This is a genomic window from Bacillus sp. Brlt_9 (assembly GCF_051948935.1).
In the GTDB taxonomy this organism is placed as follows: domain Bacteria; phylum Bacillota; class Bacilli; order Bacillales; family Bacillaceae_G; genus Bacillus_A.
The window spans coordinates 115,344-173,014 of record NZ_JAYJLO010000005.1 but is presented as its reverse complement, the minus strand read 5'-3'; the positions used below and the strand labels follow the sequence as shown (position 1 = coordinate 173,014).

Annotated in this window: 59 protein-coding genes and 5 pseudogenes (2 of these 64 cut by a window edge); 20 read left to right on the top strand and 44 right to left on the bottom strand. The window is 33.3% G+C overall.

Going from position 1 to position 57,671, the window contains the following annotated elements:
* On the top strand, positions 1–280 hold the final stretch of the coding sequence (locus VF726_RS20835) for a CPBP family glutamic-type intramembrane protease (protein ID WP_440171728.1). The gene continues 587 nt to the left of window position 1, outside the view; the window shows 280 of its 867 coding nt (coding positions 588–867); its start codon lies off the left edge, out of view; its stop codon occupies positions 278–280.
* A 20-nt stretch (positions 281–300) separates the two neighbouring features.
* On the opposite strand, the gene VF726_RS20830 is transcribed toward VF726_RS20835, so the two are convergent.
* The 3 genes from VF726_RS20830 to recQ all read right to left on the bottom strand — a co-directional run bounded on the left by VF726_RS20830 (position 301) and on the right by recQ (position 3,755).
* Positions 301–1,044, bottom strand: a complete 744-nt coding sequence (locus VF726_RS20830) for a class I SAM-dependent methyltransferase (protein WP_440171726.1) — start codon at positions 1,042–1,044, stop codon at positions 301–303.
* 184 nt (positions 1,045–1,228) lie between these two features.
* A complete protein-coding gene (locus VF726_RS20825; protein WP_440171724.1) occupies positions 1,229–1,612 on the bottom strand; it encodes a gamma-glutamylcyclotransferase family protein in 384 nt (127 codons plus the stop codon).
* A 25-nt stretch (positions 1,613–1,637) separates the two neighbouring features.
* Positions 1,638–3,755: a DNA helicase RecQ gene (gene recQ / locus VF726_RS20820; protein WP_440171722.1), complete on the bottom strand. Its 2,118-nt coding sequence runs from the start codon at positions 3,753–3,755 to the stop codon at positions 1,638–1,640.
* Positions 3,756–3,984: 229 nt separating this feature from the next.
* On the opposite strand from recQ, the gene VF726_RS20815 reads away from it, so the two are divergent.
* The 4 genes from VF726_RS20815 (at position 3,985) to VF726_RS20800 (ending at position 6,531) form a co-directional block, all read left to right on the top strand.
* Positions 3,985–4,146 carry a hypothetical protein gene (locus VF726_RS20815; protein WP_440171720.1) on the top strand — a complete coding sequence of 54 codons (162 nt, stop codon included), beginning with the start codon at positions 3,985–3,987 and terminating at the stop codon, positions 4,144–4,146.
* A 683-nt stretch (positions 4,147–4,829) separates the two neighbouring features.
* Positions 4,830–5,453 (top strand): acetylglutamate kinase, encoded by a 624-nt coding sequence (locus VF726_RS20810; protein WP_440171718.1) that lies wholly within the window; start codon positions 4,830–4,832, stop codon positions 5,451–5,453.
* A 129-nt stretch (positions 5,454–5,582) separates the two neighbouring features.
* Positions 5,583–5,939, top strand: a complete 357-nt coding sequence (locus VF726_RS20805; protein ID WP_000606238.1) for a hypothetical protein — start codon at positions 5,583–5,585, stop codon at positions 5,937–5,939.
* Between the two features lie 139 nt (positions 5,940–6,078).
* On the top strand, positions 6,079–6,531 hold the full coding sequence (locus VF726_RS20800) for a hypothetical protein (RefSeq protein ID WP_440171716.1): 453 nt from the start codon (positions 6,079–6,081) through the stop codon (positions 6,529–6,531).
* Between the two features lie 2 nt (positions 6,532–6,533).
* Here VF726_RS20800 and VF726_RS20795 read toward each other — a convergent pair whose 3' ends face one another.
* The 3 genes from VF726_RS20795 to VF726_RS20785 form a co-directional block, all read right to left on the bottom strand.
* Positions 6,534–6,740 carry a hypothetical protein gene (locus VF726_RS20795; protein WP_440171714.1) on the bottom strand — a complete coding sequence of 69 codons (207 nt, stop codon included), beginning with the start codon at positions 6,738–6,740 and terminating at the stop codon, positions 6,534–6,536.
* Positions 6,741–6,994: 254 nt separating this feature from the next.
* Positions 6,995–7,444 carry a DUF6884 domain-containing protein gene (locus VF726_RS20790; RefSeq protein ID WP_440171712.1) on the bottom strand — a complete coding sequence of 150 codons (450 nt, stop codon included), beginning with the start codon at positions 7,442–7,444 and terminating at the stop codon, positions 6,995–6,997.
* A gap of 20 nt (positions 7,445–7,464) precedes the next feature.
* Entirely contained in the window at positions 7,465–8,670 is a 1,206-nt protein-coding gene (locus VF726_RS20785; protein ID WP_440171710.1) for a peptide ABC transporter permease, read from the bottom strand.
* A 161-nt stretch (positions 8,671–8,831) separates the two neighbouring features.
* Here VF726_RS20785 and VF726_RS20780 point away from each other — a divergent pair, with 161 nt between their 5' ends.
* On the top strand, positions 8,832–9,029 hold the full coding sequence (locus VF726_RS20780; protein ID WP_440171708.1) for a DUF4017 family protein: 198 nt from the start codon (positions 8,832–8,834) through the stop codon (positions 9,027–9,029).
* Between the two features lie 18 nt (positions 9,030–9,047).
* Here VF726_RS20780 and VF726_RS20775 read toward each other — a convergent pair whose 3' ends face one another.
* The 4 genes from VF726_RS20775 to VF726_RS20760 form a co-directional block, all read right to left on the bottom strand.
* Positions 9,048–10,694, bottom strand: coding sequence for a M3 family oligoendopeptidase (locus VF726_RS20775; RefSeq protein ID WP_440171706.1), 1,647 nt, complete (start codon positions 10,692–10,694; stop codon positions 9,048–9,050).
* A 101-nt stretch (positions 10,695–10,795) separates the two neighbouring features.
* Positions 10,796–11,725: a manganese-dependent inorganic pyrophosphatase gene (ppaC, locus tag VF726_RS20770; protein ID WP_001975669.1), complete on the bottom strand. Its 930-nt coding sequence runs from the start codon at positions 11,723–11,725 to the stop codon at positions 10,796–10,798.
* Positions 11,726–11,886: 161 nt separating this feature from the next.
* Complete coding sequence (locus tag VF726_RS20765) at positions 11,887–12,552, bottom strand: lytic polysaccharide monooxygenase (RefSeq protein WP_440171704.1); 666 nt, start codon at positions 12,550–12,552, stop codon at positions 11,887–11,889.
* 196 nt (positions 12,553–12,748) lie between these two features.
* On the bottom strand, positions 12,749–13,252 hold the full coding sequence (locus tag VF726_RS20760) for an N-acetyltransferase family protein (RefSeq protein ID WP_440171702.1): 504 nt from the start codon (positions 13,250–13,252) through the stop codon (positions 12,749–12,751).
* A gap of 70 nt (positions 13,253–13,322) precedes the next feature.
* Here VF726_RS20760 and VF726_RS20755 point away from each other — a divergent pair.
* Positions 13,323–13,403: pseudogene (locus VF726_RS20755) on the top strand (HD domain-containing protein); the annotation flags it as partial.
* 66 nt (positions 13,404–13,469) lie between these two features.
* Here the strand turns inward: VF726_RS20755 and VF726_RS20750 are convergent.
* From VF726_RS20750 to VF726_RS20720, 7 genes are all read right to left on the bottom strand, one after another.
* Positions 13,470–13,835, bottom strand: a complete 366-nt coding sequence (locus VF726_RS20750; RefSeq protein ID WP_440171700.1) for a carboxymuconolactone decarboxylase family protein — start codon at positions 13,833–13,835, stop codon at positions 13,470–13,472.
* Positions 13,836–13,937: 102 nt separating this feature from the next.
* Positions 13,938–15,428 carry an alanine/glycine:cation symporter family protein gene (locus VF726_RS20745; protein ID WP_248139305.1) on the bottom strand — a complete coding sequence of 497 codons (1,491 nt, stop codon included), beginning with the start codon at positions 15,426–15,428 and terminating at the stop codon, positions 13,938–13,940.
* Between the two features lie 130 nt (positions 15,429–15,558).
* A complete protein-coding gene (locus VF726_RS20740) occupies positions 15,559–17,043 on the bottom strand; it encodes an aldehyde dehydrogenase family protein (RefSeq protein ID WP_440171698.1) in 1,485 nt (494 codons plus the stop codon).
* 18 nt (positions 17,044–17,061) lie between these two features.
* Entirely contained in the window at positions 17,062–17,958 is an 897-nt protein-coding gene (gene dapA / locus VF726_RS20735) for a 4-hydroxy-tetrahydrodipicolinate synthase (RefSeq protein ID WP_440171696.1), read from the bottom strand.
* A 23-nt stretch (positions 17,959–17,981) separates the two neighbouring features.
* The gene (locus VF726_RS20730; RefSeq protein WP_440171694.1) at positions 17,982–18,923 is read right to left on the bottom strand and encodes a proline racemase family protein; all 942 of its coding nucleotides are present in this window, start codon (positions 18,921–18,923) and stop codon (positions 17,982–17,984) included.
* Positions 18,920–19,957, bottom strand: a complete 1,038-nt coding sequence (locus tag VF726_RS20725) for a proline racemase family protein (protein WP_440171692.1) — start codon at positions 19,955–19,957, stop codon at positions 18,920–18,922. Before VF726_RS20725 ends, VF726_RS20730 begins: the two co-directional genes overlap by 4 nt.
* Positions 19,954–21,129, bottom strand: a complete 1,176-nt coding sequence (locus tag VF726_RS20720) for an NAD(P)/FAD-dependent oxidoreductase (RefSeq protein ID WP_440171690.1) — start codon at positions 21,127–21,129, stop codon at positions 19,954–19,956. The genes VF726_RS20725 and VF726_RS20720 overlap by 4 nt, the downstream gene beginning before the upstream one ends.
* Positions 21,130–21,310: 181 nt before the next feature.
* On the opposite strand from VF726_RS20720, the gene VF726_RS20715 reads away from it, so the two are divergent.
* The 4 genes from VF726_RS20715 (at position 21,311) to VF726_RS20700 (ending at position 24,880) form a co-directional block, all read left to right on the top strand.
* Positions 21,311–22,972 (top strand): sigma-54 interaction domain-containing protein, encoded by a 1,662-nt coding sequence (locus VF726_RS20715; RefSeq protein ID WP_440171688.1) that lies wholly within the window; start codon positions 21,311–21,313, stop codon positions 22,970–22,972.
* Between the two features lie 74 nt (positions 22,973–23,046).
* Positions 23,047–23,319 (top strand): (2Fe-2S)-binding protein, encoded by a 273-nt coding sequence (locus VF726_RS20710; protein WP_048525929.1) that lies wholly within the window; start codon positions 23,047–23,049, stop codon positions 23,317–23,319.
* Positions 23,316–23,648 carry a (2Fe-2S)-binding protein gene (locus VF726_RS20705; RefSeq protein ID WP_440171686.1) on the top strand — a complete coding sequence of 111 codons (333 nt, stop codon included), beginning with the start codon at positions 23,316–23,318 and terminating at the stop codon, positions 23,646–23,648. The genes VF726_RS20710 and VF726_RS20705 overlap by 4 nt, the downstream gene beginning before the upstream one ends.
* Complete coding sequence (locus tag VF726_RS20700; protein WP_440171684.1) at positions 23,645–24,880, top strand: NAD(P)/FAD-dependent oxidoreductase; 1,236 nt, start codon at positions 23,645–23,647, stop codon at positions 24,878–24,880. Before VF726_RS20705 ends, VF726_RS20700 begins: the two co-directional genes overlap by 4 nt.
* Before the next feature lie 24 nt (positions 24,881–24,904).
* Here the strand turns inward: VF726_RS20700 and VF726_RS20695 are convergent, their stop codons facing one another.
* Both VF726_RS20695 and VF726_RS20690 read right to left on the bottom strand, forming a co-directional pair.
* On the bottom strand, positions 24,905–25,213 hold the full coding sequence (locus tag VF726_RS20695) for a YxcD family protein (RefSeq protein WP_000447755.1): 309 nt from the start codon (positions 25,211–25,213) through the stop codon (positions 24,905–24,907).
* Positions 25,201–25,650: a hypothetical protein gene (locus VF726_RS20690; protein WP_063259931.1), complete on the bottom strand. Its 450-nt coding sequence runs from the start codon at positions 25,648–25,650 to the stop codon at positions 25,201–25,203. The genes VF726_RS20695 and VF726_RS20690 overlap by 13 nt, the downstream gene beginning before the upstream one ends.
* Before the next feature lie 259 nt (positions 25,651–25,909).
* Between VF726_RS20690 and VF726_RS20685 the strand changes: the two genes are divergently transcribed.
* Positions 25,910–26,674: a DUF1836 domain-containing protein gene (locus VF726_RS20685; RefSeq protein WP_071759364.1), complete on the top strand. Its 765-nt coding sequence runs from the start codon at positions 25,910–25,912 to the stop codon at positions 26,672–26,674.
* 191 nt (positions 26,675–26,865) lie between these two features.
* Here the strand turns inward: VF726_RS20685 and VF726_RS20680 are convergent, their stop codons facing one another.
* Positions 26,866–28,266, bottom strand: a complete 1,401-nt coding sequence (locus VF726_RS20680) for an HD domain-containing protein (RefSeq protein WP_440171681.1) — start codon at positions 28,264–28,266, stop codon at positions 26,866–26,868.
* 441 nt (positions 28,267–28,707) lie between these two features.
* Here VF726_RS20680 and VF726_RS20675 point away from each other — a divergent pair, with 441 nt between their 5' ends.
* A complete protein-coding gene (locus VF726_RS20675) occupies positions 28,708–29,313 on the top strand; it encodes a DedA family protein (protein WP_440171679.1) in 606 nt (201 codons plus the stop codon).
* A gap of 171 nt (positions 29,314–29,484) precedes the next feature.
* Positions 29,485–29,709: a hypothetical protein gene (locus tag VF726_RS20670; RefSeq protein ID WP_440171677.1), complete on the top strand. Its 225-nt coding sequence runs from the start codon at positions 29,485–29,487 to the stop codon at positions 29,707–29,709.
* Positions 29,710–29,747: 38 nt separating this feature from the next.
* Here the strand turns inward: VF726_RS20670 and dltD are convergent, their stop codons facing one another.
* From dltD to VF726_RS20630, 8 genes and pseudogenes are all read right to left on the bottom strand, one after another.
* Entirely contained in the window at positions 29,748–30,929 is a 1,182-nt protein-coding gene (gene dltD / locus VF726_RS20665) for a D-alanyl-lipoteichoic acid biosynthesis protein DltD (protein ID WP_440171675.1), read from the bottom strand.
* A gap of 440 nt (positions 30,930–31,369) precedes the next feature.
* Positions 31,370–32,992, bottom strand: a complete 1,623-nt coding sequence (locus VF726_RS20660; RefSeq protein ID WP_440171673.1) for a peptide ABC transporter substrate-binding protein — start codon at positions 32,990–32,992, stop codon at positions 31,370–31,372.
* Positions 32,993–33,012: 20 nt separating this feature from the next.
* Positions 33,013–34,014, bottom strand: a complete 1,002-nt coding sequence (locus VF726_RS20655; RefSeq protein ID WP_440171671.1) for a C40 family peptidase — start codon at positions 34,012–34,014, stop codon at positions 33,013–33,015.
* 39 nt (positions 34,015–34,053) lie between these two features.
* Entirely contained in the window at positions 34,054–35,115 is a 1,062-nt protein-coding gene (locus VF726_RS20650; protein WP_142305858.1) for a dipeptide epimerase, read from the bottom strand.
* 154 nt (positions 35,116–35,269) lie between these two features.
* The gene (locus tag VF726_RS20645; protein WP_000271329.1) at positions 35,270–35,596 is read right to left on the bottom strand and encodes a DUF3870 domain-containing protein; all 327 of its coding nucleotides are present in this window, start codon (positions 35,594–35,596) and stop codon (positions 35,270–35,272) included.
* 259 nt (positions 35,597–35,855) lie between these two features.
* Complete coding sequence (locus tag VF726_RS20640) at positions 35,856–36,212, bottom strand: FtsB family cell division protein (RefSeq protein ID WP_157409882.1); 357 nt, start codon at positions 36,210–36,212, stop codon at positions 35,856–35,858.
* Positions 36,213–36,601: 389 nt separating this feature from the next.
* On the bottom strand, positions 36,602–37,198 hold the full coding sequence (locus VF726_RS20635) for a DJ-1/PfpI family protein (RefSeq protein WP_429608217.1): 597 nt from the start codon (positions 37,196–37,198) through the stop codon (positions 36,602–36,604).
* Positions 37,195–37,278 (bottom strand): annotated as a pseudogene (locus VF726_RS20630) (ankyrin repeat domain-containing protein); the annotation flags it as partial. The gene VF726_RS20635 and the pseudogene VF726_RS20630, both read right to left, overlap by 4 nt.
* 170 nt (positions 37,279–37,448) lie before the next feature.
* Between VF726_RS20630 and VF726_RS20625 the strand changes: the two are divergent.
* Entirely contained in the window at positions 37,449–37,880 is a 432-nt protein-coding gene (locus tag VF726_RS20625) for a cytidine deaminase (protein ID WP_440171667.1), read from the top strand.
* A gap of 261 nt (positions 37,881–38,141) precedes the next feature.
* Here VF726_RS20625 and VF726_RS20620 read toward each other — a convergent pair whose 3' ends face one another.
* From VF726_RS20620 to VF726_RS20610, 3 genes are all read right to left on the bottom strand, one after another.
* Entirely contained in the window at positions 38,142–38,372 is a 231-nt protein-coding gene (locus VF726_RS20620; protein ID WP_000789031.1) for a hypothetical protein, read from the bottom strand.
* Positions 38,373–38,574: 202 nt separating this feature from the next.
* The gene (locus tag VF726_RS20615) at positions 38,575–38,838 is read right to left on the bottom strand and encodes a hypothetical protein (RefSeq protein WP_440171664.1); all 264 of its coding nucleotides are present in this window, start codon (positions 38,836–38,838) and stop codon (positions 38,575–38,577) included.
* Between the two features lie 201 nt (positions 38,839–39,039).
* A complete protein-coding gene (locus VF726_RS20610; RefSeq protein ID WP_440171662.1) occupies positions 39,040–39,804 on the bottom strand; it encodes a class I SAM-dependent methyltransferase in 765 nt (254 codons plus the stop codon).
* Positions 39,805–40,004: 200 nt separating this feature from the next.
* Between VF726_RS20610 and VF726_RS20605 the strand changes: the two are divergent.
* Positions 40,005–40,285: pseudogene (locus tag VF726_RS20605) on the top strand (hypothetical protein).
* 60 nt (positions 40,286–40,345) lie between these two features.
* On the opposite strand, the gene VF726_RS20600 reads toward VF726_RS20605, so the two are convergent.
* From VF726_RS20600 to VF726_RS20590, 3 genes are all read right to left on the bottom strand, one after another.
* Positions 40,346–42,139: a Xaa-Pro dipeptidyl-peptidase gene (locus VF726_RS20600; RefSeq protein WP_440171660.1), complete on the bottom strand. Its 1,794-nt coding sequence runs from the start codon at positions 42,137–42,139 to the stop codon at positions 40,346–40,348.
* Positions 42,140–42,340: 201 nt separating this feature from the next.
* A complete protein-coding gene (locus tag VF726_RS20595) occupies positions 42,341–43,717 on the bottom strand; it encodes an ATP-binding protein (RefSeq protein WP_440171658.1) in 1,377 nt (458 codons plus the stop codon).
* Positions 43,710–44,357, bottom strand: a complete 648-nt coding sequence (locus tag VF726_RS20590; RefSeq protein ID WP_440171656.1) for a response regulator transcription factor — start codon at positions 44,355–44,357, stop codon at positions 43,710–43,712. The genes VF726_RS20595 and VF726_RS20590 overlap by 8 nt, the downstream gene beginning before the upstream one ends.
* A 121-nt stretch (positions 44,358–44,478) precedes the next feature.
* On the opposite strand from VF726_RS20590, the gene VF726_RS20585 reads away from it, so the two are divergent.
* The gene (locus VF726_RS20585) at positions 44,479–44,898 is read left to right on the top strand and encodes a hypothetical protein (protein WP_440171654.1); all 420 of its coding nucleotides are present in this window, start codon (positions 44,479–44,481) and stop codon (positions 44,896–44,898) included.
* Positions 44,899–44,939: 41 nt separating this feature from the next.
* On the opposite strand, the gene VF726_RS20580 is transcribed toward VF726_RS20585, so the two are convergent.
* From VF726_RS20580 to VF726_RS20560, 5 genes and pseudogenes are all read right to left on the bottom strand, one after another.
* A complete protein-coding gene (locus tag VF726_RS20580; protein WP_440171652.1) occupies positions 44,940–45,392 on the bottom strand; it encodes a GNAT family N-acetyltransferase in 453 nt (150 codons plus the stop codon).
* A gap of 261 nt (positions 45,393–45,653) precedes the next feature.
* Positions 45,654–46,358 (bottom strand): alpha/beta hydrolase, encoded by a 705-nt coding sequence (locus tag VF726_RS20575; protein WP_440171650.1) that lies wholly within the window; start codon positions 46,356–46,358, stop codon positions 45,654–45,656.
* A gap of 245 nt (positions 46,359–46,603) precedes the next feature.
* Positions 46,604–47,984, bottom strand: a pseudogene (locus VF726_RS20570) (5'-methylthioadenosine/adenosylhomocysteine nucleosidase).
* A gap of 20 nt (positions 47,985–48,004) precedes the next feature.
* On the bottom strand, positions 48,005–49,003 hold the full coding sequence (locus VF726_RS20565; RefSeq protein WP_440171648.1) for a phosphotransferase: 999 nt from the start codon (positions 49,001–49,003) through the stop codon (positions 48,005–48,007).
* Between the two features lie 30 nt (positions 49,004–49,033).
* Positions 49,034–50,617 (bottom strand): M3 family metallopeptidase, encoded by a 1,584-nt coding sequence (locus VF726_RS20560; protein ID WP_440171646.1) that lies wholly within the window; start codon positions 50,615–50,617, stop codon positions 49,034–49,036.
* A gap of 176 nt (positions 50,618–50,793) precedes the next feature.
* On the opposite strand from VF726_RS20560, the pseudogene VF726_RS20555 reads away from it, so the two are divergent.
* Positions 50,794–51,084 (top strand): annotated as a pseudogene (locus tag VF726_RS20555) (Lrp/AsnC family transcriptional regulator); the annotation flags it as partial.
* 51 nt (positions 51,085–51,135) lie between these two features.
* On the opposite strand, the gene VF726_RS20550 reads toward VF726_RS20555, so the two are convergent.
* Positions 51,136–51,996, bottom strand: coding sequence for a DegV family protein (locus tag VF726_RS20550; protein ID WP_440171644.1), 861 nt, complete (start codon positions 51,994–51,996; stop codon positions 51,136–51,138).
* Positions 51,997–52,220: 224 nt separating this feature from the next.
* Between VF726_RS20550 and VF726_RS20545 the strand changes: the two genes are divergently transcribed.
* Positions 52,221–52,652: a GNAT family N-acetyltransferase gene (locus VF726_RS20545; protein ID WP_440171642.1), complete on the top strand. Its 432-nt coding sequence runs from the start codon at positions 52,221–52,223 to the stop codon at positions 52,650–52,652.
* 359 nt (positions 52,653–53,011) lie between these two features.
* Here VF726_RS20545 and VF726_RS20540 read toward each other — a convergent pair whose 3' ends face one another.
* From VF726_RS20540 to VF726_RS20525, 4 genes are all read right to left on the bottom strand, one after another.
* Positions 53,012–54,160, bottom strand: coding sequence for a BC_2427 family protein (locus tag VF726_RS20540; RefSeq protein ID WP_440171640.1), 1,149 nt, complete (start codon positions 54,158–54,160; stop codon positions 53,012–53,014).
* Between the two features lie 144 nt (positions 54,161–54,304).
* Positions 54,305–54,997 (bottom strand): CsxC family protein, encoded by a 693-nt coding sequence (locus VF726_RS20535; protein WP_001287946.1) that lies wholly within the window; start codon positions 54,995–54,997, stop codon positions 54,305–54,307.
* A gap of 537 nt (positions 54,998–55,534) precedes the next feature.
* Positions 55,535–56,305: a GNAT family N-acetyltransferase gene (locus VF726_RS20530; RefSeq protein WP_440171638.1), complete on the bottom strand. Its 771-nt coding sequence runs from the start codon at positions 56,303–56,305 to the stop codon at positions 55,535–55,537.
* A 263-nt stretch (positions 56,306–56,568) separates the two neighbouring features.
* A complete protein-coding gene (locus VF726_RS20525) occupies positions 56,569–57,348 on the bottom strand; it encodes a BC_2878 family exosporium-associated protein (protein WP_440171636.1) in 780 nt (259 codons plus the stop codon).
* 223 nt (positions 57,349–57,571) lie between these two features.
* Here VF726_RS20525 and VF726_RS20520 point away from each other — a divergent pair, with 223 nt between their 5' ends.
* A protein-coding gene (locus VF726_RS20520) for a hypothetical protein (protein WP_001062733.1) crosses the window boundary here: on the top strand, positions 57,572–57,671 show its 5' end (the start). It continues 221 nt past the right edge of the window; the window shows 100 of its 321 coding nt (coding positions 1–100); it begins with the start codon at positions 57,572–57,574; its stop codon lies beyond the right edge, outside the window.

Genomic DNA, 57,671 nt, shown 5'->3' with positions numbered 1-57,671 from the left:
TATGGTTTGTTGGTCTATTATGTATGTCGAAATATATAGACTTACAAAATCAGTGTGGCCATGCGTAATCATGCATGCAATTGAAGATGCCGTTCCTACCATTTTAGTTACAATAACAGGTATTATTACACTTACCAACAGCAGTGATTTTTGGTTAAACCCTATTAGCGGAGTTGTTGCTACTATTATATTTCTTGGAATTGGGATCGTACTAAGATCCATAAGAATTAAAAAAGAACGACAATTAAATACGAGAGATAGTCAATTATTCACACTATAAAAGTAAAAAAGAGTAAGGAATTAATCCTTACTCTTTTTTACTTTTATACGATATGATAAACATTCATTTAATGACGCTTGCTCTTTATATTTTCTCTCTTCAAAGTCATACGCCCCTCCTGGGAAAATCCCAACTATACTGAAGCGAGCCTCTGCACATAAATTATTAATCTCATCTATAGTATAGCAACGTAAAGATTGTGTCACAATATCATTTGAAGAATCCGTTTCCCACCAATGGTCCAGCATTCTAGCATTTTCACTATCATATTCATATTTTCGCATTGCAGAATAAATCGGCATTTCTTGTCCATTTGCTTTTTCCCAATATAAAGGTTGATAAATATCAATAAGTGCACACCCATCATCTTTCAACCAACTATGTATGCGTTTTAATAAAAATAATTGTTCTGCATCCGTTCCTACACCAAATCCGTCCAAATAAGTAACGACATCAAACTTTTCTTCAAAATTAATTTTATAAAAGTCAGCACAGTGAATAACAATATCATTAGTAGAATGTTCTTTCGCAAACATAACTAACTCTCGTACTAGCTCAACTGTAGTCATCTTTACATTCAAATTAGACATCGCTCTTGCAAATCCACCATTTCCTGCTCCTAGCTCTAACATCGACTGAAATGTATATCCAACTTGTTCTTGAACTTCTTTAGCAACTTCCTGTAACCAATTTTCATTATTTACATCATAGCTTAGTAGTTCAAATTGTTTTTTATAAAATTCTTTTACATTTACTTCGTTCATTAATATTCTCCTCCTGTATATTATTTTTCTGCTACAGGTGAGAAACTAAATTTCTGATACCCATGAAAAATCCCCCTTTTGATTTCCCTATATTTACATTTTATCTAAAAAATATGAATTTTTAAAGTACTAAAACAAAAAAACAGATAATGGATGTTCCCACTATCTGTTTCTATGGCTGCCTTTATTGTCCTTGTTGATACTTCACCCAATCACCAGAAATGATAACTTTCTTTAGCATTTCTTTATCTTGAGCGACATACACAAATGCACGTATTTCCCTATCGCCTAAATAAATCATTTCGGTAATTCGGTCATATAAGTCACTCTCCGCATTACCTGTGTATTCTTCCAGTTCATCTAATTTTTGCAGAACATCGTCATTTACCTCGTAAACTTCTCCATATACTTTGTCTTCATTTGAACAAATCATTGCCGGATACCCTTCGTTTGTATCAAATAATTTGCCATACGTCCATGCTTCGTCTGCGATGCATATTGCACCTTGCATAAAATGAGCATTCGTTTGCTCTTTTCTTAACGTGCCATACACGAAAACGTGATACATATATCCCTATCCCCTTTATATGTCTCTACTTTCTAATTTGTAAATAAGCACGAATCATAAAGTAACTCACTTCATTTGGAAGTTGTTCCTTAATCGATTTCAATCCACCCTCTGCATTTTGTACGGCAGTTTCAATCAATGATTCATATTCTGAAGGAACAAAACTGTTCCAATTTACTTCCATTCCATCTTCAAAACAACGAATTAAATGATTTTCAATCGTTTGTCTTGATAAGCCACGTTCTTTCGCAATTTCATCTAGATCTATGCCTTGTTTATACATTTCATACGTTTCCAAATGAGAATTTGCTGAAGCTTTCCCTGACTTTTTCCGCTCTGTCACGACTTCTGTCTTAACTGTTTCAGCATAGTTTGGGTTTTCCTCAATAAAGTGCTGAACTGCTTGTAAAAAGTGCGAACCATACTTCACAAGTTTATGTTCGCCAATCCCTTTTACAGTTAAGAGTTCAGAGTCACTTTGCGGCATTTTCGCGCACATATCTTTCAACGTTTGGTCAGAGAAAATAACGAATGGAGGTACACCTTCTCCTTGCGCAATTTCTTTACGTACTTCGCGAAGTACTTCAAATAAAGGATGATCTTGAACAATTTGTCTTGTCTCTACTCGTTCTTTACGTAAAACATTCTCTTTACCAAGTAACACTTCTTTCCCTTTTTCTGTTACTTTTAATGTCGGATACGTACCATGTTCAACTGCAATTAACTCATCTGAAATTAAAAACTCAATAAATTCACTAACTTCTTTTACACTACGATTTGATAGTAAGCCGTATGTTGGTAAAGTATGAAAATTAAATTCAATAACTTTCTTATTTTTCGAACCAGTTAACACTTGTGCAATCATTTGTTTACCAAATCGTTGGTTCGTCCTAATCATACAAGATAGAACCATTTGTGATTCTCTCGTCACATCGATACTTTCACGGTCGTCCGTACAATTACCGCAGCGGCCACAATCTTCTTTCGGCTCTTCTCCAAAGTATTGCAAAATAAATGATTGTAAACATTGTTCTGTATGACAGTAGTCAGTCATATTTTGCAATTTTTCAAGTTCATTTGAAAAACGAGATTCTCCTGTCGATTGGTCAATTAAAAAGCGCTGTACTTGCACATCTTGAGAAGAATATAGCAATATACATGCACTATCTAAACCGTCACGACCAGCACGTCCTGCTTCTTGATAATAACTTTCCATGTTTTTTGGCAGTTGATAATGGATAACGTAACGAATATTCGATTTATCAATCCCCATTCCGAATGCAGATGTCGCTACCATTACACTCACTTCATCACGTAAAAAGAGTTCTTGCTGCTCATTTCGATCGTTATCACTCATACCAGCATGGTATTTTGAAACAGAAACTCCCGCTTTCATTAAATCCTCATATAATTGATCAACTACTTTTCTAGTAGCAGCATATATAATCCCAGATTCTTTTTGATTTTGACGAATATAATCCGCTAAATATGCATTACGATCTTGTCCTTTAATTACAGAAAATGATAAGTTCTCACGCTCAAACGTTGTCATAATCGTGTTTTCTTGATTAATTCCAAGCGTGTTGCAAATATCTTCACGAACTTGTGGTGTTGCCGTAGCAGTTAACGCTAATACAAGCGGCTTTTCTGGAAGATAATCTAATATGCGATGTATATGTAAATAACTTGGACGGAAATCATGTCCCCACTGCGAAATACAGTGCGCCTCATCAATTGCAATCATCGGGATTTTCATATCGATAAGTTGGTCAACAAACTCCATTGAATCAAGACGCTCAGGCGCTACATAAAGTAACTTATAATGGCCTTGTTTCGCTAACTGAATTCGTTGATTCGCTTCTGTAATAGAAATAGAACTATTAATATAAGTAGCTGAAATACCGTTTTGTACTAATGTATCTACTTGGTCTTTCATAAGTGATATTAATGGCGATATGACTAACGTCGTTCCTTCGAATACTAATGCGGGAATTTGATAACAAATTGATTTACCACCACCCGTAGGCATAATACAAACCGTATCTTTCCCATCTAATACATTTTTAATTGTTTCATCTTGTCCTCTTCGGAATGACGAATAACCGAAATAAGACGCTAAAAGTTCTTGTGCTTTTGTAAACAAAAAAGAGTCACCTGCTTTTCTTTATCTTTCATCTACTCCTATTATATCATCACTTATGTGACTTGAAAGTAATCAATACATGACGAACAGCTTGCTTTTTCATTATTTTATACTTCTTTATGTTTTAAAGGTTGATAACCACTAAAACAAATTTCAGGATAAATACACATTTTATTAACCTTCCTTGAATACTACTAATCTTATACATATGAATTTAGGAGGTTACTATATGAAGCAGCAAAATATGAGTTCCATCAAGCAAAAAACTGTACCGAATCAACTCAAATTCTCAAATAATGATGCGTGGAAATATGAATCATATTATAAATACCAGCCATTATTTTCTTATAGAAAATTTCCCTATTTTCTTTCTCGACTTTTTAAACGTTAATACGTGTGTGAAACATATCATTCATAATAATTTTCTCAATATAAACCTTATAGACTTACTACAATACAATTGATATCATATGAAATATTCTGTTGGATATACTCTTTAAGTTAACCTGCTTATATAAGCAGGTCTTTTTTGATTATTATATAGTTCAGTACACTTTTAAATATAATTGTAAATCTTTTCTACATTTTATAACCATACTCCACTCACCACAAATGATAATAATCACAAAAGGTTAAATATAAATTCTTAACATTTCATTATCCAATTCTTTTTTTCTCAATACACAAAACAAATTTCACTTGTTACTATAAAAGTACTCCAGATGAGTTTTTGCTCATCAACATTATCTAGTTAATGGGATCTGCTGCGGGAAGCGGATCCCTTTGACTTTATTAAAGACCCACTTTTATTTGGACACATTTACCAGGTTTTTTCAATAGAATTTTATGATAATATTACGTAGTCGAGTCCGACATCTCGGCAATACCCTTTTGAGGTTCTGCAACTTCCCTTGCAGAGCCTCTTTTACTTTATATTCATTTTATTTATATATAACACAATTGAATTCCTCATCTTTTTTCATATCAATTTCTGAAATTAATCTAGGACACGTAACTAAATATAAATCCCCATCATACTTTGAGTTATACATGTTCAAAGGAGTGTTACTGTTTATGTATTCTTATTGGCAATCGTATTACTCCCCCTATCATAACCCCTATGTACACTTTGATACATCTGTACGTAATTACCGAATTAGTAAAAACGAAAACTTTTTAAAAGGTTATATGCGTTCTTTATGGGAACAACATGTCGCTTGGACGAGATTAGCTATTATAAGTATTGTCTTTAATTTACCAGACGTTAACGTTACAGTTGGGCGTCTTCTTCAAAACGCAACACATATGGGACTATCACTTGAACCATTCTATGGTGAGGATGCTGTAAAAAAATATAGTGCACTCATTAAAGACCACTTAGTCATTGCTGCGGATCTTGTTAAAGCTGCAAAAGCAGGTGATCAAAATGCAGCTGCTGCTATAGAGAAAAAATGGTACGCTAACGGTGATGAAATTGTGGCATTTCTTACTAGCATCAACCCATATATAGAAAAAGAAGAATTTAAAAAAATGTTTTATGAACATTTAGCATTAACAAAAGCAGAAGCAATTGCCTTCCTAAATAAAGATTTTGAAGCAAGCGTAAAACTATACGATAAAATTGAAAAAGAAGCATTAGAAATGGCCGACATGATAACAAACGCAATCGTAAAACAATTCCCGCAAGTATTTCAATAATAATAAGCCGATTTGAAAAAACAAATCGGCTTATTAAACTTTCTATCAATGAAATTTCACCTCTCCTCTTTACATTTAACGTATATCGATATATTTTATTAATATCCGTTTTTTATAGGAGGAAATCTTTTGATTAACGCCATTGGTCTCGTATTTATACTCACAAATAAACACGAGAAAAAGAAAAAAGTTTATCTAAATGAAAAATTCGCATTAATAGACATTATTGATTCTAAGGAAGTAATTGATGATGAAGGGAACTCACTAGTAGAACTAACATGTAAATACAGTATTTATTTAGATGAAAAATATTATTGTAAATCACTCGATGATTATACTGGACAAGTATTTCCGTTCTTGAGCGCTAAAATAGGAAAAGGTCTTCTCAGAAACTTAAATTACTATTTCTCTTACGTTGATGCCTATGATAAAAAACCACCCGTTAAAGAAATTAGACCCCTTATGAAACAAGTAACGAACAGGTAATGTATAATACGCAAAAAAAGAAAGCGTCTAACTTCGGATGCTTTCTTTTTTGAATCCTGAACTCGTTAACTTCTATCCTTCTTCTAAAAGTATGTATTTAGGCATACTTTTAATTAAAAACAATGGAGGATTAAAATGAATGAAATACTCAGAAACGATTGTTAGTAAACGGCTTCGAACACTGAAAATATGTAGTATGTTTATCATGCTAGTTTTAATCGCATGGCTTGGATATACAAAATTACTTTATGAGAATGGATTTCTTCAAGAAAAGAAGAATTCTGTTGAAGTAATGAATACTAGTATTACAGGAGAAATCGAACAAAATTTTCATGTAAACTTACAAGGTTATCGTAAAACAGACCTTGATACTATAATAGATGCAAGTAAAACTGATCCGAGTGAACTATCATTAATAGAGCTAATCAATACTTCCTGTTCGCGAAATTGCATAGGTGAACCATTGACATATGTGGATGAAAAAAATGGATATATCTTTTATACGGAGTCTACTGGAACTAATGTAGCTATACAGATTAAAAAACAAGAAACGTGGGAAATTGTAAAAAAATCTGTTCAAGATGGAATTTAATCTTAAAAAATTAAAGAGTACTTAGCGTACTCTTTTTTATTATTAATACACTTCATGTTTACAATGACATTTCGGTTTCTCTTTACAATTACATTTTTCACAATCACACTTCGGTTTTTCCTTGCAGCAACATTTGTCACAATCGCATTTTGGTTTCTCTTTGCAACGACATTCGTGACAATCCCTACATTTACAACTACATCTCCCAAACATTAAATCGTCCCAAAATGAACGCCTACAATTACAATGATTCCCCATGAATATGCATCCTCCTAAATAGAATTCATCATATTCTATGATGAAAAGTAGAAAGAGGTTTGTTTGCTAGTCTATATTCTAGTTTTATAAGTATAATTATATTACTCCAAAGAAAAAAGCCCAATGTTTAGGCTTTAAATTTATATGTATTTTCTATCTTCTCGCTAACAATATAAATAACTGAAAAGCTCACGTAACAAGTTGGCTATAATTCCTTCCCTTCCCCCACAGCCCCTTTCAACCTCTGCAACATATACCCAATTCCTTTACACCCAGCTAACGGATACGTAATAATTTCTTCTTGATACAATTGTGTCACTACTTTCTTATGCTTCTTCCCTGCAAGTAAAACTATCTCATCAAACTGAAGCAAGTCTTTTTCAATCATCTGTTGTTTTAATTGTTCTATACTAATAATTTCATCGCTCTTTGAATCAAAGGCAAGATCATAGTTTTCTAATACAATATCATTTGGTCTTAAAAATCCATGCTTCGCCGATAATATAACCCAATTCTCGAAAAATAGAGTTGCATACGCCTGACACGCTTTTCCGAATGGGCTAATATATACATCTTTTGCCTCCATCGGTCCGTAATCCGGATACTTATCCCAGATTTTCTTTTTTCCGCATGGAATTATGCATAACCTTTTCATTTTTATTTCTTACCTCACTTCTAACTTTTTAAATATAAAAATATAGAATAATCCTCTTCTTCATAATCAGCTTCTATATCACCAACACCCACTACGTTCCAACCATTATTTGTTTCTATCGGCTTTTCATTCATTATAATATGAACTTGTGTCATATTCTTAAAATTCTCTTCAAAAGATGCTAAAACAGGTTGATTTATCATATATGTTTTATTATGTATACATACACTTAAAAAGGTTTTATGTAACGCTTTATTTTTGTTTAATTTTACATTCATTGGATTAAACAAATTTAATTGTATATTCCCTACAATATACAGATGATATCCTTTTTCCTTATAAAATTGTTTAAATTCCTTGTCTCTTTCGTTTTGAACAAAATGAATGATTTGCTTCGTTTCTTTACTTATTGCAAATTCATTATCTAAACTTAAAACAACATTAATATTTCGTTTTAAAAAAGCATATAACGATTTATCACTATTAAAGAAGTTCGTTTTCCATTCAGGATGGATTTCATCTAATAATAAACATAAAAGCATTCCTGTGCTATAGCAGCTCTTTCTAATGTTACAATTAGCATCATATGTATCTAAAATAAGTCCGCTATATTTTCTTAATGTTTCACTTTTATCATTTTTATATACTGCAATGCGGGCGTGCATTTCAACATACCAGGCCGGCCCCTCTATACTTTCAAGCATACACTCATAAGTTATAAACTCTTCTTTTATAAAACGAATCCTTTGTTCTCTTAGTTCGATAAATTGCTTAATATAATTATATTTCTCAGCTTGTGACTTACAATGCACAGCGTTATATAAACAAATTCGCTCTTTATTTCGTAATTCTATATTTTCTTCTATTATAGGATATTGAAATCCTAGAGATTCATTTGGAAATCTACTTTCTTTATTCAAATATTGATAGCAATGAAAAAGTTCATGCACTACAACCGCCAATAAACTTTCATAATCTTTATACCTATTCAAATTCACAATGGCAGTCGGATAATTTTTGAATAGAATAAGTGTATCACCTTTAAATTGGTCATCCCGCTTTAAAACGGCATACTCACCATCATCTTTCAAAAATAATGGATGATGAAATACATACACATGCTCATCATTATATAATGCAAAGGCAGCCCTCTTAAAACCAGGCCATAGCATATTCAATAATTCTATACTTACATCTTTCTTTATTCGATTTAATATATTGTTCATTATATGTAACACCCCTATATCATTCTACATACACCTATTCTATTCCACTTAAAAACAATCCTTTTATTTACATAAATGTTAGAAAAACATATATCTTATCTCAAACTATAATGTATTATATAAATATACATGTAATGATTTTATGAAAAGGAGGTGAACAAATGAAAAGTATACTCCCTGCACTAGTACTCTATATTATTGTTTGCATAATCGCTATTATCACTCCAGCATCTCAAGGCTATAATCATGTTGGCTGGAAGTTATTTGTTGGGCAAGCGTATGCTATACCTATTTTTCTCATTACAGCTATTATTACATTTTATATAAACAAGAAAAAATCTACGAACAAACAGTTATAAGGATAGCTAATGCTATCCTTATTTTAATTCATTAATCAGATCCAAAATTACACTTGCAGTACCTTCTATCTTTTCTTCAGAAAAATCAAACGTGACACCTGTTTTTTCATATATTACTTGTATAGGTAAATTCCAATCTGCACTCGCTCCCTCTTTAAAGAAATCAATCGCTTTTTCTGGGTCTTCTCGATAAATTTGAAACAATTGCATTGCCCCTATTTGTGCAATTGCATATTCAATTTTATAAAAAGGAAACTGAATAAAGTGAAATGACTCTAACCAATTTGAACCAATTTCATCTTCTAATCCGACAATATCTGCTGATGAATATTGATACCTTTTGCATAGTTCAATATATTTCTTATCACGTTCTTCCGGTGTATGGTTCGGATTTGTATAGAGCCATTGCTGAAATACATCTCCTGCAATTGACGACATTAATAAAGACAACGCACGATACAATTGTACGCGCTGTACTTCTTTATATTCATCCTCTCGCTTATAAAAAATAGTAAGCTTATCCATTACTAGTAACTCAAGACTGAGGGAATAAAGCTCAGCCACCTCTTCACGAAGATATCTTTCCTGCATACTACTATCATTGTTAAATTGTTTATAAAAATGAAATGCATGTCCCACTTCATGTATGAGCGCGTTAATCGCATAAAATGATGGACTAAAATTAGAATACACAAAAACCTCTTTACTATGAGGCAAAGTAAAACAAGCTGCTCCTGGCGCTTTATTTTCACGTTCTTCTACATCAACGAATCCTTCTTTCCTTATATGAATAAATTTCTCATAAAAATATAAATCTGTCTTCCGAAACATTTCTTCCACCCCATCCAATAAATCAACGACATTTTGGAACGGGGCTTTTGGTAAATTATATGGAGTAAGATCCCAAAGGCGATATTTTTTTACACTGAGATTCTTTTTAGAAAGACTTCCTAACTGCTCCCATATTGGTACAACATACTTTTCTATAGATTCATGGAGCTTATAGCAATCTTCAATACTGTAATCTCTGTTTTTTTGTTGAAAAGCATACTCACTATAATTATTAAATCCTGCATGTAAAGCAATCTCATTCCGTAATTGTACGAGCTCATTCATAATACAATCTATTTCCATTTTCACTACACTTCTCGCTTCACATAAAGCGTACCAAGCTCTTTCACGAATAGCTCTATTTGGATTATCTAACTTTGCTTTTACGTATGCATACGTCTTTTGCTCGCCTTCCCACTTTATAGATATGTTTGACATTATTTCTCTATATTTCGTAATTAGCTCTTGCTCTTTAATGAAAAGAGTAATATTCTTTTCATTAAACATTTTACTCTTCAGCACTCTTGCTTTTTTCATAAATCCGTATTTCTTCTCATCTAATAAGTCTGAAAACGGACACTCTCTAAATTTCTGATCAAAATTTGCATTGTACCTTTTTAAAAGTGGTTGAATTGTATTTTGATTATACATATGTAAATCACGTATATTCCTGTCATTTACACCTCTATATGTGGCGATTAGACTACTTGTTATCTCCTCTTCTATTTCAGCAGTTACACGCAGTTCATCCAAAAGCCAACTCTCTAATTCTGAAACAGAAGCAATATGTCGCTCTAAAAGTAACTGTAATTTACTCTCAACACTATTAAACATACACAACCCTCCTATTTTAAATTTTCTGTTTTTTATAGATAAAAAAGGACAAGTAGCCAATCCGACTACTTGTCCTTGCTGTTTATCTGTACGCAATAAAATTAAGCTTGGAATGCTTCTGTTAATACTGGTACGATTTGTTTTTTACGAGATACAACACCTTTTAAAGTAGCAGTGTTGTTTTCTAGAGATACGTTGTATGCTTTCTCAACAACATTTGCTGCTTTACCGATCGCAAGACCGACAGAATCGTTAGTTAAGATATCAGTTACAACGAATAAGAATAGGTCTAAACCTTTTTCTTCTACTACTGCAGAGATAACTTTTTCAAGTTCCGCTTGGTGAACAAGAACGTCGTTTGTATCAACAGCGTTTACTTGTGCGATTTCAACTTTCGCATTACCCATTTGGAATTCTTTAGCGTCAAGAGAGATTAATTGCTCCATTGTTTTTCCGCTTAAGTCAGCACCAGCTTTTAACATTTCTAAGCCGTAGTTATCAGCATCTACACCAGCGATTTCCGCTAATTCACGAGCTGCTGCTACGTCTTGCTCTGTGCAAGTTGGAGATTTGAATAGTAAAGAATCTGAAATGATTGCAGATAACATTAAACCTGCAACTTCTTTACGAATTGTAATGCCGTTTTCTTTGTACATTTTGTTTAAAATTGTAGCTGTACAACCAACTGGCTCACAACGGTAGTAAATAGGATCGCTTGTTTCAAAGTTAGCAATACGGTGATGGTCAATAACTTCTAACACACGAACTGATTCGATATCGTTAGCACTTTGTTGACGCTCGTTATGGTCAACTAAAATAACGTTGTCCACTTCGCTTGCTACTGTCTCAACAAAACGCGGTCCTTCTACTTTGAAATAGTCTAACGCAAATTGAGTTTCACCGCTGATTTCGCCTAAACGTACAGGCTCAGCATTCATTCCTAATTCTTTTTTCAATTCTGCATAAGCAATTGCAGAACAAATTGCATCTGTATCTGGGTTTTTATGCCCGAAAACTAGTACTTTTTCCATGTTTTCCACCTCTTCATGAAAAGGATATCTTAAAGAAGCAAATATGACAATATTTAAAGCCCATTTTTTTATAAATAATTGCACTTTCTTCTATATTTTTCATCGTTTTTCGTAAAAAAGATCATCTAAAATGAATTAGATGATCGAAATGTATACTTTATTTAAAATAAGGTAGGAACTTGCACTACATGATTTAGCGCGAAACGCGATGCTAAACCGTTATTTACAAGGTTAACATCTATCACTTGATAAAACGCATTTCCAGTGTCCGCAATTTCCCAAACAGCTAAAATAAGGTGATATCCATTTCTATCAGTTGGTACGTTTGCTTCATGTGTTACCGAAGTTCCAGGTCTAGTTCCCCCATCATTTTTCACATAAAATGGTACTAAATCTAAATCAGATCGTGATAATGGTTTATTTGGATTCCAATCTTTTTTCGTAATATAGTATTTCCATTCTTTCGTACTATGAGGTGCGGTTAGTTTCCACTTAAATGTATTCGCGCCGCCGTTTAACGTAACTTTCTTCCACCTATCAACTGTTTGAACGTCTAAAGCAGGGAAATGGCCAGCTCCTGCAATTTGTCCATCAGAAGGTCCTAATTGCGGGAATCCACCTATTCCTTCTACACTTTGAGGCTCGTATTGAATTGGTCCGCAGTTTACATTTACCCCTTTCTTACATAAATAAGAACGGCTTGCTGGTGATTCAACGTATCCATGAGCGGAAGCTTTTTCTGAAAAACCGAAAGTTAACAATCCCGTAAGTAATATGCCACCACTTAATATAACTTTCTTCACCTTCTGTAAACCTTTCGTTTTCATCACATCATCCCCTTTCCCATAATAAAGCGAAAATAACTATAGTTGCCTAGTCATCTTCTCTACATTCATTATAAGTCGAGGAGCATAATGAAAAGAACCCTCTAAAAACTTTCTCAAATTCAATTAGTACATTAAACAAATCCAAATAGCACAGCTAGATAAATATAGCGGTTTTATTTGAATTTGAGCATAATAGCTATAAAAATTTATAATAAATAACTGTTGCATCTAAATTACCATTTGGAGAAATTGCGTATTCTGGTATTTTTCCAGCTTCTTGATAATCTAATGATTTATACAATCCATTCGAAGGATCTCCTTCTCTCGTATCTAGCACTAAAAGAGTCCTGTTTTCTTGCTTCGCTCGCTCCTCTGCTTTTTGCATAAGTGAACGTCCAATGCCATTACGTCTAAAGTTGGGATGAGTCATCAACTTACAAATTTCAGCTCTATGAATCCCATTAGGCTTTGTAACTAAATGTAATTGAATACTCCCTGCCACTTCATTATTTATTTTAGCAACATACAAGAGCACTTCTGGTGCTAAAACAGTTTCCCAATATTTCGCTGATTCTTTTTGTTCCAGTGGAGGTAAAAAACCAATTGAAGCCCCATCATCTACAACCGTTTTCAAAAGGTTAGAAAGCTCTTCCACATCATCTTTTACTTGCTTAATATCTTCAATTACTACATTTTGCATTACTAATCCCCCTTTTGTTTCATTGTATCAATTTTAAACGAAGGAACAATGAAATACTAAGATGAAATTATTAGAATCTATAATTGGTAAGAGCATATACAAAATTCTTTCTGATGTAGAGAAATCAATATATAAAGACATAGAATATTAAAGTGCATACAAATTTAATTTCACATAAAAAACGTTTTAAACATAAAGTTTAAAACGTTTTTTCTATTCAATGCTTTTGATTTTTCAGTTCACTTAAACATTCCTGTACTAAAGTTACCGCTTGACTCATTGCAGCTCCACCAGCAAATGCTGCTGATACACCACACGCTTCCAGAATTTCTTTATCTGAACACCCTTGGTCAAGACAGCCTTTTGTATGATAAACGGTACAATATTCATCTTGCGTTGCTAGACTAATTCCTAATGCGATAAGTTGTTTTTCCCTTTTTGTTAAAGCGCCCTCTTGAAAACAAGCTTGCGTGAATGCATTATATGTTTCAGCAATTTCAGGAATTTGGTTTGTAAAACTACCGATTCCTTCTTTATAATGATGTAAAACATCATTTACTGAACTATATTGTTCGTGTTCCATCTTATTATTACCCCCATTCTCATTATGTGTACCTATTGTAGTATGTGATGAAAAGAAGGCAATATACCTCGTTTAAAAGAATGAATATTCAGTTTATTTAAACTACAATTTCAGACTATCATCCAATACTGATTGTTCTTTATAATTTTTCCTTTCAATCTCTTTACTTCTCTCTTCCCAAAATGTTAAACCTTCAATTCCTACAGTTTTAGGATCAAATACCGGATTTTTCCCTTCTTTTTTCTGTGCTTCATAATCTTTTAACACTTTTAATGCGATTTTACTTAGTAGTAGAATCGCAATTAGATTTAACCAAGCCATACTACCAATTCCTAAATCACCAAGATTCCATAATAGCGAAGCTGATTCTACGCTACCGATGTAAACCATAATTAAAAATCCAATTTTTAAAACTGGTTTTAACCAGCTACGTTTCAGCTCACGATCTAAATAAGTAAGTGTCGTTTCAGCGATATAGTAATAAGCAAGCAAAGTTGTAAATGCAAAGAAGAAGATTGCGATTGAAATAAATATTGGACCAAATCCCGTCATAACAGTTTCAACTGCTTGTTGTGTATAAATTGGACCTGCATCTACATTCCCTATATTTTTTACAATAGCGCTTTTTCCTTCAGGTATAACATTATACATACCTGTTATTAAAATCATAAGAGCTGTCGCTGTACATACAACAATTGTATCGATATATACAGAAAACGCTTGAACTAACCCTTGTTTTGCAGGATGGGATACTTCAGCAGCAGCGGAACTATATGTCGCTTCTCCAACGCCAGCTACATTTGAAAATACAGCGCGCTTTACACCCCATGCGATTGCTGCACCGACAATTCCGCCAAACATTTCATTTACACCAAAAGCACTAGAGAAAATTAAAGAGAACATACTTGGAATTTCTGTTACATTCGCAATTAATACGATACATGTAACAATTACATAACCAATTGCCATAAATGGAACAAGCATTTGTGAAACGCCAGCAATTCTCTTTACACCGCCAAAAATAATCGCTGCTAATAATACGACTAACAATATACCAGTTATATATTTACTAATACCGTTAGAGTTTTCAAATCCAACTGCGATACTACTAGATTGAATACCAGGTAGTAAAACACCATATGAAAGTGTTACAACGACCGCTACAATAACTGCAAACCATTTCATTTTTAAGCCTTTTTCAATGAAGTATGGTGTACCACCACGATATTCATTTCCAACTTTACTTTTATACACTTGAGATAATGTTGATTCAACAAATGCACTCGCTGCTCCTAATAGAGCCATTACCCACATCCAAAATACAGCTCCAGGTCCGCCAAAAGCGATAGCTGTCGCGACCCCTGCAATATTACCTATTCCAACCCTACCTGATAAAGCTAAACAAAATGCTTGAAAGGATGAAATTCCCGTCTCCGAGCTCTTCCCTTCAAATAATAATTTAATCATCTCTTTAAAATAACGAATTTGTAGAAAACGAGTTGCGATTGTAAAATACACACCTGCCCCTAATGCAAAAATCACTAACCCAATACTCCATACTTGCCCTACTAACCACTCTACTAATTGCTCCATCCAAATCCCCCTTATCATTCTTTTGAAAGCTATTTTATATATAAGAAAACGGACAACTATTATTAAACCTTACAGTTGTCCGTATCTCTCATTATTTCATGCCTCTATTGATTAACAGTTAGATTCTCTATTACTTAATATTTACCCAGACACTTTTCACTTCTGTGTAATTATCAAGCGCATATGATCCTAACTCACGACCGATACCAGATTGTTTAAATCCACCAAATGGTGCCGCTGCATTTTCTAAATTATAATCATTGATCCATACTGTTCCTGCCTTTAATTTATTGGCAACTTGATGTCCTGTTTTAATATTTTGTGTCCATACGCCCGCAGCGAGTCCGTATGAAGAGCGATTTGCTCTTTCGATGACCTCTTCTGTTGAATCAAATGGAAGTACAACGACAACTGGCCCAAATATTTCTTCCTTAACTATCGTCATATCGTCAGTAACATCTGTGAATACCGTTGGCTGTACAAAATAACCTTTTTCAAATGCACGCTCACCACCAGCAGCAACAGTAGCACCTTCAGCTTTTCCTTGTTCAATGTAATGTAGCACACGCTCTTGTTGCTTTTTAGATACGAGCGGACCCATTTCCGTCTCCTTCTCCATACCTGCTCCAAGTTTCACGTTATTCGCCATTTTCACTAGTTCATTTACGACTGTTTCGTAATGTTTTCGGTGAACGAACACGCGAGAACCGGCACTACAATTTTGGCCGTGATTATACATAATACCTTGGAATGCCCCATTAATCGCTTCTTCTAAATCAGCGTCTTCTAAAATGATATTTGGTGATTTACCACCAAGTTCTAACGTTACATGTTTAATTGTTTCTGCAGATTGACGCATAATATATTTTCCAGTAACTGTTGAACCTGTGAATGCTACCTTATCAATATCATGATGGTTTACGATAGCAGCTCCTGCTACAGGACCAAAACCTGGAACAAAGTTTACTACACCATCTGGAAAACCTGCTTCTTTAAAAAGCTTCGCTGTATATAATAATGATAAAGGCGTTTGTTCTGCTGGTTTTAATACGATTGTACAACCAGTTGCTAGTGCAGCTCCCATTTTCCAAGAAGACATAACAAGCGGAAAATTCCAAGGAATAATTTGACCTACAACCCCAACAGGTTCATGGCGCGTGTAATTTAAGTAATCTTTTGAAATCGGAATTGTTTGCCCAATAATTTTTGTAGCCCATCCTGCGTAATAACGATAATTTTCTACAGTCGCTGCAATATCATCATCTAGTGCTACTTGATATGGTTTCCCGTTATCTAAAGCTTCTAACTGCGCTAATTCTTCTCCATGCTCTTCAATTAAGTCTGCTACTTTATAAATAAGATGCGCTCTTTCAGCGGTAGTCATTTCCGCCCAAGGTCCTGATTCAAATGCAGTTCTTGCTGCTTTTACTGCTGCATTAACATCCTCTTCTTGTGCTTCGCATACGACAGCTAGAACATCTTCTGTTGCTGGATTGTATGTCTCAAATGTCTTTCCGCTAATGGAAGGAACAAATTCACCATTTATAAACATTTTAATTTCTTCATTTAAAAACGCTTTCACTTTCGGTCTCAGCTCAATGTTTGTCGTTAACATATAGACTCTCCTCCTTATTTAAACAGCTGCATGAGCTGCAATTTTTGAAATAATCATTTGAAGTTTTTGATCTTCTTCTTCAGTTAATCCGAGTCTCGGATAACGAGAAGGCCCTCCAGCTTGCCCGTGTAATTCCATTGAGCGTTTAACGATTTGTACATACTTTCCTGATCCTTCAAGAAACTCGCAAAGTGGTAAAATAGCATCGTTAATTTCCCAAGCTTTTTCTAATTCACCATTTTGGAAATGCTCATACATTTTCGTAACAAGTCCCGGTACGATATTTCCGGCCACCGAAACCCATCCCGTCGCACCAACTAAATAAGATTCCATAACTAAATCTTCAGATCCACAGAATACTTGAAAAGCACCTTGGCCTTGTCTTACTAAATCTCTAGCTTTTCGAATATCCCCGCTAGATTCTTTAATATGTGTAACATTTTCACATTCTTTTCCAATACGTAGCATGAGCTCCGTACTCATATCAACACCAGATGTAAACGGGTTATTGTATAACATAATTGGTATATTTACAGCGTTTGAGATTTCTTTAAAATGAAAATAAATTTCCTCTTCTTTCGGTTTACAATAGTACGAGTTAATAATTAATGCGCAATCCGCTCCATGTGCTTCGGCATGTTTCGTATATTCAATTGTCTCTTTCGTCGTTTCTGCTGCAGTTCCAACAATAACTGGAATACGTCCATCAACTTCTTTTAATACTGTTTCTACCATTTTAAATCGTTCTTCTTTTGATAAACTAACAAATTCCCCTGTACTTCCATTAATAATAATGCCAGCTACTTTTTGCTCAATAAAATAGTTTACGTTTTGTTTTACACCGTTCCAATTAATTTCTTGCAACTCATCCATCGGTGTGATTAATACTGGAAATGCCCCTTTAATTTTTTTCATATTTATCTCTCCCTTTAACCATTTTATTTTAATAAAAATCCTGTCGGAAACGGATCTGTAGGGTCTAATAGAAACGTCTGCATCCCTGTAATAAACCCTCTACTTTCAAAACGGAAAATATAACCTGTTTCTTCCTTCTTCACTTTTTCAACAGTTATAAAGCTATTAAATATACTTTCATTTATAAAAGGTTTATCCGCTATATAATCATTTTTAAATAATGTATGAACAAAAGACACAATAGTAGAGACAAACCCTGGCGAACGTACGATGAAGTTATCTTCATGAAATGTAATCGACTTTATATGGTTCTTTTCTTTCTGCGAAGAATCTACTAAAATAAGTCTTTTTATAAGTGATTGTTTTTGTATAGCTTGTAGTGTAGCTTCCCCCCATTTTTTCAATTCAGAAATGTTTTCAATACGAATTTCTGGCGAATACGCACCTTTTTCTACAACTGCATAGACTTTATCTGCCTGTATGAGAGAGTAACTTAAATTACCGACTTGTAAATTCCTCTCAATCATATAACATAGTTTGCTTTCAAACGAAACAGATATAACTTCATCATTTTCTACATACGCATAGACTGAGAATATGCCAGATAACGTTTCGATTTTGTATTGATTCGTCTCTCTCTTTTTTAAATATCCGCTTTCTAGTAACATCGTTATGACTGCGACAATACCACCGTAGTGGAGAGGAATTGATCCTTCATGATTAAAAAATAATACAGCTGCATCGACTTCCGAATGAATAGAAGGAACGACGATACATCCATTTAAACCGATAAAACCACGCGGTTCATTTAATAAAAGCTGCATTTCATCTGCTAATTCACCTAAGAATTGTTCGTTTAATTGTTCTAAATTGTAGTAGTACTTGCATGGTACATCTTTTATTACACGAAATGCCTCGCCATTTACGTGTACGTCTACTGCTGTATACATTTTTTGAATGTTCATTTTACATCCTCCGTTTCATGTTCCATCGGCGGAATTAGCAAAAAGCCTTCTTTAAGTGGATCCTTTTCATTGTAAAAAAATCTATGCATACCCATAAGCCAGGCTGAACCTGTAATTTTCGTTACGACAGCTTCAATATTTTCAACATTTGTCGTATTGATGACGCTTCCTTTAAATAGAGAGCCAACGATACTCTCGTGAATAAACTCTTCATTCATCTCGATTTTTTGATTTGCGTATAATACAGCTAATTTTGCTGATGTTCCTGTACCACATGGAGAACGATCAATTCCTCCTGGCGGAACGACAACTGTATTTTTTACGTTAGCGCTTTCATGAATAGGGTCTGTATAAAATTCAACATGAGTTAATCCTCTAATAAACGTATGTTGCGGATGAATGATTTCAAATTTCTCATTTATGATATTCCTAATATGAATTGCCTTATCGATAATTGTAGATGCATTTTCCGGTACTAACTCTAAACCTACTGACTTCGCATCAATAATGGCATAGAAATTTCCTCCATACGCAATATCTGCTTTAACAGTTCCAATTCCTTCGACTTGTACGGTAATATGTTTCAGTAAAAATGCTGGTATGTTACAGAAAGAAACTTCTTTCGCTTTTCCACCCTGAACAAAGATATCCACTTCAACTAAGCCGGCTGGCGTGTCTAACTTTAACGAAGTAATTGGTTCAACTACTGGAATTAAACCTGACTCAATTAAAGCTGTACATACACCAATTGTATCGTGACCACACATCGGTAAATATCCACCTGTTTCTATGTAAATAACACCAATATCTGCTTCAGGATGACATGGATCCGTTAATAATGCTCCTGACATTACATCGTGACCACGCGGTTCATTCATTAACAATTTGCGAATCCAGTCATAATCCTTTTTCATATGTAACATCTTCTCTGCCATCGTCTCTCCAATTAACTTTGGCAGTCCGCTAATCAATGTTCTCGTTGGATTCCCGCCCGTATGTGTATCAATTGTCGTAAAGACTCTTTGTGACCTCATCCGTTTAACACCCTTTCTGTAAAACGACTCAAACGAAGTGGTTCAATAGGAATGATTGTTTCTTTTTCATTTAATAACTCTTCAATCACTTTCCCAGTAACTGCGGCAAGACTAATGCCGTCCCCTTCATGCCCTGCTGCTATAAAGTAATTCGGGATATGTTCCACACGTGAAATGATTGGCAAATGATCTTCTGTCCACGGACGTAATCCAGCGTATGAACGAATCACCATCATATCCGCCATTTTCGGATAAAAGCGTATTGCTCTATTCGCAATACATTTAATTACCTCGTTATTTATCCTCGTATGAAATCCTACAAACTCTCTACTACTACCAATTAAAAAATTTTGGCTTTCTGTCGGCTCAAATACAAGAGCTACCCCATATTTTTCAGTTAAAGCATCCACTTTTCGTTTTCCGCCAAATTTAGAAATTAAATAACCAAATTCCATTACTTTACGGCAACCAACGTGTTGTTGCCTTGAAGCTACAATAATATGTCCTTTTCTCGGTTCAATTGGGATATTTACATCAAGCATTTCTCCGATTTTCGGAGTCCACACACCAGCTGCGTTTACTACTTGCTTCGCAGTAAACGTCCCATTTGTCGTTTCTACAATAAAGGAACCGTCTATATCTCTTTTCATTTCTTTTACTTCCGTATGATTAAATGCTTTCGTACCAAATTTCTTCGATTCTGCAAGAAGTGAAAAAGCAAGAAGATATGGATTTACTGTCGAATCCGTTGCACATTCTAACCCGCCTAATAAATCGTCCGCGAAAAATGGTGACTCTGCTCTTATATCTTGTCTATCAAGCATTCGAAACGGCAATCCAGCTTCTTTTTGACGATTTACCCATTGCTGCGCTGCTTCCATCTCTTCATCCGACTCACATACGAGAATACTTCCTGGTGCCCTATATTCAAATGAGTGCTCTAACTCTTCACTTAAATCAGTTACTAATTTTTGACTAACTAATGACATTTGACTATCAAACCCTGGGTCTTTATCAATAGCCAAAATATTTCCGTCACACCGTGAAGACGTCCCACTGACAAATTCTCCTTTTTCAATGATTGTTACGTCTCTTCCATATTTTGATGTGTAATAAGCGATAGAACAGCCTATAATACCACCGCCTATTATTAAAACGTCACAGTGCCTCACGTAGCACCCCTCCCTTCTTTTTAATCCCTCACTTTCTTTTATGCAATTGACGTGCCAACTCTACATATATACACTTTTTATAAATAATATTTTTATTTGTAAAAATATTTTAAATTTATCGTAAATAGGTGTATTATTTTTTTATCACTGTCAAAATTTTTATACATAATAGGAGGACAATATGGCATTCTCATTTCCCACAATAAAAGAATTTCTAAAAACTTTATCCATTGATCATACAAACAGCATGCAACATATCGAGCAAGTTAACGAAAAGTATTATTACCACCCTTCTACTACAGAAAAATACAACTGTGCAGTTATTTACAAAGATGATTCATTTACCGCTTTAATTGACGCGTTTTCTCATGAAATGGCCGTTATCGTAATAAACGAAAATAAAGAGACTATATGCTGTATAACGGCTCAGCAAATCATCCCGTTTCTAGTTAAGTCTTACAATGAACTACAATCTTTCTATAACACCGTAATACAAACAACTGATTCTTCCGTTACAGTGATCGATGATAAAGAATGCGTTCAAACTTGGACAGATGGCGCCGAAAAAATTTTTTCAGTCAATCATAATGAAATTATTGGACAACCTATCACTCGCTTTTTTGACTATAAAGATTTGGAGATCTTACAATCATTACATGACGGAAAAAGCATAATCGCTCAGTTCCATCAGCCTCGTCCAGATTTGTTTGTATTAATTAATTCAAATCCAGTGTATTGTAACGATGAAATCATCGGTGCTGTCGTTTCAGAAACTGATGTTACAAATCAAGTCGCTTTAAATGAAAAGCTATTTAATATGTCACATGAAATGCACCGATTAGAACAAGAGGTCGCAAAATATAAAGATGAATCAGACCCTTTCCTTGCGATGAATGGAAAGAGCCCTGTAATACAAAGAACGATACAATTAGCTAGAAAGGTTTGCTCGGTGAAATCAACTGTTTTAATACTCGGAGAAAGTGGGGTTGGAAAAGAAGTATTCGCGAAAGCAATACATGAAGCAAGCGAAGCAGCTAAGGCACCTTTCATTTCAATTAACTGCGGCGCCATTCCAGAAGCTTTATTTGAAAGTGAATTATTCGGGTATGAACGTGGGGCGTTTTCTGGTGCAAATAGTAAAGGTAAGAAAGGTAAAATAGAGCTCGCGCAAGGCGGTACATTATTCCTTGATGAAATAGGAGAAATGCCGCTCGATATGCAAGTAAAGCTTTTGCGTGTACTACAAGAACGAAAATATTACCGTGTTGGTGGAGAAAAAGAAATTCATATTAATTTCCGCATTATCGCGGCTACAAATCGTGATTTACAAGAAGAAATGAGAAAAGGTACGTTCCGAGAAGATTTATACTACCGACTAAATGTAGTTAGCTTGCATATTCCACCACTGCGAGAAAGACGCGAGGATATTATTGAATTAACCTATTCTTTCTTAAACGATTTTTCAATCAACTATACCAGACCAATTCGTGATTTACCTTCCAGCATTATGCATGAACTGCTTCATTACAATTGGCCAGGTAATATTCGCGAGCTGCGTAACGTTGTTGAAAGACTTGTCGTATTTGCGACTGACGGTATTATAAAACAAGAATATTTACCATTCCATACAACTGAAACATTAGACAATCATACGGCTCATTCTCTATTACTCAGCAACAATAATACGATACTCTCTTTGCAAGAAGAGATGGATGAACATGAGAAGAAAGTCATTGAGAGGGCTTTACGCATATTAAATGGGAATAAATTAGAATGCGCGAAACAGCTTGGTGTTACGAGGGCTACCTTATATAACCGTTTAAAAAAACTTGGGTTACAATAAATCTTCCCTCCTCTATATTGGCATAGTTTTTGCATTATATAATTTGTGCAAACCGAACTAGAGGAGGAATTCATATGACGAATAAAGATCACTTAATTGTTTGTCGATGTGAAGAAGTTACATACGGTCAACTTCAATCGACAATTGCTGAATATAAATGCTCGGCAAGAGAATTAAAACTAAGAACACGTGCTGGCATGGGATTTTGCGGTGGCCGCACATGTAGAATGATGATAGATCGAATGATTGAAAGTGCAAATCCTGACGTAACTACTAATGAAATCCCATTAAAATATCAACCACCTGTGCGCGCAGTTACCTTTGGAGCGGTAGGTGAAAATCAATGAATAGAATTACCCATCACCCTATATTAGGAAGTTTAAATAGTATTAAACGCATTACTTTCCAATTTAACGGACAACAATATGAAGCATATGAACATGAAACGATTGCGGCCGCTTTACTTGCAAACGGAATAAGAACTTTAAGAGTGCATGAAGATAGCGGGACGTCGCGAGGTATTTACTGTAATATTGGACATTGTTCTGAGTGCCGCGTCACAGTAAATAATCAAACGTACGTACGAGCATGCTTAACTGTTGTAGAAAAAGATATGATTATTGACAGCGGCAAACAGCACCCAAATATCGTGAGAGAGATGGTGAAAAAACAATGAACGATGTCATTATTATCGGTGCTGGACCAGCAGGATTATCAGCCTCCATCTCTTGCGCTAAATTTGGACTGAATGTACTTGTTATTGATGAATTTATGAAGCCTGGCGGAAGATTACTCGGTCAATTACATCAAGAACCTACTGGAGAATGGTGGAACGGGATAGAAGAATCAAAACGCCTTCAAGAAGAAGCACAATCACTTTCAGTTGATATTCGCTGCGGTGTTTCCGTCTATAATTTAGATAAAGATGAAAGTTCTTGGTTCGTACATACGAATATCGGTACGTTAGAAGCACCTTTCGTTTTACTTGCTACTGGCGCTGCTGAGTACTCCATTCCCCTTCCTGGTTGGACAATTCCAGGAGTTATGTCAATCGGGGCCGCACAAGTAATGACAAATGTACATCGCGTTCAAGTTGGGAAAAAAGGAGTAATTATTGGTGCTAACATTTTGTCATTTGCTATTTTAAATGAATTACAATTAGCGGGAATTAAAGTGGAACATATCGTACTCCCTGAAAAAAGCGAATTAAGTCAAAAGGCTGGTGAACCAGAAGAAGTTTTAAATTCTCTCTTACATGCTGCCCACCTTGCCCCATCACCTTTATTACGTATAGGTAGTCGATTGATGAAATATAATTGGGTGAAACAAGCTGGATTAAACTTCTATCCAAATAAAGGTATGAAAATAAACGGCACACCTCTTCACCTACGAAAAGCAGCTCTAGAAATTATCGGAACAGATCAAGTTGAAGGTGTACGCGTTGCCAATATTGATACGAAAGGAAACATCATAACTGGATCGGAACAAATATATGAGGCAGACTTCGTTTGTATTGCTGGTGGCTTATACCCTCTTGCTGAGCTGGCTGCTGTAGCTGGCTGCCCTTTCCGTTACATTCCGGAATTAGGCGGGCACGTTCCACTGCATTCCGAAACAATGGAAACCCCTCTTCTCGGTTTATTTGTAGCCGGCAATATAACTGGCATTGAAAGCGGGAAAATCGCAATGGCACAAGGAACTGTTGCTGGATATTCAATCGTAAAACAAGCAAATAAAAAAGCTCATGCTGTTGAAGAACATTTACAACAAGCGATCCAATATGTACATACCGTACGTCATCAAGCCGCCATTCAATTTAACCAGGGTGTTGATATCGGTAGACAGAAAATGAATGAGATTTGGCGTGATTATTCCCTGGCATATGCACATACTAAAAAGAGCTGCTGAGATTACTCTCAACAGCTCTTTTTCCTACTCATCTGAGTTATTAAATTTCGCTAATGCGTAAATGCCTTCTTCATCATCTAATTCAAGTTGTAATCTTGCTGCAAATGAATTGACATTATATTCTCTGTCAAGCAATAAGCGTAGTGCTTCGATTAAATTCGCTTGAATTAAAATTTGTTTGCGACCATTTACCTCTACTTCAGCAGAGAAACCGTAGTCATCGTCATACATTAGTTCAACTAAAACTTCTTCTGGACCGACTTGTCTTTTTTCAGCGATATATACGCAAAGCGCATTGATAAGTTCTTGTTCGGAAATTTTTATTGTTTCCATGCTACTTCATCTTCCTTTTTCTTACGTTGGTCTTTGAAGTATTTAAATGCACGCACTGCTAACATTACGATACCAGCCATTACTAACATATTTACCATAAACGCTAATACAGAACCAAGAGCTCCCATATTTGCAAATAAGCTACCCATTAGTAAACCACCAAGACCACCTAGTAATAAACCTTTCATAAAGCTTCCTTTATTACTTTTTGGTGCTGTGTTTGTTGCTTTTGTTTTTGAATCTGTTGTTGTTTTTTGTGAATTCACGTTATTATCTTTTTTGTTCAAATCAACTTTTGACTTTTGACCTGAACTTGGTGTGTATGATTTTTTACCAGATTTGTAACTCTTCGCTGCTGCGTGATCTACAAACATGAAGCTACTAGCTCCAAAGATAACCATGAATGCTGTCATGACTGCTACAAGTTTTTTCAACATATTATATCCATTCTCCTTTTATATAGATATATGTGAAATCTACCTTTCTACTAAATTCAGAATGATAGATTTGTTTTTAAGAACATTTTAAAGGTTCTTATGAACTTATTATATGAACTTTTGTCGAAATATGCAAGTATTATTTACTTCCGACAGTTTGGTGACAAAGGAAAAATTAAGCAAAACAGAATTGACTTTAAATGAAACAAAACATATTATAGGTTCATAAGAACTTTTTATTATTTTTGGAGGTGAAAAGATGGAAACATTTCATCTCACACGAAACGAAATGGCTACCCTTCTTCTATCATTAAGAGGATGGAATACGAAAAAGCCTCTCGGTATTTTACAAGAAGCTTGGGCAAAGACACATAAAAAAGATATTGAAAGCGGACAAAGCGTAACTGCTTTTATTACTACCGCACTTTCACCTATTTTTGAAAAACTGATTAAAATTGATGATACAGACGTCGGTTTTTCATTAAATGAAATCGTTGCGCTTGGTAATCAGATTGAAAATACAAGTTTTTCAGTAACGGCCATGCAAAACTGGGTGAAACGAGATATAAAAGAAATGATTGGCTCTCCTCAAAAAGGGAAAAAATATTCAATTGAACAAGCAGCCTTACTATTCATTGTTGAAGATTTAAAAACAGCACTTGATTTTGAATCCATTCGTAAGCTATTACGCCTTATCGTAAATGACCCAGCCGATCGAAGTGATGACTTAATCAATCCTGTTCATTTATACGGAGCATACTCTTCTCTATTTGAAGAACTTAATCAAGGGAATTGCTTACAATTAAATGCAACAGATACAGTTCATACAATTGAAAACATCGTAAAAGAAAAAGCTGATAAAATCGCAAGCAAGTTTGATCAAATTAATAACGAGCAACGTGAAGCGATTCGTAACGCCATTATTATCGCCACATTATCTGTGCATACCGCTTATGTACAAATGTTAGCGAAACGTTACGTAACAGCAACTTTATTTTTACAAAATTTAGATGTGAAACCGTAAAAAATAGAAGCAGAAATGCTTCTATTTTTAATAATGAAAACAACCATCCACCTGTTCTAAATATATAACAGGTGGATGGTTGTTTTTTTAGGTAATAATTATAAAAAATCATAATCGCCTATTATTAATTCAAAAATGATCATTTCATTCTATTAAATTTCGAACAGGTTTTCTCAATAAATTTAATCCATTCATCTTTGTAACTCTTTATAAATTTCGATTTGAGCTTTTGAACTATTAGCGAAATTTAACCAATCCTGTCTTACATTACTTATGTTTTCAGTTACCACAAGTTCAACAATATCTAGATGTGAAACATTCGTTGTTATCGGTTTATTTATACCATTAACTTTAGCACCTGACATATACTTAGCACTCTCAGGGTTTAATGCGAAAGCAAAATCGATTACAGTAGAACCTTGCGGTAAGTTCACGGAATCTAACTTAGGAGTAAATGCTACAATGTTATCTTGGAATAGTTCATATGATACTAAATCATAAAATTCAATCGCATCTTGAGTTACTAGATCATTTGTCTTAATAAAATGATCCATCAATTTATGAATTATATTTTGCATCCCCTTATCAGTTATACTTTTTGTAAGAATATGAAATACCCCTTTATATCGTATCTCCTGATTTATTTTTGTTTCAATACATATCACTATTTCATGGTTATTGATCACCACTTTGGTCTTTAAGTATTTGTTTAATACATCACCTTCAATTGCTATATTATCTTCAAATTGATATGGAATTGGTTTGTATAGCTGATGTATAATTCCTAATATTTTATAACAGTCTAAATTATTTGAGGCCGTGATAATTATTTTTGATACTGCTGTAATGTCTTGAATATCTTGGAGACGAGAATAAGCTGTATAAATAGGGCTTACTTCATAATCAACTTCAAATATTAAAGATGTATTTAGAAAAGTATTTATATCTCGCATTATATTTTGAGACAAACCCCCTAATAACTTAACATAATTTTGTAAAAGAATTTTCATTCCCTTATATTTAGAATGATTTAGATAATAAAAACCTAAATCTTCTAACTCGTGTTGAATATGAAATAGCCCCAGCCTTTTATAAATCGGAGCGAAAATTTTGAGTGTTTCATTTGCATAAGGAACTTGTTTCTTTACAGCTTTCACCTGTAAAGTTCTCATGTTATGTAGACGATCTATTACTTTTATAATAGCTACTCTTATATCTCCTTGTGTAGCTAACAATAATTTCTTTAAATTTATTGCTTCATACTCTTCTTTATTAGGGATTTGTTTTTTATCAATTTTAGTTAACCCTTCTACAATATCAGCCACTTTTTTACCGAATATATCACGTATATACTCAATTGTGTAATCTGTATCCTCCACCACATCATGTAGTAATGCTGCAACTAAAGTTATAATATCTGCCTTACAATCTAACAAAATTTCAGTAACTGCAAATGGATGAGTAATATACGGCTCACCTGAAACTCGAAATTGTCCTTCATGAGCTTTCTCAGAAACTAATATAGCTTTATGTAATTGTTCTAACTCTTCTTTATGTAGATATGAGGCCTTTTCTAATAATACTTTTTTCATATTTTCACCTTCATCACGTTAATTTTCCATAAAATTTTATTAACATTATAATTCGTTATTTGAAAGTGAAGTACCTGTCTAAGTGTTAAGAGAATATTTATATTTTTATTCTCCTCGAATTATTATTAAATTTTTGAACCTATAAGCCACCCTTTGAAATACTTTTTATCAACCGAATCATGTCTCTATCCCAAATAGAAAGTGGTTCATAAATTTGAAACTTATTATGCATATATTCCCCTTGTCTCTTTGTAAATTAAAAATATCATTATAGGAAATTTCCAATACATCATCATTTACTATAATACTTATGAGAGACATAAAAGAATTGAAATAGCAATCCCCTATACAAATAAGGTATAATCTACACATAGTGAATCTTTTATATTATTAAGTATCAGGTTCACCTATTCAAAAATACATAAACTAGAAGGTGCAACAATGGTAAGTAGTTTTATTCACTCAGTATTAACATTTTTTGAAGGGTTAGGTTATTGGGGCATTATGCTTGGACTTATGATTGAGATTATTCCGAGTGAGATCGTCCTTGCTTATGCAGGTTATTTAGTATTCAACGGTAGTATCTCATTTATAGGCGCAGTTATATTTGGTACAATTGGCGGCGTTATTGCTCAAATCTTTATTTATTGGCTTGGACGATACGGTGGACGACCTATATTAGAACGATACGGAAAATATATTTTCATCCATAAAAAACATATAGATGCAGCTGAAGATTGGTTTAATCGTTACGGAACTGGTGTAATTTTCACTGCACGCTTTATTCCAGTAGTACGTCATGCGATTTCAATTCCTGCTGGTATTACAAAAATGCCATTACTACGCTTCACTACATTAACAGCACTTGCAATCATTCCTTGGTCTATCATTTTCATTTATTTAGGTGAAAAATTAGGTCAAAATTGGGAGAATATAAACGATATTGCGGGACCATATGTGAAATCTTTCGCAATTGGCGGTGTCATACTTATCCTTCTATACTTCACCCTTAAAAAATGGACAAAAAAACGTAAAAATCTTGCTTAAGGTAATAATAAAAAACCGCTATACATTCATTACGAATTATAGCGGTTTTTTATTATAAAATTGACTAATCTTTAAAAATCACAAGAAAACCCGTTCGTTTAACATTTACATGGATAAGCAACACTTCACTCATTCCTTTCGTATATTATCTCAAAAAGGAGTGATTTCCCTATGCATTGGCAACAAAAAATACAATACTTAATTGGACGCCCTATCGGTATTTCCTTCATTAATGGGCAAGGAACTTCTGGTGTATTATGTTCAGCACATGATGGTCAATTATATGTGTATGAATACCTTTACCACGCTCAGTTCGCAATGAAGCATTATGATTTTAGACAAATTCAAGATATACATGCCTTTCCGAATTGCCCACATCAGAATCATCTTTATTAAAAAAGGAACAGCTTATAGCCGTTCCTTTTTCTCCACACTTATTTCTCAGTATAAAAGTTTTGCACTGCTTCATCAAAGTAAATCCAGCCTTTCCAGCCTAAATGAATTGTATCTTTTAAGAAATACTTATCATATTCATGGCCAGAGAAATCAACTACTGGGTATCCTGCTTTTTCAACTTGTTCCCGAACTTTTTTATAATACACTTCACGGCGCTCTTTAGGGAAACCAGCGTAATCATACCACGGTCCGTTTACAGGTACAGAAATAAAGAGTGGCTTAACATTTTTCTCTTTAAAAATATTTAAAACAATTTGTAAGTCATCATATTCAGGTGATTCTTCATACGATTCATTTGCTCTAAAGTTTTTTAAACCTTTTAATTTTTTCTTTAAATTATGTTTATAGTAATACGGATTTTCAATTCCAAATGTGTTTGTAGTAGATTCCGCTTTCCCTTCTTCTTCTGCATGTTTACGTGCATCTACCCAAGAAATTGAACGTAATCCCACATTAGTTTTTTCTTTCATCGGCTCAATCTTAAATATAGAGTTAAATAAATCTCTATGATCTAAAATATTTCGATGCATATAAGCAAGTGGTTTGACTAAACCTGCTTTTATGTTATGTTGCGTATCATTATATACAATACCTTCTAATGAATTTTTTAATATATCATCTTCTTGAACAACTTTATAATCTAATAGTCGTTTCGCAATTTGCTTCTTCATTTCAACATTTATTTTATCATTAAAAATAAAATGATATGCTTGTTGCTTAGAGAAATTATTCGTAAAATCCCCCTGTGATACCCCAGTCTTTGTAAACCATTGTGGTGATAAAACAAAGACTACTTTTTTACCTTCTAATCCATCCATTGTAGACGTCATATTTAATATATGAGCTAAACTTTGCGTACCGCCAATCCCCATTAAATATGGCGTAAAACCTGCCGGATTTACTTTAAAGTAATTAGATGGGTGATATGCATCCATTCGTAAAAATTCAGATGAACCATACATTGGTAAATACTGTGAATTCTCTAACATTTTTTGCTGTAAGAAAACCCCTTGTAATTTTTCTTTTTGTAAGGAAGTTGCCGCATCTTCTACCTTCTTATCACTAATAAGTGATAAGAAACTTTTCGATGGGATTAATATGATAATGAAAAAAAGCACACACGCTAAAATTATGGGTCCAAAAGCATGCTTCATTTTCATCGTCTCTTCCTCTTTCTCTCGCTATTAAATTGTAACCCTTGTTTTTGACACGTCATTTTTTTCTCCTTTTTCTCTATACATGTTCCATTCTATTTATCTATTATATACATGTATGTATTTCTTTCCTTGTCCTATTAAGTCCCATAGAAATAGCACAAGAAAATGTTTCCATAGAAACACGTTAATTATACAAGATTCTACATAAATTTCACACTGGAATTTGAGTAATAATTTTATTTTTAAACAGTGAAAAAACATATAAAATGTCTATAATCCATCAGATGATGAATTAAATTCAAAATAAGATACGTCCACTATAATCAACATCATTCCCTTCCAAACACTATTTATAGCCTAGTAAATCATACCACAAACTATATATCTAACTTTAAATAAGAAAAACAGACTATCACACATGTGAAGTCTGTTTCTCCATACTTTTATTTTTGTACATCTGCCCATTTTAAACTTGTCGCTGGACCGAATTGATGTACATATAAATCTTTCACATATGGCTTTTGTAAGTACGATAATCCTCGCTGGAATACTGGTGCAATTACTGCGTCATCAAGTAACATTTTCTCAGCATCTTGCATTGCTTTCCAACGAGCTTTTTCATCATTACCTAATTCTGTTTTAATCTTCTTAATTAACGCATCATATTCAGGGTTTGCATATTCTGTGTTGTTCACACTGCTTCCAGAAAGAAATACTTCTAAATAAGTCATTGGATCTGGATAATCCGGTAACCAGCGTGATAATGACATTTCATATTCTTTTTTCTTCTCTAACGCTAATTTTTGCGTATGCGGTTGTAATTTTACATTTACCTTTAAGCCTGGTAAGTTTTTCTCTAGCTCTTCTTTAATGTATTCCCCTACTTTTTTGAAGTTTTCTAAGTCATAGTTTAATAACTCAAGCGTCACTTCATTTGTACCTGTCTCTTGCTTCGCCTTTTCCCAATATTCTTTTGCCTGTTTTACATCAGTTTTATTAAACTCACCTGCTGTACTTCTAAAATCTTTTTTATCTGGACCTTTTAAAAATCCTTTTGGTACATAATAGTTAGCAGGAACTGAACCATCATTTAAAAATGAAGTCGCAAGTCCTTTCTTATCAAACACTGTACTTAGCGCAAGACGTGCATTTTTATTTTTAAGAATCGGTACATTTTCATTAAATCGGAAGAAGTACATAACCGGATCTGTATATTGTTTAAGCTCTTTATTATTTTTATATTTATCTACGAATTCTGTTGAAATGACAGCTCTATCAACTTTATCTGTTTCATATAAATTTACCGCAGTTGAAATTTCTTTTACAATTTGATAGTTTATTTCATCTAGCTTCACTTCTTTTTTATCCCAATACTTATCGTTTTTCTTCATTGTAAAACTCGCTTCATGCTTCCAATCCGATAATGTAAATGGCCCGTTATATACCGCTTTATTTGCTTCTAATCCGTATTTATCACCTTGTTCTTTTGCATATTTTTCGTTAATTGGATAGAAGGATGGTAAAATAAGTAGTTTTGTAAAATACGGTACAGGATGCTCTAACTCTACAATGAACGTTTTATCATCCTTCGCTTTCACTCCTAATTCCTCTAACCCTAGTTGTTTCTTATTTATTTTCTCCGCATTTCTCACATCGTATGCAATGTATGCATATTGAGAAGCTGTATCTGGATTAATAAGCTGCTTCCAAGCGTATACGTAGTCTTGTGCTGTTACTGGGTCTCCGTTAGACCATTTCGCATCACGCAAGTGGAATGTATATGTTTTCCCATCTTGACTCACTTCATATTTTTGTGCTCCAGCTTCAATCACTTCATCATTTTTCGATAAACGGAATAATCCTTCCATTACGTTATTTAAAACGTTAAACGATACTGCATCTGTTACTTTCCCTGAATGTAAAGACGGGATTTCACCTGTTTCTAGTAACTGTAATACTTTTTTCTCATCTTTCGGCTTTGTCGTTGTTTTTTCTTTTGCGCAGCCAACTAAAAATGAAGAAGCTAATAAAGTACTAACTAATGAGTAACGAACAACTTTTTTCATTTAAAAACCCCCTCTACTTTTTAAGGTAAGTAACGACGAGCACCAGCGTATTCTTCTATATATCCTGGTGTATTGAGCGGTATAATCTCTACTGATCTTTCAGCTCTCGGCGAGTGAATCATATTTCCGTCACCAATATACATCCCCACATGATGAACACTGCCTTTTCCTTGATCATGTGCAAAGAAGATTAAATCTCCTTTTTGTAAATTCTCTTTATCAACTGCAACTCCATTTCTCGATTGCGGACCTGAATCTCGCGGAATTGTAATACCGTGTGATTTATAAATTGTATGTGTAAATCCAGAGCAATCAAATCCGAATCCACTTGTACCAGCCCATATATACGGTAATCCTAAAAACATTTTTCCTGTATTTATTAAATCATCGGCCGTCGGAGTTGGAATATCATTTTGAGAACGGTAAACCGTGCCATCATTTTTTCGTAGCCAAGCTTTCTGTCCATTTGGTAACAAGACGCGATATGAAATCGTATCTTCATTAAGTAACGGCAATCGCGTATTATAGCTCACTTCAAGCGATTTATGTTTTTCAGAAGGATTTATATATAAAATGGCTGTCGGTTTCGTTACTAATACGAAAGGTTCATTTGTTTTATCTGCAAATTCTTGATTATATGTTAACTGTTTTTCAGGCATCCATCCTGGGTAACCTTCTTCATTTCGAGGTGTCGGCTGACCATGGACTAACACTTTCACCCAGTCCCCTTTTTTATCCACAACTGTTACTTCTTGACCTAATAGCGCTTGCGTTTCTAATTTATTTGCATTTGTTAACCAAAGTTTCTCATCAAGCGTCATTGATTTCGTCCACTTCCACAAATCAACTGGATTTGTAGCGCTCGGTGCATCAATTGGTCGTAATGAATCAGGTGCGGTCCAAAGTGTCGCGGCAGATACATCGATAAACGCCTTACTATCTTTCTTCTCTTCAGCATTTGCTGATGTAAACGATGAAAATATAAATAAAGTTGTTAAAAATGCAGTTCCTACTTTTTTCATACATATCCCCCTTAAAAGATAGTTTACTAGTCTTTTTTCCTAAGATTTACTATTCACTGTCGATTGAAGGTTTACCTTTGACCCAGAATAAGTCATGCCTTCTGGTTCTTCCATTAACCAAAGCGGCGCATCGAGATCGAAGTAATGAATATTAGGGTGGGCAGCTGCTAAATGGGCTACAGCGCTAACGGAAAGTGAGGATTCCATCATACTTCCGACCATGCATTTTACCCCAGCTGTTTCGGCGATATCGGCAATACGCCACGCTTCACGTATGCCACCACATTTCATTAATTTAATATTAATTAAGTCTGCATATCCTCCTTGAACGATTTTCAATGCATCACCCGCTGAAAATATGCTTTCATCTGCCATAATAGGCGTTTGCACATGATCTTTGACGTACTTTAATCCATCCCAATCTTTCGCATGAACAGGTTGTTCAATAAATTCAATATTTAAATTGCGATTTTCCATCTCTTTAATGATAGAAACTGCCTCTTTTGGATTCCACCCCTGATTTGCATCTAATCGTAACGTCGTATTTTTTGGTACGCTATTTCGAATCGCTTCAATACGTTCTAAATCTAAAGGAGCAGATTTCCCCACTTTAATTTTTAAAGTTTGAAATCCTTTTTCTACATGTTGCTTTGCCTCTTTCGCCATAATGAAAGGTTCATCTACACTGACGGTAATATCTGTATGAATTTCTTTCTTCCCACCTAATAATGCGTAAAGTGGAACGTTTTGATATTGACAATACACATCATATAAAGCGATATCTACTGCCGCTTTCGCACTTGGATTTCCAATACAACTCATTTGAATGTGCTGTAGTAACTGCTGAAATTGAATAATATCTTGACCAATTAAACAGGAACGCATCGGCCCTAAAATGGCTTCTTCAATCCCGCTTGCGAAATCACCCGTAATAACTGGCGTTGCGGCTGCAGCACCTTTGCCAACAATCCCTTCATTTGTATGAATAAATACATCTATACTTTCTATTTCGGTTACGGTACGAAGAGCTGTTTTAAACGGTGTATGAAGATTAACACGTCTACGATTTACTTTCACATCTGTAATTTTCATATTGTTCATCCTTTCGTTGTCTAACAAAGTGGAACTTTAATCTTTAAAAACAAATTATGTTTTTACGTACAATTCATTTCCTCTTTCACTTACTTTCAATGCAAGAGATTAATGTGAAATAAAAAAATCCAGCCATAAGAAGATTCTTACGGCTGGATTTTGTCTAGGAATGTGTAGACAAAGCAGCGATTTGATTATATTTTTTCTGCGCATCTTTTAATGCTACAAGTAGTGCCTTTTGAGACGAACCGAAATAACGATCTTTTATTTCCATTACTAACGTTGGATCATTAATATTTTTATGTAGAAATAAATATTTTACGAATTGAGATGTTAATGCAATTGTCGCTGAGCAATCTGCATCTACAATTTCCCCAGTTTCCTTAACAAGCACAAACGCTACAAAATAGCTTTTAAACTTTTCAGTAATGGGATTATTTTGAGGTGCTTTCGCATCCCCTACGACATAAATTGTATTTGAAGCATACACAGCTATCTTCCTTTCTAATACAGGATAACGGTTTTCTTAATAGTCGTATGAGTGATTAACTCAACGTTGATTAAAAAATGTATCCGCTTACCTTGTATTATAATACAATTGACAGAATTTTAACAACGTTTATTCCGGTATATATTCCATAACTATAAAAACAGCTCACACTCTTCATTTTTACAGTATGTGATTGTTTCTTGTACCATGCCATTCATACATGAAAAAACAGTTAGCGATCGCTAACTGTTCTATTACACTACTTCGGCAACACAAATATAGTTTCATTTGACTTAGAAAACTGATATTCTTTTCTCGCAAACTTCAAAATTTCTTCCTCATCGTCTGTTAAATTTTCTATGTTAGTCTTTAAAGACGCTTCATTTTTCTTTAAAGAAACCAATTGTTTTTTTTGATTCGTTATTGTATCTTTTTTTTCTACAATTATTTCTTGTTGTTTCGTTAAAATAAATTGAACGTACAAAGTAGCCGCTGCAATAAATATAAACATGAATATAAATCGCCTTAGTTTTTTCTTATTAATTGCTCGATTCTCATTAGACTGTGATAGTTGTTCTTGTATATTAGGAACATTTATTCGCTTGAGTTTCCTCATTATGAAATCCCCCTAACACATATATTTTCACTACCGTCGGCATGATCTCTTACTAACTTAAATTCTATTCTTATAAAATAAGCTCCTTCACAAAAATATCTCACAAATAAACCAATTAAAGATAGAATTCGACGACATTTCCATATTTACATTGAATTTTTTTATGTATGCTGCCATAAAATAGTAGTTTCTGTTATTCTTTTTCTACTATTGTAGAAGAGTTTTTTTACATACGAAATTTCTCCTTGTTTTCACATGATTCAAGGAGAAATTTCGTACATTCGATAACACCGGAAATACTGATTCAAAATTAGAAGTTGGATTATAGATTAGCTCTTACGGCACTTATCTATATACGTTCAATATAAAAAAGCCCAAATCGGGCTTTTTTAATGTTGCAAATCTATATCATATTCCATGCTTTTTGCTGTTTCCTCAGCAATCTCGACACCTAACAAATTTTTCACAATATGAAATGACATGTTAATACCAGCTGAAATACCTGCCGATGTAATAATGTGTCCTTCATCTACAAATTTTACATTCTCCATAACTTCTACATTCGGAAAATCTTTTTTGAAAGTTTGAATACTAGCCCAATGCGTTGTTGCTTTTAAATTTTCCAGTAAACCAGCTTTCGCAAGTAATAGCGCTCCAGTACAAACTGAAGTCATTAGCTTTACTTCTTTCATTTGCTGACGAACCCAATTTATTATACTATCATTTTTCACTTCACTTTCCCTAACGCCTTTACCACCTGGAATGATTAAAATATCAACTGGTGGTAAATCTTCAATACTATAATCCGGCTGTACCTTTAATCCATTTCTTGCTGTAATCATTTCTCCATTTTGGCTAACTGTATACACAGTAAATGGTTTTTCTTCATACGCTTCGGTTACAGAAAAAACTTCAAATGGCCCTGCGAAGTCTAAAACCTCTACCTCATTAAATAAAAATATGCCTACACTCCACTTATTTATCATACATTCACTTCCTGTTTTAAATGTTGTAAAAGGTGCTCGTATCCTTTTTCTAATGCAATATCATATGTTGCTATCCCATCTTTCAAAATATTTAATTATACTCTTCTATATGTTCTATTGATTATGATATTTTCCTGTTAAAATATCAGTTTACATAATAATATTATCTAGTTAAATTTTATCTTTTATTTTAAATATTAAAATTTTCTGTTAAAATAAAATTTATCATTTTTAATACGGAGGGGAAATTATGTTACAAGTAATGCCTTTAAATAGTGAAGACTATGATTTAATTACAGCTGCTGAAAGAGTCATTGAAAAAAACTATAAATACGGCCGTCATCACATCGGTTCCGCTGTACGAACTAAAACGGGTAATATTTATGCAGCAGTGCATGTTGAAGCGAATGTTGGAAGAATAACAGTGTGTGGTGAAGCTATGGCGATTGGAAAATCTATTTCAGAAGGCGATCATGAATTTGATACCATTGTAGCGGTCGCTCACCCACACCCCCATGAAGATATAGAAAAATGTTGGGTTGTTGCTCCATGTGGTATGTGTCGAGAATTAATAAGTGATTACGGAAAAAATACGAACGTTATACTTTCATATAATGGTGAACTTGTAAAATGTAACGTAATGGAATTATTACCTGAAAAGTATACAAGCGACGTAGAATAATCATTCAGACTTTCAATATACTAAATAATATTATTCCAATAAAAAAACAATCCGTTTTTAAAATGGATTGTTTTTTTATTTCTTTTTTATGCAGTTTATTTTATTTTTCTATTTCCAATAATAATTTCATTTTCATTAATAAAAATGAAATCCAAATATTCAAGTACGAATTACGGTTAATTTTTCATTTGAAAACTAAAACACCATTTATCCTTACATTCGAAAATCATAAATGTAAATCTTCTAAAATCAGCAGTCTTATCATACCAACCTATAACAATTCTGTCTTCTTCCCTTACCTGTTTCCTTTAATACATATGATTTTAAAACTAGCGCGGTTAATGAATCCGTTAATGTTTTATATGATAAATTAGATAATGCTAATAGATCGTTCGTATATAACATTCTATGCTTCTCTAATAATAATAGTACTAATCGTTCAGACGGTTTTAATGCCTCATCACTTTCTAGTATAAAGTCGATATTTTTCATTTCTCTAATTATTACTCCTTATATAAAAAATACTTACATAGCTAATTTAATATAAAAATAATACACAACAAAAAATGAAGTATATTAAAATAATATCATTTTAAAACACTATTATACTATAACATAGAAAAAGCATTTCCCGAAATAGGAAATGCTTTTTCTATGTTACTTATTGGTTTCTTCTCAATTAATATGTTCTACCTTAAATATTTCTTGCAATATGCGGCTTACTATAATGACTTGTTCCACCACCACCTACTACTACTTTACCGCCTTTTTCAAAAATTAATAATTTACTTGAACCATCTGCAAGAAGTACTATTACTTCGGCATTGTTACTTGTTGCTACATAAATTACATAACCGCTTTTTGATATACACGTTTCCCAATTCACATCAAATTCTGATCTTACTACACGATTTGAATACACTTGATTTTCAATTCTGTCTTGTTCTACGCTTTCCAAATTTATCACCTACTTCTCTAAAATATCATTTATAGAAAAATAACAGTTCCATTTAAAATAGTGACTGCCTTTAATATAAGTAGTATATGTAATTGGTAGAAGGATGTTTGGACAATGAAAACGTAATAACATGTAAGTAATATACAATTGAAATAAGGCAATCGATACTGTATCGATTGCCTTATTTTCATAAATAATTCTTTATTTTTCGTTTCGCACAGCTTCAAAAGTAAACATTTGATTTGCATTTGACGGTTCTTTTTCATAAACATAGTCAGCGGAGTACGTAATGTTAGAGAAACCTATACTTTCTAACAGAAGTTTAAACTCTTCTATTCCATACCAGCGCACTGCAAAGCGTTGCAATTCCGTTTGTACTAACTGCCCTTTACTCCATTTTTCATATTTTAAATATGATAAAGTAACTTGGTTCAGCCAATCTATTTCAATTGATTTATTTTCTAATGTAATTCCGTCTCCGCTCGGCAAAGAAAAAGTTGATGTATGAATTTCCCCAGTCTTCCAGTCATGCGGAAGCATAATATCTACGATTAATCGCCCGCCTGGATTAAGATGTTCATAAAAACATTTCAATGCGTTTATAGCATCTGTACGATTTTCAATTAAACAAAAAGATCCAGTAGGAATGATAATTACCTCATATTTATGTGGCAGTGAAAATTGTTGTAAACTTCCTTCATATAAATTAGGATGTAAACCTCTCTCTTTACAGCGTATACGGCAAGAATCTAGCATTTCAGTTGAATAATCTATACCATCTACTGTAAAACCAGCTTCAAGAAGCGGGATGATGACGCGTCCTGATCCTACTGCCGCTTCGAGAATTCTTCCGGTGCAATTTTTTAAACGTTCTTCGTAATACTCAATGTCACCATTTAAAGAATAACCGACAGGCTTAGTGAAATCATAAAGTTCCGTGCAAAGTGTACTATAAAAACTAAACATTTATTTTCTCCTCCGTTTTTTACGTACGGAAGATTTTCTTTCAATTAATCTTCCTGTACCTTTATTTTTAATAAAAATTCGAAAGAGCTGACTGTCATAATATATCACTCGCTTTCCATAAAATATAATTATATTCTATAATATTCCCTTAAAAATGAAAATATAAAAATGAAAATTCAGACTTTTGATAGGAGGATACGATGAATTCATTAATTATATTTCTTTTACTCCTTTTTGCTTTAAATGCACTAATTTTCTTTATAGCAAAGAAGTATAAACGAATATGGAAAATAGCCAGTGGCATTTTCATACTTTCTTCTCCCGTTGTTTTCTTTTCCACTTTGCATGTTATTGGTGAAAAAGTAGAAGATGGATTCTCTGGAGGTGTTGCTGCGCTTATCTTTGGTGGCCTATTGATCATAAATGCCATTTTTTATTTATTGTAAGCATTTTTGTATCCACCAATAAAAATTCACATTAAACTCCCCCTTTTCAAAATGTAAAGAGCTTACTAGGCAGTAAGCTCTTTACCCATCACTATTTATTTCACAATTGGCAATGTCACTTCACTTAATTTTACTGTAAGCTTCGTGCCAGCTTTCGGTCTAATCGTATAATCATAGTCACTAGCGATTAAAACAACCCCTATTTGATGCCCCGCTTTAAATACATAATCGTCTGGCTGCATGTCCCATGTAAATGTATAATCTTTGCCCGGTTGAATCGCTGTTGAACTTTCTATACTCGTTAAGTTTTGTGGATCCATCCAACCTCTCGTTACGATTTCCGGCTTCGTTCCTCCATAATCAACAAGTAAAGCTGTTAAATTTGATACAGGACGATCAATATTTCCTGTAATTGAAATCTTTGGTGTACCGCTTATACGCGTATCTTTTTGCAGTACAGGCATTGTATACACTAATCGATTGGCTACTTCTAATTCTGGGTTTGCTACTAATTGGTTTGATTTCATTTTTGCATCATCTACGAATGAGAAAACTTTATTTACAGAGCCCATACTTAATGGCAAATTAACTGCTTTGTTACTTAAATACATACGAACTTTTGACGGCACAGCTGATGGATCCGGCCAGTTTTTTAATTTTTCCCAAGTTTTATTTTCACGTTGTATATCAACCATTGGTTCATTCATAATCCCATTTTCAATTCCATACAACCAATAATCGAGCCATTTATTTTGTGTTCTTTGCCAGTCATTCGTTGATGTTCCACCATGTCCACCTTGATGTAACCACATTTTACGAGGAACATTATTTTCTCCAAGTGCATCCCACCATTGCGCGAACTGCTTCGTCTTTACATTCCAATCATTTAAACCATGCACAACAAATACGCTCGCTTTTACATTTTTAGCATCTTTTACATAATTACGTTTATCCCAAAAATCATTATAATTACCAGTTTTTCGGTCTTGTCCAGCTGTTAATTCTTTTATTACTTGTCCGCAAACTTCAGCATTTTCTCTTGTTAGTACTGCTTCTGCCATATTATCTGTATCTTCTCCTTGGTATCCACCTGGCGCAATGACTGCACCGTTTGCACGATAATAATCATACCAACTACTAATCGCTGCGATTGGAATAATTGTTTTTAACCCTTCAACACCAGTCGTCGCAACCGCATTCGGTAACGTACCATTATAAGAGACTCCTGTCATCCCTACATTTCCTGTAGACCAATCAGCCTTAACTTCCTCACCATTTTCTGTGTATGCTTTCGCACGCCCATTTACCCAATCAATGACAGATTTCGTTCCTAGTATTTCTTGATCGTCTCCAGTAGTCGGACATCCATCTGATTTTCCAGTTCCAATACTTTCACCTAAAATAACTGCATAACCTCTCGGAACATAATAATTTCCGTATGAACCAAGATTAACAGCTCCATACGGTTTCCCTTCATACGCATACAACTCTTCATCTACATTATATACAGGAACATCTTTTAAACCAGATCGATATGGACTCATTTCATAAATAACAGGAACTTTCACATTAGGATCTGTTTTCGGGCGCATAACTTTTACTGACACTCTGTCTTTTTTACCATCTCTATCACTATCAACTTCCGTCTCTACAAATAGATTTTCAATGATTGCTTCATCAAGCGAATAAATCGGTTTTGTCATCCCATTTTCTAATTCAATTTTCGTACTTGAACGTAACGCATCTGAAACAATTCCATTTAACTTCACGTCATGCTCATTTATGTAGTTTGTTTCTTTATTGTCTGCATACGCAGTCATACTAGAAACTCCTGACGTAATTGATAAAGATAATATTGCTGATAATGTTGCTATTTTCTTTTTCCCCATATCCTTCCCTCCCCATTTATTTCTCCTTTTACTATACAATAAAATTACTGAAAATTCAGTTTATATTTTATGCAACAACTTGAGAAATTTGTAGAACACTCTTCCAACAAGCTTTCGAGGTTATATACTCTGATTAATTGCTCTCATATAATCAATAAAAAACATCGCCTATTAATAGACGATGCTTCTAATTGTATTGCATTAGTCATTCTTCATATTAATATAAAACCGTATTTCTCCCTCTTTAGTAGATACGCCATAGTCAAAACCATGCCTTTCTAAAATACTTTTCACTATCGCTAGTCCTAATCCTGTACCTGATTTTTCTTTACTTCGCGAAGAGTCTAAGACATAAAAAGGTTCCCAAATTTTATCGACATCTTTAATTTGTTCTGCATTAATCCCATTTTTAATTTGAAAATATACACTTTTATTTCTCTCTTCTAAAGTGATTATTATGTTTTGATTTGTTGTATATTTTATTGCGTTAGAAATTAAATTTTGAAACACCATTCCCATTTTATTCAAATCCGCATAAATGACCTGATTTTTAATATTACTGTTCGTCTGCAACTGTATTTCTTTCGACTCTAGTTCAATTTTATGCTTACCTATTATACTTCGGACTAATGGTTCAATAGGGAATTCTTCTTTTTGTAAAACATCTCTTTCTAACTTCGAAAATCGTAATAGTTCTTCAATTAAGTTTGATATTTGATCTGTTTGTTTAATAATTGTATCTACGTATGTCCCATCATCCAATCCATCCTTAATTCCCATAGAATATGCTTTTACTAATGCAATGGGTGTTTTTAATTCATGCGTCACATCACCCATAAATCGTTTTAAATGTTCATTACGATCTGTTAAATCTTGATGTGCTTCATTCAATTTATCACTCATGATATTAATACTATCGGCTAACTCTCCTATTTCATCATTCGTTTTCACTTTCGTTCTTTTAAACTTCAAATGTGAAATATCCTGAGCTACATCGCTTAGATTTTTCAATGGAGTCGTTATTATTTTTGAGAGTATCCACACAAGTAAAATAATAAGAAGGAGTGAGAAACATACTATGTATAAGTAAAATGTATTTAACGTTTTTATAACCTCATTTGAATGTGCGATAGAAGTTCCCATTAAAATTATCGTATTATCTTTTGCAATATATTTAGCGAAAAAACTTGCTTTTAACTTCTCTTGATCATACAGTTTATTCGATTGCCCTTCCGCTTTCACCTTCATGACTTCGTCTTTCGTAATCCACAGTTTATTTAAAACTACTTTCTTTTTCGTAAGTTGCATGCGTAACGCTTCGTTCATATCATCTTCGGACTGATTGATTGACGTATATGCAACCGTAACGTTATTTTCACTTTCAATTGTACGAATTACATCTTCTAACTCATTTACAGGTGTATTTTGTATTTGCACTGTAAATTCATTTAAGTTCTCTCTCGTTTTGTGAATATTATATTTCGGTAATAGATAGTTAATTAATAATAAAGATATCGTAAAAATAAGTACCACAGTTAAAGAAATGCTGAGAAATAGCTTTTTTCCAAGTTTATTCACTCTGCTCCTCCAAACTATACCCTAGCCCGCGGTGCGTCTTTATAATATTTTCTCCAACTTTTTTACGTAATCTTCTTACATGTGTATCAACAGTCCGCTCTTCTCCAAAATAGTCAAATCCCCATACAATATCTAACAATTTTTTACGAGTTAAAATCATGCCTTTATGATTTAAAAAACACTTTATTAATTCTAGCTCTGTTTTTGTGATATCTAACTCTTTGTCATTTTTATAAACTTTATTTTTAGTGAAATCTATTTTCAAATCTTGAACTTGAATGACATCATCATGCTGTATTAACTTTTTCGCTCGTGTAATGAGTACACCTGGATGAAATGGTTTTTTTACGTACTCATCTGCACCACTTTGAAGCGCCGCTAATTCATCTTCGCTTTCACTTTTCGCTGTAAGCATTAATACTTTAACGCTTGAGTTCTTTTTTATTTCCTGACAAACAGTAATACCACTATGTTTCGGCATCATCCAATCTAAAATAGCTAAATCAATTTTCTCTTCATAAAATATTTGAAGTGCTTCCTCTCCATCTTTCGCTAATAAAACCTCGAAGCCTTCTTTCTCAAAATAAGCCTTTAAAATCCTTAACATATCTTGTTCATCATCTGCGATTAATACTCTCATACATGATCCTCCATTACTTTTAAACAAAAACCAATTGTATTATACAACTTCTTTGTTACATCAATGTGACAGAAAAATATTTGAAACTTTTAAGGGTATAGTAAAGACGAGGTGTTGTACTATGATAAAAAAAATCGGGGTCATTACTCTTCTTTGTTTCTTATTATCAACAAATGTTCTTGCAAATAGTAATCAACAAATTGAAGTGTTTGATTGTCAAAAAGAAATGGTCGTTCAAAAACAATCTTTACATCCAGCTATTCAAAAAGAAGCTGTTCAATATGCTAAATCCATTACTGGCCCGTTCAAAAACTTAAACGTCGTTCCAAAAGATGGTCACATGATAAAAATCCCTTTATCTAAACCAGTTTCTATTACGAATCAATGGTTACATACAACAATTGATGAAGTACTTATACTTCTCCCGCTTAATCAAAAGCCTTATATTATGCTTTACGATGATGAAAATAATCCTCATTTTTATTATGTCAAAGGTGATCCGAAGGGATTATTGAAAGAAATGAATGTGAAACATAATTAAATAGAAACAAGAGACTTTATAAGCTAATAAAGTCTCTTGTTTTATTCATATAATACTTTAAAGTGACTAGTTCCTTTATAAAATTCTCCTTTCACAAATCCATTTGCAGTATAAAACGCATCACCTTGTTTCGTATCCGTATGCAATACAACCACTTTAAAATACTTTTCTGCATGAGATAATAGTTGGTTTAATAACAACTTCCCTAGCCCTATACGACGATAGTCCTTTGCAATATAAAATCTCCTTAATCGGCCAATCTTATTATTTTCTGAGTATGGGTCCTCATTTAGTCCTCCAATTCCAATTAACTTTTCCCCTTGAAAAATACCATATAAACATTCACCATTTTTATTAAATGTATTTATTTTGTTTTCATATTCACTTATTAGTTTTATTAGAAAATAAAACCCTTCGCCTTTGCTTTCCTGAACAAGATATTCGTGTTCGTATATCATTAAATCTTCAATTTGTTGAATATGTATATCTTTCAAGTAAATCCCCCTTACTATGAAAATACATAAAAATGCTCTAGAATTATTGATTCTGAGCATTTTTATGATTGTTATCTTATTCAATTCGTAGTATGTGTATTCTTCACTTCAGATGTAAATCGATAATATAGTTGTTTAAGTCTTATTGAACTAAAGCAGCTGTTTGTTTAAATGAATACATTTATAATGTCTCTCAAATATAATATCAGTTTTTAAATTCACCATTCTTCTCTAACAGGTTCAGGTTCAAGTTATAATTTATTAATCTATATGTTTGTATAACCACTGTTCAAATACCTTTAACTGTTCCTCAGTATGAAAATAATGTTCACCCGTCTCCATGATTTCTAATTCACAACGATGTTTTTTTCTAAAATCGTTAATAGTTTCAAATTCACACAGTTCATCATTAGCTCCATACATAATATATGTATCTGTATTCCATGTACTAATAGGATTCTCTTTTACATAGCATAAATAATCCCAATATAACTTTTGACCAATCGGTGTCTCTATAATCATTTCTTTTTGCAAAAGCTCTGGTGTTACATTAAACCATTTCATCATATTTTCGATAATTCGTTCCATATTAACTACTGGGGATAAAAATAACGCCTTTTCTACCACATCATTTTGATAAGCTAAAAGGCTAAAATAAGCACCTATACTACATGCAAACACACTTATTTCTTTCCAATGTTCTTCTGCGTAATTCATAATTATAGATAATTCCCTAACACAAAACTGTACTTTGCAAGGAGTATCATCATTTTTTCTTTCTCCATGCTCAGGTAAATCAAAGCTTAATACTTGATAACCTTTTTGATTAGCTTCTTCAGCTAGTATTTGAATAACTGTATCTTCCTTATTTGACATATTTCCATGTACTGCAATAAAAATCTTTTCACTCTTATCTCCCCATAAAACCACAGGAATATTACTAATTTTAAAATTATTTTTAAGCATATTCCCTCCATAGAATAAGACATATAAGACTTGGTCAAAAACGCAAACACTTTATAATCCAAATCAAACTATTACTAATTTATCACAAATGAATTATACTATCTCTCTACCTCTTTATTACAGAGTCTACTTTGTATTTAACATCTTTCTTTTTTCCATTTCTTCAGAAGCCAAAAGTACTTTTTGGGGTTCCCTATTGAGCTAATCTATTCCGTTAGTGGAAAAGGGACTTTTAAATACCTTTATTATCTCTGCACAGCACGTAATATCCCCTTCAACTCCAGTAAATCATCTATTACTATATCTGCCTGGGCAAGCTCATCTTCTTGTGCAAAATCAAAATTACAACCAACTGCAATCAAGCCATTTTCTTTAGCTGCATGTATATCAGATAAACGATCCCCAACTACGGCTGCTTCTTTTATATCATATTTGTTCAAAATACTTTTTACTAAGTCGCTTTTATTAAGCGAGTTTATTTGTTCAATACTAAATGTTTCAGTAACCCATTGGTCTAAAGCATAATAAGATACGATTGCTCGTAAGTATTCAGTTAAACCATTACTTGCAATATATATTGAGCAATTATTTTCTTTTATATATGTAAAAATCTCATTTACATTCGGATATAAAGCACCTTTTCCGCTCTTAATGTTTTCAATTAATCTTTCTAAAAAATATGCATCTGTTTGTTCTCTTACTTCAAGAGAATGATTCGGTAGTAACGCTTCCCAAACTCTCGGCAACGGCACGCCCATAATTTCACGGTACTTATCAATAGGTGTTACCGTATCCCATAATTGTAATGAACGTAAATGATCAAAAGTATCATCTAACGATAATTCTAAAATTTTATCTGTTTGAAATAACGTTCCGTCCATATCAAAAATTAATGCTTGTAACATTTCATTCTCTCCTTTTGAATTATAATACAGTTTTACTTGATATATTTTTAAGCATCTCAACGATAATTTCTGAACAATAATTTGCGGCCGTTTTCGCAAAGTCATCATAGGAAACTTGTGCTTCATCGTCTGCACTGTCAGAAATACATCGTATAACGAGAAATGGTATTTCATTAATGTAGGCAACCTGTCCAATTGCTGCACCTTCCATTTCTGTACAATGCGGTGCATATTCATCTATTAATTTCGCTTTTAGTTTGGAATCTTCAACAAAACATTCACCACTTACGATTCTTCCTTCATGAACCTCTATTTGTAAATTACTACTATTGCATGCAATACGTGCTAACTCTACTAATTCCTTGCTTGCGATAAATTCTTCTTGGAACGGGAATAAGTTTTTCATTTGAGTTTTACTTACATCATGGTGGGTAACATTTGCTGAAATAACGATATCACCAACTTTTACATCCGGGTGTAACCCTCCAGCAACACCCGTATTGACAATAGCATCTACATCAAATTTATGAATTAATGTTTGCGTACATGCGGCTGCATTAACTTTCCCTACACCACATCTTGTAACAATAATTTCTGTTCCCATGAATTCACCAATGTAAAAAGGCATTCCCGCAATCGCCTGTTCCTCTTGTATAGCTAGTTTTTCTAAAAGTAAGTCTATTTCAATTTGCATTGCTCCGATAATGCCAATTCTGTTCATGGATGTAATCTCCTTTTTTCTTATAAGTCTGCCAATATATTATGTAATGTACTATAATTTTCAGCTATCCAATTCATTTCATCTGCAAAACGTGAAGGTGGTACACTATTCTGATCCATATTAGCATGAATCCACCATGTACTCTCCATATACCAAAGCATTTGAATTGCCCGAACAATACTCCCTACCGGAAAATCTAATTTATTACGGTATCCCGCTAAAAATGATGCAACTAGACTCTTATTTAATACTCCATCATGTAAGGCACAAGATATAATCGCACGCCCAATATCCAACTCTACATAATCATAATCCATGCGATCAAAATCTAGAATTGCTGAGATTTCATCGTTATGGAATAAGAAATTATCTACCCATAGATCACGGTGCACCCACCCTTTTTTACTATTATAAAATTGATCTATATTTACTAAATGTGTTGCTTCTTGCTGTAATTTTATATGGGAGAGAATATGTTCTTTTCCTAGCTGTTCTGCTTCTCTCCTTTTATCTTCCCAATGTTTCAACCTTTCCTCTTTAGTAGGCGGAACAAATTTAGGTTTTTCTCCATCTATTAAAGAGCCATCATTTAACAAATCATGCATTTGACCTATTGTATTACCAAGAGAGTAGATTTCCTTTTCATTCAATTTTCCTGTTGAAATTAGATTACCTTCTTTATGTTCTAAAACTATAAATCTTTCATTATTTTTTGATATATGCATTACATTATTTTTATAAGTTAGGAGCTTTGGACAACTTACACCATTATTATGTAGTCTTTGCTGTTGTTGTAATGCTTGTAGTAAAATTTCTTGGTTATACATTTTGTACCGTTCTTTATTATATTGCTTTAATACAAAAGATCCTGCATCTGTTTCGAGTTTCCATTTCAAATTTAGCCAACCACGATGAATAGGTATTGTATTTCGAATTTTAAACTTAAATAAAGATTCACACTCCACTTTCAGCTCTTGAAAAATCATTGCAGCTTTTTTATTACATAATGGCTCAATCATCTTACTTATCCTTCCTTAACGTGGCGTTCCTTACATCAATTGCAAATATTCATCAACATCTTTAGAAATTTGTCTAAAAGCTTTATCCCAGAATGCATAGCTTGTTATATCTATTTCAAAATGTTTTTTTATAAGCTCTTCCACTGGAGCCTTTCCAGTTTCTCTTAAAAACTCTTTATATTTCGAATGAAAAGTACTTTTACTTTCTTGAGCTATTTCTAATAAACTAAAACTAGCTAAATACCCAAATGTGTATGGATAATTATAGAAAGGAACATCTGCTATATAAAACTGAACATATTTCATCCAAACAAGCGGCTGATATTCTGATAATGCATTCCCGTATGCTTTTTCTTGCGCTACTATAGATAATTTCTCGATTTCATCAGCACATAAAGGACCTTCTTTACACTTTTCATAAAAATTCTTCTCAAATTCAAATGATGCTCGTATTGCCATTACATAATTAAAACAGTTCCTTATTTTCCAACTAAGCACTGACTTTTTCATATCTATACAATCTGTTGTTTGAATTAGATAGTTTAAGAGTACCGTTTCAAAGAAAATAGACGCTGATTCAGCTGTACTCATTGGCAAATAATCATCTAAAAAAGAAGTAGATTGTTCAAAGCTCATATTATAAAAATGCCAAGCATGTCCTAGTTCATGTGCGAGTACTCTTACATTATCAATACTTCCATCATAACGCATTGAAATTCGCGATTCTTTCTCACTGAAGAAAGGAGCGCAAAACCCGCCTGGTGCTTTATTATCTCTCGGCTCCGCATCTACCCATCCATTCTCTATTGCATTCCGTGCAAATTCTGCTAATTCTTTATCTATATTTTCAAACGCATCGTATATATTTTGAACCGCTTCTGAAAAAGGAATATGAATCTCATTATTTTCCTTTACGGTCATAAGTTCATGCCATGTAATCGAAGCTTCTTCCTTCTTATACACGTTTACAATACTCGCTAATTTATCAAGGTTTTCTTCTGCCACATTCCACATTTGTAATAATCCATTTTCAGAAATGCCATTCGCATGTAAAGATTGAGTTAAAATATCTATGTCTTCTAATTCATTACTCTTTGTATTACGTAATCTCCCTATTTGATTCAATACAGTAGCAAAGATTTCTTTTTCCTTATGTAAGGTATTTGTTAATAACTCGAATACTTCTACTCTTTCCTTTTCATTATTACTATTCATTGCAATATTATTTGCTTGGCCAAATGATAATTGCTTATTATCGTGCTCTATTTCTAATTTATTTCTTAATTGTATGTACATATTTTCCCATGCACTTAGTTCATCTTTTATTAACCTAGTATTATCGGTAATTTCCACTTCACTTAGCGTTATTACCTGCTGTACTTCACTTTTTAGTTCCTTTACCTTCACAGTCAATATAGTATTTTCAGATGAAACACTTTCTTCAGCCGATCGGCAATACAAATAGTATTCTGCTTTTTCAATAGCTTGTATAAGTTTTGAAAGGACCCCCACATCTGTTCTCTCATAATATTGTTCTTTCAATTCCAATATTGGAGTTAGAATATCCTCAACCGGATACAATCGATCTAAATCCCACCTAGCAATTTCGTGCATTTTTATAGCCGCCTCCTATTTTTACAAATAGTTACAGATGTTTCTTCCTACACAATTATATATGAAACAAGAAAATTTTAATATCTTTAAACATTTAGATTTCCATAGAAGCAGTTTTATGTATACACTTTTCTTCTGCACTAAAACGTACATAACATAATCAGATAAACGATACAGATACTGGAATAATTGAAAAATATACCGCAAGGATATCATTAGATGCAGTTGGAAAATCAATTCAAGCATTTTTAAGAATTGAAAATCTAAAGATTCCTTGCAAAAAATTTGAGGAGAAAATCTACGAAGAATATAGAATTCTCGAATGTCATCGAGTAACAGGTGAAAGTAGCTATTACTTAAAAGTAGCGGTTCACTCTATGAAGGAATTAGAGGAATTAATTGATATCGTTATACCATTTGGAACAGTCAAAACTTCGATGATTTTATCTTCACCGATACCATATTGACCGATTATTACTGATTAATAAGAAAAAAGGATTGATCAAAAGATCAATCCTTTACTCTACTTCATTTAAGAAAAATAGCGTTATAACGCCAGGTCCTGTATGTGCTCCGATTGCTGCACCAATTGTATTTACAATAAATACTTCACAGCCAAATCTTTCTGTAATTAATGCTTTTAATGCTTCAGCTGTTTCTAAATCGTCACCGTGAGTTATACCGATTGTTTGACCTTTAAGTTCTTTTCCACGCTCTTCCATTATATCGACAATTCGGCTTAGTACTTTCTTTTTTCCTCTTACTTTTTCAAGTGGTACAAGTTTTCCCTCTTCCACGTTTAAGATCGGCTTAATGTTTAGTAAACCACCGATAAATCCTGCGACTTTACTTAAGCGTCCACCTCTAACAAGGTACTGTAAGTCAGCTACAGTGAAGATATGCTCTATATGGTTCATTAGAAAATCAACACGTTTTAAAATATCTTCTTTTGATGCGCCGTCTTTTGCCATTTTAGCAGCTTCTAATACGACAAGCCCTTGACCAAGCGAAGCACATTTCGTATCAATAATTTCTAAATCTAAATCAGCATATGTCTCTTTCACTTCTTCTTTAATAACAACTGACGATTGATATGTACCAGAAAGTTCAGATGAAAAAGCTAAATATATACAAGGATTACCTTCTTTTGCATAAGAAACAAATTTCTCTTGGAAAGTTTCAAGTGAAGGCAATGACGTTCTATAAACAGCGCCTTCTCTCATTTTTTGCAATAATGTAACTGACTCTAATGTAACTCCATCTAAATACTCTGTTTCTGCTTCATCATAAACACGGAGTGGAATTAAATCAATATCATATGCTTGCAGCAATTCTACCGGTAAATCCGCCGCACTATCCGTAATGATTTTAACACCCATTTTTAAACCTCTATTCTGTTAAAAATATAAATATGAAAATAAATAATAGTACTTTTAAATTATATACGCAAAACTTAAATGAAGAAAGGAAAAGACTTTATATTATATGCACTATTATTCAAAACTTGAACTGTTAATAAAAATCATCTCAATTTAACCACTTTTTCCTGTATTACATTCTGTATAATAAAAATAGAACGAATTTTCCAAAGGAGGTAATACAAATGAATATTCATCTAGCTACATCTATTGACTTAGAATGGATTAATACACAATATGATTCAATAGGATTCTTACCAAGCGATTTAAAAATAGATAGAGTTGCAATCATTTCATATGACAATGAGTATGCAGGTATTGGGCGATTAGTCCAAATAGATGAAGATACTATAGAAATGGGTGGGATTTTTATTCTCCCTAAATTTAGAGGGCTACAATTAGCTGGGGAACTTGTTTTATTCTCAGTAGAAACTGTGAAAAAATTACAAGTACAAAATGTATATTGCCTGCCTTTTGAGGAATTAGAAAACTTTTATAAGAAATATGGCTATACAGAGGTCGATACTACGAAAGAAGTTGTTCATCCAATTATTCTAAAAAAATATAATTGGTGTTTGGATAATTACGATAAACATGTTTTATTATTTAAGTTGTAAGTTTTGAAAAAAGAATAAATGCACTATTACATCATAACTAGTAATTATCTTTTTACTTTAATTAAATTCTTTACCCAAATAACATATAAAATAATTTCCATATCTATTTCTAGTACGTGTTAACAAATTCTATTATAAATTTGTTAGCACTTTTTTTAAACATAAACCAGAGGAGATCCATACAATTAAGTAACTATCTCAGTTAGTAACAATCATCTTTCATACACATAAAATTGAATTTATTTATTTAGGATAAACCGTTTAGAAGATATTTCGTAGCACTGCATGATTTACAAAAGAATACATATCGATACGCTACGAATAATAACAATCAACTAATCAAGGGAATATAATGATTTTTATTTAATTTTCACTTGTACTTCTTGTTCCTGTATTACTTGAATAATTAATTCTAATACAATATTTTGTATTAACTGATGCACATTATCATGAAATGTACTTTGTTCTGATATGTATTCAATACATTGATTTATATAGCCCTCTACCAACAAGCTTCCTTTTTCAACTGTAAATGTATTTTGTCCATTCTTTTTTACTTTTGGTACTAAAAATTTGGTTTTTGTCAAAACAATTTCCTGTTCCACCTCTTTTATTCCTATGACTTTTTCTTTAAATATCACTTTTTCTCGTAAACTAATTTCACCTTTATATCTTCCTATTTCTATTGGTAGTTTTGCTGTTATAAAATTATTTACTTCTTCCCCATTTTCACTCTCTAATATTATGCTGTGAATAGGAATCCATGAAGATGTCTCTACCTTATTCTCTTCATTATTTCTTTTAAGATTTTGGTTATATAATTCAAAATGAACTCTCTTTTCATGAAGATTTAAAGAAACTAATTTACAATAAGTATCCGAATGATATTGTTGCACTGTAGTTAATAACTTAGAATCTACTTCACGCCCTCCTACATCTTTTTCATTCTGAAATACAAATACTTCTTGATTTTTCACATTTATTTTTGGGAATATTTTAAAACTAGACACTTCTGAAAAAATAGAAAATGGAGTTTTAAGCACCATTGAGCGCACTAAAGGCCCTATTTGCGGTCCAGACGCCTTACCTTCTTTCTCTAATTTTGACGCTGCATCTTCTCCCTTTAATTCAGGTGGTACCTCCTCTTTCTCTAATTTTGACGCTGTATCTTCTCCCTTTAATTCAGATGGTACCTCCTCTTCCTCTAATTCTGGCGCTGTATCTTCTCCCTTTAATTCAGATATTACTTTCTCCTTCTCTAATTCTGGTATTTCTTTCTTTAATTCTGATGGTACCTCTTCTTTCTCTAATTTTGGCGCTGTATCTTCTGCTTTTAATTCAAATGATATTTCTTCTTTCTCTAATTTTAATGTTGCCTCTTCCTCCTTTAATTCAGGTGGTACCTCTTCTCTTTTCCCTCTTCTTTCTTGTAAATCATCTTGCATATTCATTTTTTTATCTTTATAAATCATGTCCCATAACCCCTTACCAATCCATGGCTTATTCATCACCATCCCCCCATCTAATAGAATTCATAAATGCATGTTATTTTGTACGTAGTTATTTTGTACGTAGTCATTTTCATCATTATATATGTTTTATAATAATAAAAAAGACATTGTCTTATTATTAAAGACAATGTCTTTTTGTTCTTACGCTTGTACTTGTTGCACTTGTAACACTTTTAAAGTAAGGTCTAATACAATTTTTTCACGAAGTGTCTCAAATGAATCATTTAATGCTGTAGGACATGGTGAAAAATCTAATTCAAAGAAATTAGCTGCAATTAATTCACAATATGGTTGTTCATTATAATAAACTGTGTTTTCAAAGAAATACTTGTCCAATCGAGGCAAATCGCCATTTTTAGGGTTAATGAAATGAGATGCTGCATCTGAAGAAGCAGCTATTAGAGGAAGTGTAAAGAAATCGCCCTCTGTTAAGTCTGCAAACCCATAAAAATTAACATTAGCAATACGGTCAAATAAAGGTGCATTACACTCGGCAGATGCATATTCAATATTTTTACGAATATAGCCTTCTACAAATAATTTTGCTCTAGTAACTCGGCGGTAATTTGTACCTGGCACTGGTGTAAAAGCTACCGGTACTAACTTGCATTGTGTTAAAAATACATTTTTTAATACACGTTTAATTTCAACAGCTGGAGGATCAAGAGGAATATTCGCTTCGACAACGATTTGTACAGTTCTCTCAGCTAAAACAACGGGTACTTTTATTAATGCATTTGGTGTAATAATAGGTGCCGCAGCCTCATCAGATAATGGTGTTTGAGTTTGTGACTCAACCTCGCAAGGTACATTAATTGGACATTCTTCACTCATATTTATAGTCTCCTTTATATGAAAAATTTAGAGTTTTTATAACTCTCTATACTGTATATGCACTTCTTCTATTAATGCATGGGTTTGTATCATAGTCATTTTTATCATTTACAACTAATAAGACTACTTTCGTTTTAATAGATAAACACACACCCTAATATTTCGAATATCTACCTAGAAAAACAGAAAGTCTTAACCCTTATATGATAGAAATAATAAGAATGCTAAAATTAATTTTTATAGAGCCCTTCATTTTATCTAGCAAAGGAAATATTTAAAATTAATCATTATCGCACATAACAATATCCACAAAGCAGAACATCACGATTATTTTCCCCTTCTATTTTAATAATAAAAACCGACTAAAAAAGCCGGTTTTGTACTCAATAAATCGCAAAATCCCCTCATTATTAAATTAATTTTTTATTTTCTAATCTTTCTATATGAATTATCAACATTTCTATCGGAACCATTTTAGTAATCATTCTTTCCCTTAAAATTCTTTGATTTATACAATTTGTACAAATCCTAATTCATTTACCTATTATCCACAAAATACGTATCATACGCCTTATCAAAAACATATCCTAACTTTTCTGCTAGTTTAGCAGATGTAGTATTTGCTGCATCCCAGTTTGCGTATATCCCTTTGTCTAGACAGTCCAAGATTAACGCCGCGCTAACTATAGTCGCCAACCCTTTTCTTCGATGATTGTAATCAGTCGCAACTTCAATCTCAATTCCATCATCATAAATGCTATAAGATGACGCACCACATACAACTTCTCCTTTATACAAAATACTATACCCTATACCTCGTTTTAAATAATCTTCTACTGATTGAAATTGACTTGTAAAATCTTCAGAGACCTTATGTAGTGTAGGGATATTTATGATATGTTCATCTATTCTTCGTAACTCGTATCCTTTTGGAAGCGCTGATATAAAAGATTGTAATTTTGAACGATCAAAACCTTCCGCATTACGTTTGAATTTATACCGTAAAAACTTATCTATTTTTCTTTCGTAACTTGTTTCTAAACGCTTTTTCCACTCTTCACTATTTACGATTACTAACATTCTCTCAGGAATGTTACGTACTAATTCTTCTGTTTCTTTTGCATTCGAATCCCCAGCGTAAAATGTGAAAATCCCTACCGTAACTTGCGCTACTGTTGGATTTTCAAGATCATTTACCCAGGCGGTACCCATATGTCCTTGTAAATAAGAAAGTAAAACAACGTTATTGAAATCCTCGAATATAGTAACTAATTTTTCTCTCGTATGTATATTCGCTTCATATATCATTTACATTCCTGCTTTCATTAGAATCAATGTACTTCTACTTTTTTCATAAATCCTTTTATTCTACATATAAGCAATCGTCTACTAAAATCCATATAATTATAAATTATTCATAAATATAAAATTATTATAACATCTAATAATAAGTAAATAACTGTCCTGTAAAAAGGTTTACAGATAATATACTTAATAATAATTCGCAATCTATAATCTTTTATTATGTAAAACCCTCGACATTAGTTTAAGGGTTCATTTAAATATATATGTTATAACTCATTCTTATAAACAAATGATTCTGTTCCTCCGTTTTTATATATTTTAGTCACTTTAACAACTGATGTGTACGTATGATCGTCATTCGATATTATCTTTTTCATCTCTTCTATCTCAGTATTACCTGCTCCACTCTCGATTTTCAAACAGTTCGAGATGTTGAGGTACCCACTCGATGCGAAAAGAATAATAAACGTAAGATCAGGGAAATTAATGAACAGTATTCCAAACTTTAAAGGATTCGCAGCCGTATCAGATAAAACTAGTCGGAAATTTAATAATTCAGGCACTTGAACAAAATCTTTAGAAACAATCGCTTCACCCATTATAGTAATTTGTTTTACGACATTCCCCATCTCATCTATAAATTCAGTACAACTAGGTGCATCAATCGTTTTTGCTTGTAGTGATACATTCAATTCTGGATTGTGAAAGTCGAAAAAGAGCATACTTCCATCCGTTAAACATTGCGGACACACATTTCCAAGAAGACAAAAATCCTCTTCAATAAATTTAACTTTCGTTTTACAACTACAAACCTTTCCTATTCGAATTGCATCAATCCTAGAGCAATCTACAAAGATAACCTCATTGTCCTCTTGTACGAAGGATACGATACCATTCCTCTTATTAAATGAAAGAAAATAAGATACACCAATTCCTTTTCCGGCAATTACAATACTCTCAACTTTTGTAAAAGGCTCTAGACTTCGTAAAAATTCACAAATGCTATTTTGGCAACATCGATAATTTCGTTTCGGCTCACAACCCACTTACACTCCATCCCTTCCCTATATGTTTTATCTAATACATATAATATGAGCGGAGTATGAGAAAAGCTTGGACAATATAACTTTAACGGAAGGAATTTACACTAACACCAAGGAATCATACATATTTTTCGCTATAAATACATATAACAATTTCATCTTTCATGAAAAAAACGTTATAATGAAGTGTAGCCTCTACGATTACGTTATAAAGGAGATTAAAACAATGGCTAAAATTAAAGTATACCAAGCAAAAGAAGAAAATATGGAAGCAGTAAAAAACATTATTGATGTTGAGGAACAAAACCCGACTGCTGAAAACTTAC

Coding starts and splice junctions, on each gene's coding strand:
- VF726_RS20575 (WP_440171650.1), bottom strand. CDS start 46,358: ATGCTTAAAAATAATTTTAAAATTAGTAATATTCCTGTGGTTTTATGG.
- VF726_RS20600 (WP_440171660.1), bottom strand. CDS start 42,139: ATGGGGAAAAAGAAAATAGCAACATTATCAGCAATATTATCTTTATCA.
- VF726_RS20785 (WP_440171710.1), bottom strand. CDS start 8,670: ATGAACAATATATTAAATCGAATAAAGAAAGATGTAAGTATAGAATTA.
- VF726_RS20535 (WP_001287946.1), bottom strand. CDS start 54,997: ATGAGTGAAGAATGTCCAATTAATGTACCTTGCGAGGTTGAGTCACAA.
- VF726_RS20730 (WP_440171694.1), bottom strand. CDS start 18,923: ATGAACATTCAAAAAATGTATACAGCAGTAGACGTACACGTAAATGGC.
- VF726_RS20695 (WP_000447755.1), bottom strand. CDS start 25,213: ATGGAAACAATAAAAATTTCCGAACAAGAACTTATCAATGCGCTTTGC.
- VF726_RS20705 (WP_440171686.1), top strand. CDS start 23,316: ATGAATAGAATTACCCATCACCCTATATTAGGAAGTTTAAATAGTATT.
- VF726_RS20725 (WP_440171692.1), bottom strand. CDS start 19,957: ATGAGGTCACAAAGAGTCTTTACGACAATTGATACACATACGGGCGGG.
- VF726_RS20825 (WP_440171724.1), bottom strand. CDS start 1,612: ATGTATCACGTTTTCGTGTATGGCACGTTAAGAAAAGAGCAAACGAAT.
- VF726_RS20650 (WP_142305858.1), bottom strand. CDS start 35,115: ATGAACAATATGAAAATTACAGATGTGAAAGTAAATCGTAGACGTGTT.
- ppaC (WP_001975669.1), bottom strand. CDS start 11,725: ATGGAAAAAGTACTAGTTTTCGGGCATAAAAACCCAGATACAGATGCA.
- VF726_RS20790 (WP_440171712.1), bottom strand. CDS start 7,444: ATGAAAAGGTTATGCATAATTCCATGCGGAAAAAAGAAAATCTGGGAT.
- VF726_RS20750 (WP_440171700.1), bottom strand. CDS start 13,835: ATGGAACACGAACAATATAGTTCAGTAAATGATGTTTTACATCATTAT.
- VF726_RS20585 (WP_440171654.1), top strand. CDS start 44,479: ATGATAAAAAAAATCGGGGTCATTACTCTTCTTTGTTTCTTATTATCA.
- VF726_RS20640 (WP_157409882.1), bottom strand. CDS start 36,212: ATGAGGAAACTCAAGCGAATAAATGTTCCTAATATACAAGAACAACTA.
- VF726_RS20675 (WP_440171679.1), top strand. CDS start 28,708: ATGGTAAGTAGTTTTATTCACTCAGTATTAACATTTTTTGAAGGGTTA.
- VF726_RS20530 (WP_440171638.1), bottom strand. CDS start 56,305: ATGATATATGAAGCGAATATACATACGAGAGAAAAATTAGTTACTATA.
- VF726_RS20815 (WP_440171720.1), top strand. CDS start 3,985: ATGAAGCAGCAAAATATGAGTTCCATCAAGCAAAAAACTGTACCGAAT.
- VF726_RS20610 (WP_440171662.1), bottom strand. CDS start 39,804: ATGTTTAGTTTTTATAGTACACTTTGCACGGAACTTTATGATTTCACT.
- VF726_RS20660 (WP_440171673.1), bottom strand. CDS start 32,992: ATGAAAAAAGTTGTTCGTTACTCATTAGTTAGTACTTTATTAGCTTCT.
- VF726_RS20830 (WP_440171726.1), bottom strand. CDS start 1,044: ATGAACGAAGTAAATGTAAAAGAATTTTATAAAAAACAATTTGAACTA.
- VF726_RS20700 (WP_440171684.1), top strand. CDS start 23,645: ATGAACGATGTCATTATTATCGGTGCTGGACCAGCAGGATTATCAGCC.
- VF726_RS20780 (WP_440171708.1), top strand. CDS start 8,832: ATGAAAAGTATACTCCCTGCACTAGTACTCTATATTATTGTTTGCATA.
- VF726_RS20800 (WP_440171716.1), top strand. CDS start 6,079: ATGAAATACTCAGAAACGATTGTTAGTAAACGGCTTCGAACACTGAAA.
- VF726_RS20655 (WP_440171671.1), bottom strand. CDS start 34,014: ATGAAAAAAGTAGGAACTGCATTTTTAACAACTTTATTTATATTTTCA.
- VF726_RS20590 (WP_440171656.1), bottom strand. CDS start 44,357: ATGAGAGTATTAATCGCAGATGATGAACAAGATATGTTAAGGATTTTA.
- VF726_RS20560 (WP_440171646.1), bottom strand. CDS start 50,617: ATGCACGAAATTGCTAGGTGGGATTTAGATCGATTGTATCCGGTTGAG.
- dapA (WP_440171696.1), bottom strand. CDS start 17,958: ATGAAAAAAATTAAAGGGGCATTTCCAGTATTAATCACACCGATGGAT.
- VF726_RS20810 (WP_440171718.1), top strand. CDS start 4,830: ATGTATTCTTATTGGCAATCGTATTACTCCCCCTATCATAACCCCTAT.
- VF726_RS20740 (WP_440171698.1), bottom strand. CDS start 17,043: ATGTTAACGACAAACATTGAGCTGAGACCGAAAGTGAAAGCGTTTTTA.
- VF726_RS20765 (WP_440171704.1), bottom strand. CDS start 12,552: ATGAAAACGAAAGGTTTACAGAAGGTGAAGAAAGTTATATTAAGTGGT.
- VF726_RS20710 (WP_048525929.1), top strand. CDS start 23,047: ATGACGAATAAAGATCACTTAATTGTTTGTCGATGTGAAGAAGTTACA.
- VF726_RS20545 (WP_440171642.1), top strand. CDS start 52,221: ATGAATATTCATCTAGCTACATCTATTGACTTAGAATGGATTAATACA.
- VF726_RS20620 (WP_000789031.1), bottom strand. CDS start 38,372: ATGAAAAATATCGACTTTATACTAGAAAGTGATGAGGCATTAAAACCG.
- VF726_RS20775 (WP_440171706.1), bottom strand. CDS start 10,694: ATGTTTAATAGTGTTGAGAGTAAATTACAGTTACTTTTAGAGCGACAT.
- VF726_RS20715 (WP_440171688.1), top strand. CDS start 21,311: ATGGCATTCTCATTTCCCACAATAAAAGAATTTCTAAAAACTTTATCC.
- VF726_RS20635 (WP_429608217.1), bottom strand. CDS start 37,198: ATGATAAATAAGTGGAGTGTAGGCATATTTTTATTTAATGAGGTAGAG.
- VF726_RS20690 (WP_063259931.1), bottom strand. CDS start 25,650: ATGTTGAAAAAACTTGTAGCAGTCATGACAGCATTCATGGTTATCTTT.
- VF726_RS20680 (WP_440171681.1), bottom strand. CDS start 28,266: ATGAAAAAAGTATTATTAGAAAAGGCCTCATATCTACATAAAGAAGAG.
- VF726_RS20625 (WP_440171667.1), top strand. CDS start 37,449: ATGTTACAAGTAATGCCTTTAAATAGTGAAGACTATGATTTAATTACA.
- dltD (WP_440171675.1), bottom strand. CDS start 30,929: ATGAAAATGAAGCATGCTTTTGGACCCATAATTTTAGCGTGTGTGCTT.
- VF726_RS20670 (WP_440171677.1), top strand. CDS start 29,485: ATGCATTGGCAACAAAAAATACAATACTTAATTGGACGCCCTATCGGT.
- VF726_RS20540 (WP_440171640.1), bottom strand. CDS start 54,160: ATGAATAAGCCATGGATTGGTAAGGGGTTATGGGACATGATTTATAAA.
- VF726_RS20760 (WP_440171702.1), bottom strand. CDS start 13,252: ATGCAAAATGTAGTAATTGAAGATATTAAGCAAGTAAAAGATGATGTG.
- VF726_RS20745 (WP_248139305.1), bottom strand. CDS start 15,428: ATGGAGCAATTAGTAGAGTGGTTAGTAGGGCAAGTATGGAGTATTGGG.
- VF726_RS20550 (WP_440171644.1), bottom strand. CDS start 51,996: ATGGGTGTTAAAATCATTACGGATAGTGCGGCGGATTTACCGGTAGAA.
- VF726_RS20685 (WP_071759364.1), top strand. CDS start 25,910: ATGGAAACATTTCATCTCACACGAAACGAAATGGCTACCCTTCTTCTA.
- VF726_RS20565 (WP_440171648.1), bottom strand. CDS start 49,003: ATGATTGAGCCATTATGTAATAAAAAAGCTGCAATGATTTTTCAAGAG.